The organism is Moorena sp. SIO3I6 (genome assembly GCF_010672095.1).
The window spans coordinates 57672-114994 of the sequence record NZ_JAAHHU010000002.1; the positions used below are offsets into that span (position 1 = coordinate 57672).

A 57323-nucleotide genomic window follows, 5' to 3' on the forward strand; every position below is an offset into this window, starting at 1 on the left:
CCATCACGGAACTGATGACACCAGACCGGATAGAAGCCCTGATCGAACGGACTCGCCGAGGCGGAGCAGAAATTGTAGAACTGATGCGCACTGGCAGTGCTTATTTTGCTCCAGCATCATCTGCCTGTTTGATGGTAGAAGCAATATTACACAACCAATCCCGCCAAATCACCGCAGCTGCCTACCTTCAGGGTGAATATGGTTTAAAAGATATTTTTATAGGGGTACCCACCCGATTGGGGTGTCGAGGTATCGAAAAAATTTTGGAATTAAAGTTGACAGATTATGAACTGTCCTCCCTCAAGATATCAGCTGAATCAGTTCGTGACAATATTAAGAAGGCACAAGAGATGCTGGGTCATTAAGAGAGTGTGGGGAGTGTGGGAAGTGTGGGAAGTGTGGGGAGATGGGGAGATGGGGAGATGGGGAGATGGGGAGATGGGGAGATGGGGAGATGGGGAGATGGGGAAGTGTGGGGAGCTTCGGGAGCTTGGGGAGTTAGTCGAGTAACCAATTATCTGGATTGGTGATCATCTTGACTAATCCACTAAGAATTTGATTGTAATTTCCGTAGAGTTCTCTGACTTGTTCGACCGTGAGATACTGGCATTTCACCGCAAAGGTTAACCAAACTTGAGTCTCTGCTGCCTCTGCCTCACAATCATTCAGTTTAGCTACAAAAGCGGCTTTATATCTCCGTTTTATCCAAGCTTCTGCGAGATTAGCACAGACTGAGCGAGAGGAACGACGAATTTGATCAGTTAGCGATGCAGCGCGGTCTTGGGGGTTTCCCCCACTCGCTATTGCATCAAGACAATGAATATTTTTCTTCAACTGGGAACTTTTTAGAATGTTCAAAAATTAGCATCGCTGTCTCAAATGCCAATTGATAAATAACCAAATCTTCATGAGTTCTAAAATACTTTTTACCTTTTTCGTTTTCTGCTCCTATCTTTCCCATCTTCTTTAATTGCCATCGCTCTTCTCTTCTGTCCTCTCCATCTTCCCACACTCCCCTATCTGATGACCAGTAACTTCCCACCCCTCCCACACTCCCCACCCTCCCCACACTTCCCACACTCCCCACACTCCCCACACCCAGCGTTATAGATTATCAATTATTGGCGGCTATTATGTCTAATACCTTAAAACCTGGAGCAATTATCAAAGACCGCTATACAATCTTAGGCGACTTAGGTCAAGGAACTTTTGGACGGACCTATCTCGCTGAAGATGCTAATCGCTACCAAGAGCGTTGTGTACTTAAAGAATTTGCTCCCCAACTTCAAAACAACTATGAGTTACAAAAAGCTCAAGAATTATTTGAGCGAGAAGCTGGGATGCTATACCAGCTCAGACATAACCAAATTCCTTGTTTTCGAGAGTTACTTAGAACCAGTATTGGTCGTAAAAATTATCTCTTTTTAGTACAAGACTATGTCGAAGGGTTAACCTATCACCAGCTGTTAGTCCAGGGTCAAAAGTTTAGGGAAGCAGATGTGATTAAACTGCTCCAAGACATCTTGCCAGTTTTAGATTATATTCATTCTAAGCAGATCATTCATCGGGATATTTCTCCGGATAATCTGATTAAACGGAATTCTGACAATAAGCCAGTATTAATTGACTTTGGTTGTGTCAAAGAAATGGTAACCACTGCCATTGTCCAATCAACCGGACACGTGATTGGAACTCAAGTGGGCAAACGGGGTTACTCCCCAGATGAACAGTTACGATATGGTAAAGCTGATGCCACTAGCGACCTTTACGCTTTAGCAGTAACTGCTTTAGTATTGCTAACCGGTAAACAGCCTCTAGACCTTTATGATAGTTATCACGCCACCTGGCTTTGGCAAGAGATAACTATTAGCCCCAGCTTCAAATCGGTCTTGGCTAAAATGCTGGCTAATCTTCCTAAAGAACGGTATCAGTCAGCCCAAGATGTCAGTGAAGCCCTAGAAACCGTAATTCCCCAGCCGGTAAGTAGCCAGCAGCCAACTAAGCTACCCAATAATCTACCAACTAAACAACCAAATAATCTACCAACTAAGCTACCAAATAAACAACCAAATACACTATTTACCCAGATTGCTACCTTAGTGGCTGCTCCTGGTCAAACCATTAAAACAACGTTCACTGCTGTGCTCAATCGCAAACAGCAATCCACTAACCGTGAACTAAAGTTTTTTGGTCTTTCTATGTCCATTGCTTTATTAGTAGTGTTTGGAACGGTAGCAGTAGCTAGAGGAGGGTTTACTACACCAAAATTACCCAAGATATCCTGGAAATTGCCCTCTATACCATCATTGCCTTCTCAATCATCTGTGAGTAACACAGAGCAGCAACGGCAAAAGCAAATCTATCAGCGTTGTCTAGATTTGAACATTGATCCAGGTACTTTTTATCAGAAAGTTGATCAATTTTTTTATAGTACATATCCACAATTAAAAGGAAAGACTCTTTCCGATAAACAAGAGGATGTTCAATTCCGGGCAGCTTGGTATCAAATTGCTGAGGATTTACTGGATAATTTGGAACAAGAGGCTTATTTGAGCAATTAGAGGTTTTGGGTAGAGGGTGGGAAGTGTGGGAAGTGTGGGGAGGGTGGGAGGTATGGTGAGGCTGGGGAGCAGAGGGTGGTGAAAAACTATTGCATTGTCGCAATATAAAACAAGAACTGATGGGAGGTGTGGGGAGGGTGGGAAGAAGAGGGTGGTGGAAAACTATTGCATTGTTACAATTTATTGATCTTGAGGTTGACCCCGACTATCCCTGACCAGGCTTAGGTGCAGCATTGATTTGTGCGATCGCAAACGAAATAACCTCCATGAGCCAGACAGTTATGGGAGGGCTAGTAAAAGTTAGCTGAAATCTAGTAAAAACAGAAAGTTTTTGAGCTATCGTTAGAAATACGATAGATAAGGCAATTTGGCGATGAGTATTGTTATTTCAGACACAATCCTAGAAGCATCCCAGCTTACCCCAAGTGAGTTTCGTCAGGAAATTGCATTACACTTGTTTCAAACAGGTCGCCTAACACTGAACTATGCCAGCCGACTGGCTCACATGCAACCCAACGAGTTTCGCCAATTTCTCAAGCAGCGCAAAATTCCCCTTTACTACTACGATGTTGAAGACTTTGAAATTGACTTGAAAAATTTGCGGGAGTTAGGACGGTTGTGATTGTTATTAGCGATACATCAGCAATCACAAATTTGGCAGCCATTCAACACTTGCAGCTTCTGCCTCAACTCTATAATCAAGTCATTATTCCTGAAGCAGTCTATCGTGAACTTGCAGACATTGATCCTCCTGTTCCTGGCACTCTCGAAGTTCAATCTGCTTCCTGGCTTGAAGTCAGGCAAGTGCTTAACTATGAAGTAGTTGAACATCTTCAGAGTGAGGTGAGTTTAGATCCTGGAGAATCTGAGGCGATTGCCCTTGCCCTAGAAATCAATGCTGACTTGCTATTAATTGATGAGCGTCGTGGTCGAGCAGAAGCCGATCGTCTGGGCTTAAGGATTACTGGATTGCTGGGTATTTTAGTTGAGGCGAAACACCAAAATCTCATCGTTGCTGTCAAGCCGTTGATGGATGCCTTAATTGCTACCTCAGAGTTTAGAGTGTCTCTAGCCTTATATAATCAGATTTTAGACATGGTGGATGAAATCTAGAGGGCAGGGCTGATTAATGCTGGTGGAAGTTATTAGACTTCGCAGCAGTTGTTAGGTATCCCAATCTAAATTATGAACAGCTTAACTATACCAATAAATCAATAAAAAAAATTCGGTCAAGTTCTGGTTAACCCCAAGTCTTGACCGATTTCTATTTTGTAAGCTTCCACAAGTACAGCTGAGCTGCACTCAAATCTAAATCGCTACTGATAAACTATCGAATTAGTCAGCAACTACTCGAAAGTAACCACCTCCCAACTCATCCTTCATCCTGATATATACCCCTCCACAAAACAACTTTAACCCTTGATAGTCGCCAGGGCGACGCCCTGGCAATTTACTATCCTAGTCTAGGTATAAGTATCGAATCAAAAAAGTCGTAACCTGACCAGATTTTCCGGTAGGCTCGAAAGCGCTCCACTCGTCGGGATAGGCGTATTTAAGGGAATAGATAGCATTAATTGTTTTGCGAACTTGTTTAGGAGAACCGACCAAGATGTGCTTGACTTTTTTAGGTTTGCGACCTGGCTTTTCAGGGTTGGTATTTTCATCGGAGTTGGGTGGAAGGTTGTCATTCATCAGTAGTAATTCCTTAAAACTGCTTACATTATTAATATATACATAAATTAATTTACTGTCAAGGGGTTTAGGAATTTTTTTTTATTATGAAATTGAAAATGGCTATAATAATAAATAGGTCATAAATAATAGTAAATAACCAGTAATATATCTGATATTTTCTGTAGAGATGCTATAGCTTTTATCATTTATTACTCCTGCTGCTAAGCTCCCTGCTCCCTTAGTTAAAATACTATATATATTTTTTTGTTATAATAAGGTATAAAACCATGAGATTCATCAGTCCTAAAACTGACTTTGCTTTCAAGAAAATATTTGGTTCAGATCAGAGTAAGGATATTCTAATTTCTTTCCTCAATGCTATGATATACTATGGTAATTACGTCATCCAGGATTTAGAAATTATTGATCCTTATAGCGCGGGGGATGTAGTAGATTTAAAAGACACTTATCTAGATGTTAAGGCAGTATTAGAGGATGGAACAACTGTTATCATTGAGATGCAACTCTGGAATGTGGAAGCTTTCAAGAAGCGAGTGGTTTATAACTTGTGCAAAACCTATGGAAATCAACTGCAATTGGGACAGGGATATTTCGATCTAAATCCAGTCATTGCTTTAACTATCACGGATTTTAAGTTATTCCCTTCCAGCGATAAAGTAATTAGCTGTTTTTACTTTCAAGAGGAAGAAGACCACTTACCTTATCAGGAAAATGAATTAAAGCTGGTGTTTGTGGAACTTCCTAAATTTACTAAGCAACTGGAAGATTTAGAAAGTGTGATAGATAAGTGGATATATTTTATCAAAGAAGCGCCAAACTTAGAAATTATTCCTGACAACTTCAGGGAAATCCCACAGCTGGAAAAAGCCTTAACCATAGCGAATCAAGCGGGGTTGAGTGTGTCAGAAGTGGAAAAACTCCGCAAACAGGAGATGGTTTTGGAAGACGCGCGAGGTGCATTGAGTTTCGCGAAAAGGCAAGGACGAGAAGAAGGGGAAAGAAATTTACTATTGCGACAGCTTGAGAGCCGCTTTGGCAAACTAACGATTAATGGCTTGGCATTAATCGAAGCCTTGACCAACGAAGACCTAAACCGTTTATCAGAAGCCATCTGGGATTTTCAGACCAGTGAGGACTTACTCAACTGGCTGCAAGAGCACTCTAATTAAAAGTCTAAATTTTTAATAAAATTAATCCGATGGTGGGCAGTAGTTGATACCAATTAAAAAGCTTACAATCTCGAAGCTAAGCACTGCCCACCCTACATCAAATGCTGCTATTGACTAAAATAGACTTAATGTCTAGTATTTTTACCTAAAAAGTGATGAAAAACCTTGGAGCATCTGAGGCAAAAAACCGTTTTGGTGAACTGTTGGATTTAGCTCGAAGAGAGCCAGTAAAAATTACTAAAAAAGGGCGTAATGTTGCTGTTGTTATTTCTATAGAAGAATTTGAAAGGTTCTTAGAGTTAGAAGAGGAACTTATAGCTATCAAAGCTAAACAAGCACAACAAGAAGGGTTTATTGGGCTGTCAGAAAGTGAGCAGCTTTTGGAGGATATTATGAATGCTTAGGCTTAAAGGGAGGAGGGAGCAGGGAGCAGGGAGCAGGGAGCAGGCAGAAGAAAATTGAAATTGAAGGTACTTCATCACGTATGATAAACGCGCTAAGTTACCAAGTTCAAGAAGAAATTATAGAAATATTACTGATTGCTACCCCACCGCACCCAAACGCGATTGACCGTAGGTCACGCTACGCGAACGCACTCCCGATTCCCGACTCCCCACTCCCGATTCCCGACTCCCCACTCCCGACTCCCCACTCCCGGAATATATTAAAATATGTAAAGAAACTGAAAGGATAAGGGAGAATGCGCTTAGCAATTGTTGGTGCGGGGCTCGCGGGCATGGCCACAGCAGTAGAATTAGTGGATGCTGGTCATGAGGTGGAAATTTTTGAATCCCGTCCCTTTGTGGGGGGAAAGGTGGGAAGCTGGGTAGATAAGGATGGCAATCACATCGAAATGGGGTTGCATGTCTTCTTTGGCTGCTATTACAACCTGTTTGACCTGATGAAGAAGGTGGGAGCGTTCCAGTTTCTGCGCCTGAAGGAGCATACTCACACTTTTATTAATCAGGATGGACGCAAGGGTGAGCTAGACTTTCGCTTCATTACTGGTGCTCCCTTTAATGGCCTAAAAGCGTTTTTCACCACCTCCCAGCTCTCCCTCCAGGATAAGCTGCAAAACTCCATTGCCCTGGGGATTAGCCCTCTGGTTCGTGGCTTGATAGATTTCGATGGCGCAATGAAAACGATTCGTGACCTAGATGCCGTCAGTTTCGCTGATTGGTTTCGCGGTCATGGTGGTTCCGACGGTAGTTTAAAGCGGATGTGGAATCCTATTGCCTATGCTCTTGGTTTCATCGATACCGAGAACATTTCTGCCCGTTGTATGCTAACCATATTCCAGTTATTTGCCGCTAGAACCGAGGCATCGGTACTACGAATGCTGGAAGGCTCTCCTCATGAGTACCTCCATAAACCAATTATTAACTATTTAGAGGAAAGAGGAGCAAAAATCCACACTCGCCGCCAAGTCAGGGAAATTCTATTTACCGAAACCCCAGAGGAAACCCGAGTCACTGGTTTAGTGATTGCCAAAGGGGAAACCGAAGAAACCATCACCGCTGATGGCTATGTCTGTGCCGTTGATGTGCCTGGTGTTCAACGGCTGTTACCGAAATCATGGCGCAAGTGGTCCGATTTCGATAATATCTACAAGCTTGATACGGTACCAGTGGCCACGGTTCAACTACGATTTGATGGCTGGGTGACAGAGCTTCATGATGCCGAGAAACGCCAGCAACTCCAAGAAGCAGCAGGGATGGATAATCTACTGTATACTCCCGATGCTGACTTTTCCTGCTTTGCTGATTTAGCTCTCACTAGTCCTGGTGACTATTACAAAGCGGGTGAAGGGTCACTGATGCAATTGGTACTAACCCCAGGAGACCCATTTATCCGACAAAGTAATGATGCGATCGCAAAACATGTGCTTCACCAAGTCCATAATTTGTTTCCCTCCTCACGAGACTTGACCATGACCTGGTATAGTGTCGTAAAACTCGCTCAGTCTCTATACCGGGAAGCCCCTGGCATGGACCCCTATCGCCCTAACCAAAAGACACCAATCCCTAATTTCTTCCTAGCCGGTAGCTATACCCAACAAGACTATATCGATAGTATGGAAGGAGCTACCCTATCCGGGCGTCGTGCTGCTAAGGCGATTGAGTCTTTGGTTAGTTGAGGGAATAGGGAATAGGGAATAGGGAGTAGGGAATCGGGAATCGGGTTCCGATTCCCGACTCCCGATATAATCACTAAAACTTGAGGAATCTAAAACCCTATGTCTGATTGGCTGGAACATAGTGTACAAGTTGAAGTAGAAGTTCCCATTGAGTTAGCGTGGGAGCTTTGGTCAGATTTAGAGCAAATGCCGCGCTGGATGAAGTGGATTGACTCAGTAGAAGTGCTAAAAGAGGATCCTGACTTATCCCGGTGGAAACTTGCTAGTACAGGTTTTGAGTTTAGCTGGCTCTCTCGAATTCTGAAATTAGTTCCACATCAGATTATTCAGTGGGAATCAGTAGATGGTTTGCCCAATCGAGGTGCAGTGCGCTTCTACGACCGTAAGGATAGCAGTATCGTTAAGCTGACCATCGCTTACGGCATTCCCGGCATTCTTGGTCAGTTAATGGATAACTTATTTTTAGGTAACTTAGTTGAGTCTACCATCCAGGAAGATTTAGAACGATTCCGGGATTATGCTCTGAAGGTTAAAGGGTAGCAATGGGGAGTCGGGAATCGGGAGTCGGGAATCGGGAGTCGGGAATCGGGAGTGGCTCTATGGTAGAAACGCGCTGATCCCTATGGTTGTCAGTCTCCAAAAACATTTGCCATTTATGATATAATCCAAACCTTTTGTATACTAAGCGTACCCAATTTTTTAATAACAAATACAACATCCACAACCCGAAAAATATATCTATTCCCGATTCCCGATTCCCTACTCCCGATTAGCTACTCCCTACCGATTCGATTCCCGATTCCCGATTCCCGATTCCCGATTCCCGATTCCCGATTCCCTAAAACTTAAGAGTAAACCCTTCAACCTTCAAGTTTCCCCAGCATGGTAAGAACTACGAACCAAAGGACCGGAACGAACATGGGCAAATCCCATATCCCGTGCGATCGCACCTAGCTCATCAAACTCTTCCGGTGTCCAGTATTTTTGTACGGGCAGATGTTGGAGAGAGGGACGCATATATTGACCGAGGGTGATGCGATCGCATCCAATTTTACCTAAATCCGCCATCGCCTCAATCACTTCTGCTTTGGTTTCCCCATGGCCCAACATTAATCCGGACTTAGTGGGAATGGTGGGATTGAGTTGTTTGACAATGCTGAGCACATCAAGCGATCGCTGATATTGTGCTCCCCGGCGCACCTTGCCCTGTAGCCGCTGCACTGTTTCAATATTGTGGTTGTAACAGGCTGGCTTGGCCTCCACCACCGTGGCTATCCGTTGCTGTTGCAACTCTGCTGAGGTTTGATCCTGCTCACCTTTACCCCCCCAGAAATCTGCCGTTAGCACTTCTATCTCAGTACCTGGATTGAGTTGGCGGATCGCATCCATCGTAGCGACAAACCAACCGGCACCCTGGTCTGGTAAATCATCCCGAGCCACAGAGGTCAGCACCACATACCGCAACCCCAATAACTGTACCGATTCCGCTACTTTTTGCGGCTCCTCTGGGTCAAGGGCCATGGGAGCATGACCTTTATCTACTTGACAAAATGCACAAGACCGTGTACACGTCGGTCCCATCAACAAAAATGTAGCGGTTTTCTGAGAATAGCACTCACCTCGGTTCGGGCAACGTCCCTCCTCACAAATCGTGTGAATCTGCCGTTGTTTAATAATCCGCTGCACTGTTGAGATGTCACTAGCATTACCAATCGGACGTCGCAACCAAGACGGAAGTGCAGTAATTTCTGAACGCCATTGTTTTTGTGTAGTCATGGATAATCGGGAGTCGGGAGTCGGGAATCGGGAGTGGGGAATCGGGAATCGGGAATCGGGAATCGGGAATCGGGAATCGGGAGTCGAATAGAATTGTAACAGGAGCAACGGGCAAGATGCCCGTTCCACGTTAGATGGCTATTCTACCAAGATGGCTATTCCACAAAACTATTTCCATCAAACGAAGTCTACTATTGTTTAACTAGTCACACAAAGACTTGACTTCGCGGCAGTTGTCTGGAACAGGGGATCACCAGAACAGTAGACAAGAATTGATGCAAACACTATCATAAAACTACTTTTGCGCATAGGTCTACTATCTACTCCTCCCGATTCCCCACTCCCGATTCCCGATTCCCGATTCCCGACTCCGGAATTATGAGTTATCTAGCAATGACCGAATCAGAGAACGTAGCATTCTTCCTAAAGCTTCACACTCATCTATAATCGGATTAATGCTTCCAGAAGTAGCCAGTTTCACTCTGACCGATAAGAAAAGATGGGTTTCCAATTCTTTGAGAGAGCCTTGAGCTATTCTAAGAAATTGAACATATTCTCCTCGATACTCCCGTCCATATCCCTCTGCAATATTAGCAGGAATTGATGCAGCTGCTCTCCTTATCTGTGCAGTCATCCCATACATTTCCTGTTTAGGGAATTCTCTGGTGATCACATAGCAACTCTCGGCCACATCCATTCCCTTTTGCCAAACTCGCAAATCTCGATAAGACTGAATTTGATTATAATTGCTCATGCTTAAACTAGAGTTCGGGAGTCGGGAGTGGGGAATCGGGAATCGGGAGTGGGGAGTCGGGAGTCGGGAGTGGCTCTATGGTAGAAAAGCGATCGCTATGGTTGTCAGTCTCCGAAAACATTTGCCATTTATAAAATTATTAGCTTTTGTATACTAAGCGTTCCCACTATTTTTTGAAAATCACAAATACAACATCCACCACCCGAAAAATATACCGATTCCCGATTCCCGATTCCCGATTCCCGATTATGGTTGTCAGTCTCCGAAAACATTTGCCATTTATAAAATCATTAGCTTTTGTATACTAAGCGTACCCACTATTTTTTTATAAATAGTCACACATCGATTCCCAATTCCCGATTCCCAATTCCCGATTCCCCACTCCCGATTCCCGACTCCCGATTCCCGACTCCCGATTCCCGACTCCCGATTCCCGACTCCCGACTCCCGACTCCCGATTCCCGATTCCCAATTCCCGATTCCCGATTCCCAATTCCCGATTCCCGATTCCCGATTCCCGATTCCTTCACCCTTTTGCCCGACGATACCAACCCACAATCCGGTGAGGAGAAACCCCCAAATGATAGGCAATGATCACCAGTTGGTTAATTAATGTAGTTTTGACAACCCCCAAGGTCTGCCAGCGGCGTCCTGATGTTAAGACAGGTTGATTAAGGATAGTTATTTTACCTAGGTGGCGGAGGCGTCGCATCAAGTCAAAATCTTCCATAATCGGTAGATTCAGAAAACCACCAAGGTCTGTAAACACCTTAGTCTTAATAAAGATAGCCTGATCACCGTAGGGCAGGGAGCAAAAACGCGATCGCAAATTCACCATCCGTTCAATCAGCCTTACCCCCCGCAGGTTAGCATCAATGGCTAATTCAAAGGCACCAGCCACGGTATCATAGTTTTGTAACCCTTCGCGAACTAAGGTATCAAATCCTGTTGGTAAACGGGTATCAGCATGGAGAAACAGAAGAATATCTCCGGTAGCCACCGCAGCCCCAGCATTCATTTGACTAGCGCGACCGGTACCAGCAGCTATAATCTTAGCACCCAGTGATTGTGCGATCGCAACGGTTTCATCATCACTGCCCCCATCTACCACAATCACTTCCACATTAGACGCTTCCCTAACCGTAGCCAAAGTATCAGCTATGTGACTAGCCTCATTCAGAACCGGGATGATAATTGAAATTTTTACTATCACGCAAGACGTTTAGGCATTGTTTCTGACAAATTAGCATTGGTGAGTAGGAAATAACCAATGTTCCCTTAATTTCTATCCATCTCTAGACATTTATTACGTAATAGCGATATAATAAAAGGTAAACTAAATACAAACTAGATTCAAATAAGGTGAGAAATCCAACATGTCAGGGTTAACCATTAGTATTGGAGAAGCAGCCAGTGAGCTAGGGGTCTCAGTTAAAACCTTAAGGAGGTGGGCAGACGCAGGAAAAATTAGGTCACAACGTTCTCCCAGTGGGCATCGGCGATTTTATGTAGCCGATATCAAACACATTACACCACGGAATGTCGGTCAGATCGATGATCGCATAACCATTAACTATGCCCGTATTTCAGATCAAGACCAAAAAGAAGATTTAGTCAAGCAAATCAAGATTTTAGAGTCTTTTAGTACTGCTAATGGTTGGCAGTATGAAACAATTCAAGATTCAGGTTCCGGAATCAATTCCCAAAATAAAGGCTTACAGAAACTGCTCAAGCGCATCATGCAGGGGAATGTTGGAAGACTTGTAATTACTCACAAAGATAGGCTGCTTAGAGTTAGCGCTGAATTAGTCTTTGCTATGTGTGAAGAATTCAATACAGAAGTAATAATTATCAACAAGTCATCAGAAGACATCAGCCTTGAACAAGAATTAGTTACAGACATGATGGAGCTGATTACAATATTTTCAGAAAAACTCCATAGTGCTAAAAGTTCCAAAATGTAAGCTATTAGCTATTAGCTATCAGTGATCAGCTATCAGCTATCAGCTATCAGCTTATGGGCTACATCACAGGCTAGAAGCCTGTGCCACGATTCCCGATTCCCGATTCCCGATTCCCGATTCCCGATTCCCTACTCCCTACTCCCTGTTCCCGATTCCCGATTCCCGATTCCCTACTCCCTACTCCCTACTCCCATCAAATTTGATACTACCCATAGATCCTCTGGGCGGTCAACATCAGTAAGCTCGGAAAGCATTGCCATAGTTAGGTTAAGACTCTTAGCAATATCCACCGTTTGCTGCAAAACCTCAGATGTTCCCCAACTCACTCCCACAAACAAATCTGGAATCAATCGACTTAGACCAACCAGATAGTAGCCGCCATCCTTGGCTGGTCCAAGTACTAAATCATGATTGTCTAGAGCCTCAAATGCCTGATTCATCACCGAACTATTCAAATCGGGGCAATCAATACCAATTATCACAACTTTCGTCATACTTTCCGCAAACGATAACTCAAACGCTGAAGTGATTCGCTTGCCCAAATCCCCATCACTCTGAGGTTTACAGACCAGAGTCGAGCCTAACCAATTCTCCATTAGCTGTTGATTACCACCAGCAAAATGGATTTCTACAGACACAGGGCGACCAGTTGTTAATTCCTTGACCTGGGCAACAGTATGTTCCGTCATCCGACGTTGAAGGGTTGCCGCACCATCCGCTCCTAGAGCTGGTATCATCCGGGTTTTAGTCTTTCCTGGCTCTGGATAGCGGCTGAAAATAATTAGGCGTTCTGTAACTATCATTAATGTAAAGGGAGTAGGGAGTAGGGAGTAGGGAATCGGAACCCACCCCTAACCCCTCCCAGGAGGGGAACGGGAGTCGGGAGTCGGGATTAGGGGACAATAATTATCACAATTACTACACGGATTTTTATATAGCATTTATAATGCTATCACGAAAAATAATCTTAATTTATCATAACAGTAAAAACTCCTTTGATATCTTGACTACTGTTCCCTATTTCCTCTTACCTCTTACCTGCTCCCTACTCCCTACCGATTCGATTGACGATTCCCGATTCCCGATTCCCGATTCCCGATTTACCATCAATCCTATGTTCACCTATCAAATACAAACCCTATAGTTTACATGCCTATTTTTTCCAAAACTTCTTGGGCAAGAGATCTAAATTCTTCTGAAGCCATAGAATAGGGCTTATAATCCAATACAGACACAGGAGACGGTATATCCTGATCGTCTACTTTTTCAACTTGTTCAGCACACTTAGCCAAATCATCTCGATCGAAAATAACACTCTTCATCACATCAAAGCCATATCGCTCGGAAATTGCTTTTATCCGTTTTGGCAAGGTATGCTGTATGAACATATTATTGGTTGCTATTTTAGAAGGCAGCACTCCCAAGACTTCAAGGGGCGGTTTAATGTTGATTTGTTTTCGATAGCCATTAATAGCTCTGATGAAATCTTTTACATTCAGTAATCCTTGATTAGAAAAAGGCTTGAGGTCTGAAGGAATGATTAAATAGTCAGCAGTTATTAAAGCAATCCTAGCATATAAATTCCAAGAAGGCGGAGTATCAAGAATTACCACATCATAGTAAGTTTTAACATCCTCTAGTTTATCCATCAGCATGAGCAGGCTAAAATCAAGCTGATTCATATCAAGTTCATATTTCATCAGATCGATGTGAGCAGGAACCACATCAATTTCTGGATTGCTGAATTCAGATTTTCTAGCTACTTCCGAGATTGAGAAGAATTCCTCAGATTGCAAAACATGGAGAATATTACACTCTTTGATATCATCAAATGCTTCGTCATGAAATTTAACCAGTCCGGTAGCAAAGGTAGCATTAGCTTGGCTATCAAGATCGATGACAAGCACTTTTTTGCGGTTTTTTCGGATAGCTGCCCCTAGGTTAACCACCGTTGTGGTTTTCCCCACGCCGCCTTTGTTATGGTATACTGCAATGACTTTCACGTTATATTACCTCTTTCTTTTTGTCAAAACTGGGATACACCATTTCCATAGTCAATATGAAAGGCGGTGTTGGCAAGACTACCACCACCGTCAACCTTGCTACCTGTCTTGCCAAAGATTATGGCATGCGAGTATTAATCGTAGATCTCGATACCCAGATTAATGCTACCCTAAGCCTGATGCCTCCAGTCCAATTTGCTAAACTCAAGAAGGAAGACCGAACCTTAAAAAAAATAATTAATCAAGTCATTCAGTCACCCACTCAGGCATATATTCCCATTGAACAAGCGATTCAGCGCAATATTTGTCGAGTCGATGGACTAGATTTATTGCCAGGGGATATCGAAACCTACAATGATTTTCTATTGGCTGCATTGCTGTTTTCTCAGTCAAAGGATAATCCCCAAGAGTTTGAAAACAACTGGAATCAGCTAGAGAATTATTTAATTAAGCGTGCCCTTGAGCCAGTTCAACAAACCTACGATTTTATTCTATTGGATTTCCCTCCAAGTGAGAATATTATCACTCGTAGTGGAATTATTGCTAGTGATTTTTATATCATTCCTGCCAAACCTGAACCCTTATCAGTGGTTGGGATTGGCATCCTGGAAGAAGGTCAGATCAAAAAGCTCGTACAAAGCGATCGCTCTGGGATAACCCTGATTGGGATTCTGTTTTTCTCCCTTGGTCACGCCACCAATATGGCTACACAAGTCAAGAACCGATTGACCGATAATTTTGGGAAAGACAAAATTTTTAGTATAGAAATTCCCAGGAATGTTGCAGTTGCCAAAGCCGTGGATGAGTTTCGACCTGTGGTCGTCAATGAACCCCAAGCACCAGGAGCCAAAGCCTTTACTCAATTCACGGCAGAATTTATCCAAAAATTATCAAGTATTATAACAAATAAATCTAAGAACTAGTTGAGCAGAAGGGTGGAATCGGGAATCGGGAATCGGGAATCGGGAATCGGGAATCGGGAATCGGGAATCGGGAATCGGGAATCGGGAATAAGAGTGTGGGGAGTGTGGGAAGTGTGGGAGGTGTGGGGAGTGCGTAGGGTGCGTTAGGGGCGGGCTTGAAATGATTTTCCGCCTGTTCGCACCTTGTTGGGACAGCCCGCCCCGTAACGCACCACCGGGTCAAACGACATTTTTGCTCATTTTTGAGGAAATTGGGAATTTAGGAGCAAGGCCAAAATCATGATTAAATCTTGGATGGTAATTGGACTGGTAACCCTGCTAGTAGCATTTGGTGGTAACTTAATCACCACACCCGAAGGAGTCAGATGGTTCTATCGCCTACGTCGTCCGCAATGGCTCACCTTCGAGAGAGCAATTCCCCTGATCTGGATAACTATCTTTATTTGCGGTGCTTGGTCAGCGTATATAGTTTGGGAAAATGACCCAGGTAGCCGAAGCACCTGGTTGCTGATGGGTTTATATCTACTACTAGAAATCATCACCATCGCTTATACACCCGTGATGTTCCTATTTCGTAGCCTCACAGTTGGCACCATTATTGGTGGCACAGGTGCCTTATTAAGTCTTATCCTGGCTTTACTGATTTATCCCGTATCCCTGGTGGCGTTTTTGTTACTACTTCCCTACATAATTTGGAGTCCGATTGGTACCTACACCACCTGGGAAATGAGGCGACTTAATCCAGGAGCAGCCTAATTTTTGGCGTTGCTTAATAATGGAATGATTTTAAGCGTTTTTAGGTGCGCTTGACCTAGGCACATCAGGCGTGGAACTGGCATCTTGCCAGTTTCAATATATTTTCGGGCGGGCAGGATGCCCACTCTACTCCTATTCATCGCTTGATTCACCAACGCCTAATTTTTTTTACCAGAAATTAGTAATCATCTGTGCCATAAACAGTTTTCCCATCAGGCATAACCGCAAATTGTAAATCAGCACCTTTTAGATTAGTACCCTTCAATACCGCATCTTGCAAATTGGCGTAACGCAAATTAGCTTTATAAAGGTTGGCACTAGTTAGATTAGCCTCCCTCAAAATTGCACCATAAATACTAGCATGACTCAAGTCAGCATGCTCCATATTGGCACCAGTCAAGTCAGCTTCTCGAAGCTCAGTACGATTAAGAATAGCAGCACTTAAATCAGCATTAGCCAATCGGATATTGAGCAGATTAGCATCACTGAGATCAGCACCTTTCAAGTTAGTATCTTTAAAATCAGCGCCATCTAAGTCAGCAGAGGTTAACTTCGCATTTTCCAAACGAGCACCAATCACTTTAGCATCTTTGAGTTTAGCCTTCTCTAGGTTACTATCGGATAAGTTAGCTTGGCTAAAGTCAGCTCTGCTAAAGTCAACTCCACTTAAGTCAACTCCACTCAAATCAAAACCCATGATATCACACTCTACACAGGTCTTAGTTTTTAAGATTAATTCAAGCTTTTTTGTCTTGGCTTGTTGATGTTGAATGGTCTTACTGGAGTTATCATTAGTTTTTAGGGATATGCTGACCGGTTGCGCAGATGATAGATGAAGAGCAATTGCTATAGTTACCCCTAAGATAGCAGCAATGATTAAAGATAGCTTAATGTTCATAAACAAAAGCTTGCCCAGATTGACCCGAGAGTAGAAGCTCTACTGAGATAGATATAATATATTATTAGCCATACCGGAAAAAAAGTTTAAAGTTTTGTGTATAACAATAGCAGCTGTTTGCTGTAGTAAGAGGAGAGGCTTTGCCATAAGGGAGCGATAATAGAGCTAGTTTCCCGTTTGGTTGTTATCCCCCCTATGCTCCCTGGGTAGACTATAGGGTGTAGCCTAGAAAAAAAATAGTTACTTAAAAAATTTCTTTAATTATAGCATGACATGGCACGAGAGCGTAAAAATTGTAATCAGGCTATGCTGCTAAAAGCTGCCATTATAGATTACAGCGTGGCCAACTAGATGGCAGTTAGATTAAATCTTAAAAGTTACCCACCAAAGCGCGGAATTTAAGGATTAAGGAAGTTCCATTATGTTAGTTTGTCCCCAGTGTCAGTTCGAGAACCCAAATACCAACAAGTTTTGTCAACGATGTGGAACTTCCCTAACCGATAAAACTTGTCATGAATGCGCTAGCCAAGTGCCCCTAAATGCTGAAACTTGTCACAACTGCGGTGCGTTCACAGGAACGGTTTGGAGGGCAATTATTTCTAAGCAGCAAAATTCGGCAACCTCCCCGCAGTATTCTCCTCAAACCCCAGTTGAGGTGTCAGAGTCCTCAACTGATCAGGCTACGGCAGTAGCGGTGTCGCAACCAGAGTCTGACCAGACCGAGAGGGAACTAACCCAGCCAGCATCATTCCTAGAAACAAGACAAGAGTGGCTAACGGAATCGGATACTATACTAACAGAGCCAGGGGATGATGGCACCTTGTCCCAAGCATCAACAGTCAACGCTGATGAAGCATCGATAAACAACAGAGGTGGCTGTGATCAAGTGGAACTAGAATCTGGAGAGGAGCCATTACTAGAGATTAGCCCAATACAGAAGAAACCTCAATCTACTGAAGCTTCCACCTGGTCAATTCTTAATCTCGAAAACCCAACTTCAGAAACAGCAACAATTGTCTATCTAGACCAAGGTAAGCGTTACAGAGTACTAGAACCTGAGAAACTCTCTCAGATAGGGGAAAGTAAGACAACAGACCATAGTATCTTTGTCACAGTTTTGGACTGCCAACCGTTACAAAAGTCTCCCCTAGAAACCCTGATTAATCAAACAAAATTGTCTCCAGAGAAATTCGATATATCGACAACCCAAGAGCAGCCAAAACCTTCCTCGAAAGAAAACGTAGACGTTTGGAAAGTCCTAGATATCCCACAGAGTGCTAAACCCTATTTGGCTCTCAAGGACTTATGTTATCCTAGTGTGCCAGAAATTCATGATGTTTGGCAGCAAAATGGTAAGGCGATAATCCTGCTAGAAAACCGTTCAGAATGGCAGTTACTGAGTAAGTTGTGGGGGTCAGAAGAGTTTTCTAAACTGCAAATCCTATACTGGCTCGATGAAATGGCAAAGCTTTGGCAAGCTCTAGAGCCTTGGCATTGTCGTCAGAGTCTGTTGGAACTGACGAATCTCCGGGTGGATGAAGACCAAGCACTAGGTTTGGAGCGTCTATATCCGGATATGGAGGAAAATCCGCTAACCTTAGAGGATTTGGGACAACTGTGGCAACGATTATTTAACGAGTCCCAGCGAACCCAATTTACCTCCTTGTCAACGGTTGTCCGGCAGTTGTGTACTAAGGAAATTGAAACCATTGAGGAATTGCGATCGCATCTGCAAGGGATTGCTGACGAACAAGAATCTGACCCATACGAATCCGGTATGGAATTAACTGAGGCTGTACTCTCAGAAATGGCAACGGCAGACACTGAACCTCCTGATAGCCAGGAATTATTGTCTGATCTACCAGGAAAAGAGCAACAAGGGGATGACATGCCAACGGTACTGTTGCCAATGAGCTTGCAGAGTCTCGATGATCTCGGTAGTACAGATATTGGTCATCAAAGAGATCATAATGAGGATTGTTTTGGCATCGAGACCCAACTCAAAAAGCAGGAAAATCCCATTGGTCGAACTATACAAGCTCGTGGTTTATATATTCTCTGCGATGGCATGGGAGGGCATGCGGCTGGGGAAGTAGCCAGTTCTATGGCAGTAGAGGTACTCCAGAATTACTTTAAACAAAATTGGCAAGACGAGTTTCCCACAGAAGATAGTCTCAGGAAATCGGTATATGTAACAAATCAAGCGATTTTCGATATCAACCAACAAAATGCTCGCTCTGGCAGCGGTCGCATGGGTACGACTCTAGTCATGATGTTGATTCAAAATACCAAGGTAGGGATTGTCCATGTCGGAGATAGTCGGGTCTATCGTCTAACTCGCAAACGGGGCTTAGAGCAAATCACTATAGACCACGAGGTGGGTCAACGAGAAATCCAGCACGGAGTAGATCCAGAGCTGGCTTACTCTCGCCCTGATGCCTATCAACTAACTCAAGCCCTTGGACCGCGCAGTGAGCAATTCCTAAATCCGGATGTGCAATTCATAGATATCGCAGAAGATACTATATTCTTACTTTGTTCTGATGGTTTGTCAGATAATGACCTGTTGGAAAATCACTGGCAAACTCACTTAGCGCCTTTACTAAGTTCCCGAGCTAGCCTCGATCAGGGTCTGGCTAACTTGATTGAGCTGGCAAATGAGCATAATGGTCACGACAACATTACACTAATCCTAGTTCGGGTGAAGGTGCGACCAAACTTGGCTCAACCAAAATTACATTAGGTGATTAGTTGTATGTGATTAGTCATTAGTTGTATGTGATTAGTCATTAGGTGATTAGTTGTATGTGATTAGTAGCTGCCAGTAGATTCTGGTTAGTCACTTTGGACAAAGGATAAAACCGACAAAGGATAAAACCGACAAAGGATAAAACCGACAAAGGATAAAACCCACAAAGGACTTTGGACAAAGGACAACTGACTATGGTCACACTGACCCTATTAGATCCGTTAAGCCCCACTCCAGTGCAGCAGTGGAGCTTTCAGAGCAAATCTACGATTCGCATTGGTCGTGCTCCTGATAATGATGTGATTGTCGATGACCCGATCGTGTCACGACATCACCTGGAACTCAGGGCTAGTGCTTCCCCATCGGGTCCGATGTGGCAGTTGGTCAATCAGGGTGCCAATGGCACCTTCCTCAATGGTGTCTTGGTTTCCCAGGGGGTGCTGCCGGAAAAGGCTCTGATTCAGCTAGCCCAGAAAGGTCCGAGGCTGGAATTCCAAGTTCAAACCCAGCAACTACCTTCCCTAGCACCCAAGCCCTTGACTGAGACTACTAAGCCATGCCAACACCAAGGCAATGCACCAGGCAATTTGTTCTGTATTCACTGTGGTCAACCCTTGGTGCCAGTCGAGGGAGTCATTCGCAACTACCATGTTTTGCGGACATTGGGACAGGGGGGAATGGGAACCACTTATCTTGCCTGGGACAAAGTTAACAGCAAGGATGGATACCCACTCCTACTAGTACTGAAGGAAATGAATGCTGACATGGCTCAAATTTCCAAGGCTCAAGAACTGTTTGAACGAGAGGCTCGCACCCTGAAAACCCTGAATCATCCCGGAATTCCGCAGTATTACGACTTTTTTGTGGAAGGGGGGAAAAAATACTTAGCAATGGCTCTGATCCACGGTGAAGATTTAGAAAAACGTGTCTTGAGCACTGGACCAGTCACCTTGCCCCAGGCAGTAGAGTGGATGATTCAGACTTGCGATATCTTAGACTACATCCACGACCGCCAGCCGCCTCTAATCCACCGAGACGTTAAGCCCGCGAATTTGATGGTGCGCCATCGAGATAACCGAATTGTGATGTTGGATTTCGGTGCTGTTAAAGAAATTGGCACAATACCAGGCACACGGATTGGTGCCGAGGGATATAGTGCTCCTGAACAAGACCGAGGTCAGCCTTGCACTCAATCGGATCTTTACGCCATTGGCCCAACTCTAATATTTCTGCTCACCGGGGAAGCTCCTCTAAAGTATTATCAAAGGCGTAGTTCAGGATATCGGTTTGATGTATCAGGCGTTCCCACTGTTACTCCCCAATTAAGGCAAGTAATTGAGCGGGTTTGCCAACCAAGAGCTTGCGATCGCTACCAAACGGCAAAAGAGCTGATCCAGGCTTTGGTTGCTTGTATTTAGGAGTCGGCGTCTTAGAATATGAGCAGAAATTTCACGGCCAGAATTTGGCGATCCCTAGTGATTAGGATAAGGGGGGGCAAGGGAATCAAGAAAGGATATACTAACCTACCCGCGCTGTATCCTCATCCATAGCCAAGCTCCACCGATTGAAGCGTGGACACCAAACGGGAGCGAAACAAGTCAGATCAAGTCCGGTTAATTACTTCTAAAAATGGTTGATCCCCGTTGATCGCCTTTTGTCAATTGTCAATTTTCTATTGTTAATAGCAAATTGTTAATAGCAAATTGACCACTGACAAGTTTTAATTGTCAATTTTCTGTCAATTTTCATTCTTACGAACAACAGAGATCGATAAGTACTTAACCTGACACTGGATCAGATCATTCTTCGTCCCAGGCTTCCACAGCTAGTAAGTCACTGATCGGGTCTTGCATGGTAAACCCGAATTCAGTCAGTTCCTGTTTCCAGTGGGACCATTTGTCCCCATAGAGCAGGGCAATTTTCCAAAGGCTGTCACTGGGTTTAATAATATTGGATTCCGCCAGTGAACGCACATGGCGTTGCAACTTCACCATGGGGTGAGTAACTGTTTGAGTCATACTCTAAAATCTCTAAATCAATTCTGTTGTTGGATTGGCTTTTGCTAATACCTGAACTACAATGCTTCCCCTTTGCGTTAATGCGCCGATCTGTAGAGTTTTGTACGGCAAGGAAGCCCCTCTATACTCTTTTAGCGCAATCGGATGCATTTAAGCAAGCCCGATTTGGGTAAATGTACGGGAATCCCTACTTTAACGCTAACCATGGACACGTAGTCAGGTTATGATAGTAGATAGAGCCCAAGCAAGTTAGAGGCAATTACAGCAGTTTTTCCATGACCCAACCACCACACCTTGTTCCCTATGGTTCCTGGAAATCCCCTATTACCGCTGACATGATTGTTCAAAGCAGCGTTAGGTTGGGCAGCATTGCCCTTGATGAAAAGGATGTTTACTGGATTGAAGGGCGACCTGCGGAAGCTGGACGCAATGTAATCGTGCGACGCACCCCTGATGGCAAAACTGTTGATCTGACTCCCGAGCGCTTCAATGCTCGTACTCGGGTTAACGAGTATGGTGGTGGTGCTTTTGCGGTTAAGGATGGCACAATTTACTTCTCTAATTTTGCTGACCAACGTCTGTACCAACAAACCCCAAGCTCAAAACCCCAACCCCTAACCCCCATAGCTAACTGGCGCTATGGTGATGGGGTAATTGACCAGCAACGGGGACGTATAATCTGTGTGGGAGAAAACCACACGGTGGATGGGGAACCAGTCAATACCTTGGTTAGCATCAGCCAAGAAAACGGTGAAGATATTCAAGTGCTAGCCTCTGGCTGTGACTTTTACTCCTCGCCGCGCCTAAGTCCGGATTCCTCTAAACTCGCTTGGCTAACCTGGAATCATCCCCATATGCCCTGGGATGGTACTCAACTATGGGTAGCTCCAATCTTAACCGATGGTTCTATAGGTGTTGCAGAGCCTATTGCTGGTGGGGGGGATGAGTCGGTATTTCAGCCAGAGTGGTCACCAGATGGTGTCCTTTACTTTGTTTGCGATCGCACTAATTGGTGGAATCTCTACCGCTGGCAACCAAGCCAAGGGGCAATCGAACCCCTGTGTGAAATGGAAGCCGAGTTTGGACTACCCCAGTGGGTCTTTGGTATGTCTACTTATGGCTTCGATGGTGCCAATCGAATCATATGTACCTATACTCAGGAAGGAAACTGGCATTTAGCTAGTATTGACCTAAAAACGAAGCAGCGGTCGGTGATTGCTACACCATACACCAGTATTTCCGACCTAAAGGTAGCTGATAATCAAGCGGTTTTTATCGCTGGTTCTGTAACAGAAGCAAGCGCTATTGTTCAGTTGGACTTGACAAATGGACAAATAAATGTACTGAGGAGTAAGCGTGAGTTAGCTATCGATACTGGCTATCTATCGCAGCCTGAAGCGATCGCATTTCCCACAACTAATGGACTGACCGCCTATGGTTTCTTCTACCCACCACAAAACAAAGACTACACTGCACCAACCTCCGAAAAACCACCCCTAATTGTCAAAAGCCACGGTGGACCTACGGCAGCGACTTCCAGTACCTTTAACCTAAAAATTCAATACTGGACCTCTCGTGGTTTTGCCATCCTAGATGTCAACTATGGAGGCAGTACTGGCTATGGGCGGGACTATCGTCAACGCCTTAAAAACAACTGGGGAATTGTGGATGTTGATGACTGCACCAATGGAGCAAAGTACCTAGCTGAGCAAGGACTAGTTGATGGTGAGCGACTGGCCATTGCAGGGGGAAGTGCTGGGGGGTATACAACTCTAGCTGCTCTGACATTCCGAGATGTGTTTAAAGCTGGCGCTAGCTACTACGGTGTAAGTGATTTGGAGGTACTAGCCAAGGATACCCACAAATTTGAATCCCGGTATCTAGATGGCTTGATCGGTCCTTATCCAGAACGTAAAGATTTATATCAACAGCGATCGCCTATTCATTTCACAGACCAACTTTCGTGTCCTGTAATTTTCTTCCAGGGGCTAGAAGACAAGGTAGTCCCCCCTAACCAAGCAGAAATGATGGTGGCAGCTTTGAAGGCTAAGGGGTTACCTGTAGCCTATGTTACCTATGAAGGGGAGCAACACGGTTTTCGTAAAGCAGAAACGATTAAACGGACTCTGGAAGGGGAGTTGTATTTTTACTCCCGGGTATTTGGATTTGAGCTAGCAGAGGCGATAGAACCTGTAAATATTTATAATTATTAGTTATTAGTTGAGTTATTAGTCATTAGTCATTGGTTAATTGCCTTGATCAATTAAGTTAGTCTGTAGACATGGAGCAACACCTGCGAAGTAAGCCAATGTCAGTATTTGTCTATTGGTTTCGATATTATTGTTCACCATAAACTCATCAACAATGACTAGGCAGGAAAGACAATCAATAACCAGTGAGTTACAAACTCAGGCAATCATTCTCGGTGGATGGGTCGCTCTGATGTGGATTGTAGAGCTGGTGGATATATTCATTTTTGGAAGGAAACTTGATCTATATGGCATCATTCCCCGCAACCCAATTGGGCTGCGGGGTATTTTATTTGCCCCTTTTCTCCACGGTGGTTTTTCTCATCTAATTTCCAACACTATACCTTTTCTTGTCCTAGGCTGGTTTGTAATGTTGCAAGAAACTAGCGACTTTTTCGTAGTTACCAGCATCACCATGGTGGTTGGTGGTCTTGGGGTTTGGCTGTTGGGCGCTCCCAATTCAGTTCACATTGGGGCAAGTGTGCTGATCTTTGGCTACCTAGGTTTTCTGCTATTTAGAGGCTTCTTTGAACGAAACCTACCCTCAATTTTTATATCAATTCTAGTCGGCTTTCTCTATGGTGGTTTAGTTTGGGGTGTCTTACCCTCACAGCCCCATGTATCTTGGCAAGGACATTTATTTGGTTTTATCGGCGGTATCCTAGCCGCACGTCTACTGGCAAAGCGTAAACTCTCTTCGTAGTGCTAAGTTGTGAGTGCTCAGTGGGAAAGTGAAACCAGACCATACAGGAAATGGCTCAAAAACAGAAATTCCCTCATCTTGTGGGTTCAAAATGGACAGCTAAACAGAAAACTTGGGGCTGGCGGCATTTCCAAGTGGTCAATCGTAAAAACCAAGGAAAGTGGGTGTTTGCTGAAATGGTAGCTTCTTGTGACCCGAATGTCCGTTTTTGGCTGAATGCTAAACAGCTTAAAGATCCTGGCTTGTGGCAAGCAGGCTGGAAATCTTTAGCCGAAATCGAAAGCGAAGAGTAACCAATCCCCGTTGATATACTATCAACGGGGATTTTGAATCAAAATCTCCTAAAAATCTGTCCCATCTGGCGATATCCCTATCTCCCCATCAATCTACAAGATTGATGGGTATTCAACCGGACTTGATATAAGACGGAACTTTCATGCCCATGCATAAATCCCACAAGCTTCCAGTTTCCCCTGACCAACCCCCTACTCGGTCAAGCAGAAATCCTTGGTGCAGATGATTAAGGGTATTGGCTTTAAGCTAATAGTAATAGGTTTTAGGTATTTTGTATCGTTAGTGATGGGGGTAAAGATGTTTGTCACACAACGGTTCCGGTTGACAGCAGCATCTGATTGATAACATAAATGGCACGCTCCTTGAATTCAAGGCAAGCTAGTAATTGTTTATGGTTAAGTGTTTATTGTTTATTTGAGTTTTATGGTCATGGATGGAATCAATAAAGCAGAAATGCGGGAAAGACTGGGAAATCTTGAGAAGATACGTGATATAATAGTAGGCTCTAAGCTGCGAGAGTATGATACTCGCTTCACGAAGATAGAGTCTGACTTATCTATGTGGCAGCAGGAAATACGCGATCGCGTTGAGCAGATCAAAACGACTCTCTCAAAAGAAATGGCTGCTGCTGTAGATTCCCTGGAAAAAAAAATAAGTACTCTTAGTTTAACTGCAGCCGAAGAGAGGAATGAGATTCAGGAGCGGGTTGAGCTGCTCAACAAAAAGTTTTCTAAGAGTATTGAGGTGCTCGACGAGACAGTCTACAAGCAGTCAACCTCCCTAAAGAAGGAACTTTCAGAAACTAAAGAACAGCATCAGCAAGATGTGATCAATCTCAGAAAGCAGATCTTGGCCGAGCTGGAAACTAAATTTGCACAGCTCAAAGATGCCAAAGCCTCGAAAGCAGATCTCGGAGACATGTTGTTAGAGTTGGGTTTGAGGCTCAAAGGGACTGAATTGGTTCCAGCACTCAAAGAAGCTAGTGATGGGTGGTCTGGGTTACCACAGACCAAAGGTCATAATGGTACGGTCATGGAGAAAACTGCTACTAATGATGACGAGCATCTCCAGTTAATCAAGCAAACTCAGACTTTGGAATAGACTTGGCACAGTCCGGCAATGTCAGTAACAAAAATTAACTTGATTTTCTCGCTAAGATTAGTTTTAAATCAAGGTGCGTTCGCGTAGCGGCTCTTTGCTGAGCATCGCTGATTTTTCCAAAAGGTTAAATAGTAACGGATAGCCACCAGTGGCATTTTCAAACCAAAATCCGGCTGATGCCTCTCAGCCGGAAAATTCTAGATCAGAGTCAATTGAGGTCAATTCGAGTACAGAAGACGAGTTGAAGGATTTACTTAATTTACTCGTTGACCTCAAGATTATTGATCACAGGGATAAACCTAGCCAACATCCTAACTCTAAGCAGCAAGGGATGACCTCTGATCAGGGAGACACTATTAAACAATCCGATTCATCCGGTGACCTTGAGGTTCCGGCTATTGAACCTCAAACTGACCGTGGGAGTAGCAGCCTCCCGTCTAGGGTTCAGGAGAAAGAACCATTAGCTCAAGAAAGGGATCAACCCCAATCCTTCGGTGTCAAAGTTTTTCCCGATCAGAACCCATCACCACAGCTTCCTACACCAAAGGAGCATCTGCCGCAAATGCCTCAAAATTCCGAAGATCCAGTATTAGCTGAGAAGTTAGTCCAATCCGAAACCACAAAAACCAACCAAGACCTGCAATCAAAGTCTGATCACGACACCTCCCAGGAATTAGACACCTTGGCTGAGATTTTACAAGAACTGGTGATATCTCCAGAAATGGCAGAGTTTCGTGACCAGATAGAAAGGCTAGCCCAGAGACAAGGCAGGCTTGAGCATCGGATTTATCAACCTCAAGAATTGATTAATCTATTGCTACCAGTGATGGCTAAGCTCCTGGATCTCACAGTAGCTCAGTTCAGTACCTCGGTTACCGATTCCCTGACTCCCATCATTGATGAAGTCATTGACCACAGAACTCAACAGGATAAAGTGTGTGTGGGAGAAGCGATCGCTCCGGCAGTTCCAATAGCTATTTCCTCCCGGATCATGGAGTGTCCAGAGGAAGTTGGGTTTGCGATCGCACCAGAAATGGCAGCAGCGATCCGGCAACAGATTATAATTGAGCGAGACGCCATGGTAAATGCTCTGTATCCGGTCATTGGCAGTACCATTTCCACATACTTAGCAGAAGAAATCCGAGCTATCAATGAGAAACTGGAAAATGCCCTCAGCGTTGAAGCAATTAAGCGCAAGATTCGCGCTAAGGTGCAGGGAGTTTCTGAAGCGGAATTGCTGTTTCGGGAGGTGATGCTGTTTCGGGCGCGAGCGATCTTTTTGATTCATAAAGACTCTGGTTTAGTGATTGCTGAGGTACAACCCTCTGACAGCCAGCACCTAGAGTCAGATATGGTAGCAGGGATGCTCACCGCTATCCGTAGCTTTGTCAATGACTGTATCGCTCAGTCTGGGGATGTGGCAGAAATCGATGCTATTGACTATGGTACATCCAAGATCATCCTGGAAGTAGAGGGATACTGCTACCTGGCGGTGTTAGTTCAAGGGGAACCCACCCACCAGTTCATTAATCAGTTGCGGGAAAGCCTAGAAACTATTATTACCCATTATGGTAAACCGATCAAGTCTTTTGATGGATATCATACAACTATCCCGGTGGGAGTCAAGGGAATTTTACAAAATTTATTAGATCAATCCCTTAGTCAAGGGCGTCGTGATACTCAGGAAAATCGGAAAAAAGGCAAGAAACCGCCAGCCTTATTGGTGGTTGGCTTGGGGCTTCTGGGTTTAATCGCTGTATTTGGGGGAATTTATCAGCATAGGGCTAAAATAAACCGTCGCATTGAGCAAAAAACTCAACTTGCCCTCGCCTATTATGCCCCAGAAGTGTCTGATTATGGTTTAACAGTTAAAGCCAATCGCCAGAGACTAAAGCTAGCTGGACAGCTACCGAATCAGGCTCTGCGCTCAAACGTCGAGCAAATTGCCAAAGCTGCGGCCCCTAACTTAGCGTTGGATAATCGAATTGAGGTGATCGAACTCCCTTATACTGATGAGTTAACCAAAGCTCAAGTCCAACGGGTGAGAAACACCTTGAATCAAATGGATGGAGTGGTAATTGTAGCATCTTATACAGAAGGCAGGGTGACCGTAAAAGGAGCGATACTCTATGCTAAAGATTTCCCTAAGATTACCGAAGCCTTTGAGAACATTCCTGGTGTCAAGTCGGTCGAGAACAATTTACAACTCCACGGATCAGACCTTACCAGCCGGATCTACTTTGATCTTGGTTCAGCCCAGTTGAAACCAGAGGATATAGGCACTAAAATCCGATCAATTAAGGAATTTCTGGAGCGGTATCCTCAAAAGCACCTGAGGATAATCGGCTACGCCGATCCTAGGGGTCAACTTACCGAAAATCAGGGATTGGCACAACAACGAGCCCAAATGGTAAAAGATGTGCTTGTTCAGCAAGGCATTGATCCCAAGCGGCTGCAAGTGCGTGGGGTTGGCAAACGCCCCCCAGATGTTGATGCTAGTCAACCGCTGTGGTTAAATCGATGTGTCGTATTTGATCCGTTTACCAAGAAATCCAGTTGAAAGCCCCTTTGGTTTAGCTAGGAGATCACAACAAGTTATGGACTTTAGTCCCTTGTATATTAAATGTGTATTAAATCTCAAATCAGGAGGTGATCCAACTACTGCAATAGATCACTAACACTAAAACCATAGTGCTGTCTGGGAACATACGGTCGGTGAGCAATTAGGTGTTCAAGTCCGCTGAAGAAATCATATCGTAAACTTGTTCAGATGTGGAGCCACGCCCATCTCTTAACAACTGTTTACAATCCCCGAGAGTTCAAACCAGTTGTCAGCAACCAGTAACAATGTCCACTATTGATCGAAAAATTTGCCTAGTTGGAGACTTTGGTGTAGGCAAAACTAGCCTAATCCGCCGATTTGTGGAGGGTGTGTTTAGTGACCAATATCTTTCAACAGTCGGAGTGAAAATTTCCCGCAAAATCATAAAATTTAAGGATGAAACCCGATCACAACTGCTGGATATAAAATTGATGATTTGGGATTTAGAAGGTCATACTAAATTTAAGGGAATTTCACCAACTTATTTAAAAGGAGCTCAGGGTGCAATTATTGTTGCTGATGTAACTCGCATGGAAACCATTGAGCACATTGTTCATCATATCGATCTGTTTTTATCCATCAATCCCAAAGGGTTGATTATTACTGCCTTAAATAAATCCGACTTAGTTGATCAAGCAAAACTGGAGGAATTGACACAGATGTTACAGAAAAAAACTGCCCAGCAAGACCAAGTCATAGCAAGTTATTATACCTCAGCGAAAACCGGGTTATACGTCGATGATATATTTTACCAATTAGGTGGCGGAACGCTTCAACAGGATTCAGGAGCCTGGGAGTAGCAAACCCCACGGATAAATCCGGGGGCTTGTGAATCATTACCTGACCAGCCTAAGTCCCGTCAGGGACTACGTTATCAGCAAGAGTTAAAGTTCCTACCTTGAAATGCGACGCTAGTTTCAAGCTCTAGAACCGGATTGTTAAACATCTTTATCAGGTTAAGGAAGTGCAATCTGGGAAGTACCGACTGATAACATTGGCGCAGCGAACTTTACCCTAGCAATAGGAGAATACTCACATTATGCGAGTTTTTGTACTTGATAAAAACAAAAAACCTTTAGATCCATGCAAGCCTGCTAGAGCTAGAATCTTGCTCAAACAAGGAAGGGCTAAGGTCTTTAGGAGATACCCGTTCACAATCATCATGCGCGATTTGGAGGAATTGGAATGTGTGACACATAATCATCAGATCAAACTTGACCCTGGTTCTCAAACGACAGGTTTAGCAATTGTTCAAGAAAAGGTGGTTGTTTGGGGTGCCGAACTAACCCACAGAGGTCTTCAAATTCGAGATGGTTTAACCTCACGTAGACAGTTGAGACGTTCTCGTAGAAACCGCAAAACTCGTTATCGACAGCCACGGTTTCTTAACCGTAAACGTCCTGATGGCTGGTTAGCTCCCAGTCTAATGTCGAGAGTCTATAATATTATCACATGGGTAAAAAAACTTACTCGATTTTGTCCGATAACTGGCATTTCTCAGGAATTAGTTAGGTTCGATACTCAGAAGATGGAAAACCCTGAGATTTCTGGCACAGAGTATCAGCAGGGCACACTCTACGGATATGAAGTTAGAGAATATCTACTTTCCAAATGGAATCGTAAATGTGCTTACTGTGGTGTGACTGATACTCCACTAGAGGTCGAACACATCAAACCTAAATCAAAGGGCGGTTCTGACCGAGTAAGTAACCTAGCAATTGCTTGTAGGAAGTGCAATCAAACCAAAGGTAATCAGGAAATCGAACAGTTTTTATCTGGTAAACCTGATGTTATAAAGCGTATTCTTTCTCAAGCCAAACGACCTTTAGTCGATGGGGCAGCCGTCAACTCAACTAGATGGAAGTTGTATAACGAATTAAAAGCCTTGGGTTTGCCGATTGAAACAGGGTCAGGTGGATTAACTAAGTACAATCGATGTCGGCAGAACCTTCCAAAAACACACTGGTTAGATGCCGCCAATGTTGGAAAAGTCGATACTTTGTACATCGAAGTTTATCAGCCATTGTTGATTTCAGCTAAAGGACATGGTACTCGTCAGATGTGCAGAACGAACAAGTTTGGCTTTCCCACTCGTTATGTACCAAGGTTGAAGTTTGTCAAAGGGTTTCAGACTGGAGATATTGCCAAAGCCGTTGTAACCAAAGGTAAGAAAGTGGGAACATACACAGGTAGAATAGCTACTCGAAAAACCGGTTCATTCAATATCTCCACTAAACACGGACTGGTACAAGGAATCAGTCACCAATATTGCAGCATTGTACATAGGAAAGACGGATATGCTTATAGCTTCTAGTTCAAAAGAAGTACTGTCTAGCTGCTGTTTGTGTAAGGGGAGAAACTCCTCCCCACGCATAAATGACAGGGGTATCCGTTTCTCCCCTTACCAACCCCCATTTTTGATGATTAGTTATATATATAGTGATATATAGCGTTTATCATAGTAATGAGGTACACAAGATTTTTTCCCTGTTGCCTGTTGCCTGTTGCCTATTCCCTAAAATCCAAAATCTACCTCACCTATTTTAGAAATGCTATATATCTTTAATATATATAGCACAGTAGCTGGTCTACCTATGCTGAGTCAACTACTGAGTCAACAGGTCACAGAATCCCACGCACTGTGTCAAGTCTCCGGGAGCAAGCCCTGGGAAAAAATCTAACATCCAAAATCCAACATCCAACATTCAAAATCGAATGACGCCCCTCTATTGTAGTAAAGGACATGAGAATCCCAATGGCAATAAGTTTTGCCGGGTTTGTGGCGAGATGCTGCCGTCCCTAGCCAAAACCTTTGACACTGGGAAGATTCTGGGTGGTCGCTACCGCATCCTCCGGGAGTTGGGACACGGAGGCTTTGGACGCACCTATTTAGCTCAAGACCTTAACCGCTTTAATGAACTGTGTGTGCTAAAAGAATTTGCCCCCCAAGTTCAAGGTAACCACGCCTTACAAAAAGCAGAAGAATTATTTGAGCGGGAAGCGGGAGTTCTTTATCGATTGCAACACCCTCAAATCCCTCAATTTCGTGAGTTGTTTCAGGTACAACAACAGGACAAAGGCACCCTATTGTTGGTTCAGGACTATGTGGAGGGGCAAACCTACCGCGCTCTACTGGAGGCTCGCCGACCTCAGGGACTCCGGTTTAGTGAAGCAGAAGTGACTCAACTGCTGATCCAAATCCTGCCAGTGTTGGAATATATCCATTTTATGAGGGTGATTCATCGGGATATCTCTCCCGATAATCTGATTTTGCGCAGTACCGATGGTTTACCAGTGCTGATTGACTTTGGCGGTGTCAAGGAGGTAGCAGCGAATGTGGCATCGAAGTTCCTAGGGTCAAAGGTGGCTGGTCAAAATAAGCCGATCATAACTCGGTTGGGTAAAGTTGGCTATGCTCCCCCAGAGCAGATGCAAGGAGGAAGTGTTTTTCCCCACAGTGACCTCTATGCTCTAGGGGCAACTATATTAGTATTAGTGACTGGTCAGGAACCCCAGCAGATAATTGACCCCAATACCCTGACCTGGAACTGGCGGCGAGAGATCAGCCTTAGCTCAACCCTAGGTCGTATCCTCGATAAAATGCTTCAACCTAGACCAGGGGAACGGTACCAAAATGCCAAAGAAGTGCTGCGAGACCTCACCACTCACCTTCAATTTGCCAGTGACCCGCAATCAGCTCCATCACCCCCTCAGACTAAACCGACCTTAGCAGTTGCCCCTGGTTCAAAGCCAGTAGCGGTTAACCAGCCAGCAACCCCAGCTACCAGAACACCATTAAGCACTTTTACAAACAATACCGTTTTAGACTGGCTTGGCAAGGTGGTTTTGGTATCTGTCTTAGCTGCTGCTGTATTTGGTTTTACCTTCTGGGCAACCAATTGGTGGTTCAAATTCAGAGGATCTCAGCCGGAACCCTCTCCAAAGGAATCACCCATCGATCAACCGGACATAAAGCCACCCTCGTGGTTTCCCAGCAACGAGGCAAAGCGCAAGGAATTGCTAGATCAGCGTCGTGCCAATTTGGAGATTGACGAGAAGTTCTACGTTCAGTTAGTCAATGAGGCCTTTTGGAACAACTACCCCAATCAAGAAAAACGACAGCTAGGCACTGGATCAAAGGATGCTCCGTTAAGAGAAGAGTGGGATAAGCTGGCATTTGAGCTATTGACCCGGATTGAGTTGCTCAATTTGAGTCGGACGGCACGGGGAAGGTTGGGAAGCTATGGGACAGCAGATCTGACTAGCTGGAAGCAGCAAGTGAATCAGTTGCGTCTTTCTAGCCGTGCAGCTTATGATATTGCAGATTCTAAATTCTTTCATAAGTTTCCCGATCAGCGCGGTGAGAAGTTTATCGATAAGTCTATTGGTCAGGTGTGGCAAGGGATTGTTGGGGATACCATCGAAGCGTTGAAATCGGGCAAAGCCCTACAGCGCATCGAGTTTGCCCCTGGCGCAGTGATTCAGCAAGTCAGTGGTACCCTTGAGCCAGGAGACGGGAAAGCGTTTACGGCTAAACTTTCTGGTGGTCAAGTCATGGAAGTGAGACTGGCTACCGATGTGAATGCCTTGTTTTCAGTTTATGGTCCGAGCCGTAAGACCACCCTATTAGAAGACTCAAACGAACGCTACTGGATCGGGGATCTGCCAGCATCTGGTTTCTATGAGTTTGTGGTAGTTTCTCAAGCCTCTGAACCGATTAATTATCGACTTAACTTGAGGGTTGAAGATTAGTGATTGGTAATTTATAGCAGTTCTCAATTGGGTGAGCTATAGCGGTTTTTAGTCTAATGAGGTACACAGGATTTTTACCATCTTAGCTCTTAGCTCTTACCTCTTCTGACTTCGGAGCAGGGAGTAGCGATAAATCCGTAGTGTCAAACTTGAAGGTGCGGAATGTGGGTTCTATAGCGCTACGCACAAGGCAAGAGGCAAGAGGCATGCATGCAAAGGTGCGCTTTCCGCATCTAATTATTAAATTCGCCACGGGTCGCACCTAAAAGTTCACTAAAACAGCTTTTGCTGCTTGTATCAATGTCAAACACCTTAATGCGTAGTGCTATAACAACCGTTTAGAATTCCCCGGCGGGGGAGAGTTAAATTATTGAGTTAGTGATCGGATCTACTGTAGACAGTAATGGTTCAACTTGGATCGGATCTACTGTAGACAGTAATGGTTCAACTTGGATCGGATCTACTGTAGACAGTAATGGTTCAACGTTAGAACCCAGACTTAGTTCCATCTGTTCACGGTACATACGGGCAAGAGCACCAGTGAAGCCAGCGTTGTAGTCAAGAGCGACTTCATTAATGGCATAGTTAGTTCGAACATCGACATAGGCATTATCGTCTGGTTCAGAGGGACCACCCACCAGTGCACCATAGAGAATGTTGAGGTTGTCCGTCGGTGATTCGATGTCATTGGTGGTGGAACCATGGGCTCCACGATGGTGGGGATTCTTGGGAGAATTGTGGCCAAAACCGACGACATAACTGCGATTGTTGGGATTATCCCCAAGAATGTAGTCAATTTGATCAGCGGCGAAATCGGAGTAACGACCATTACCATCATTAACGGTATCGCTATAAATACCAGCAAGGAAAGCTGTATTGGCAGCATATCGTAGGGAACCCCAGTCATCTAACCAAGCTAGTCCGCCCTCAGTATATTCGATACCTTCACCACTATCGTCACTCCAGTAGTCTAGCCAGCGTTCTACTTCGATACGGTACTTTTCCTGGTCAGTTTCTTGAGCAAGGAGGATGCCAGTACCATGGACTTTTTGATCCCAGGATTGAGTCTGAGTCGGATCAATACCTAGATAGTAACTTTCGGCTTTATCCAAGTAGGTCTGGTCACCGGTTGCTTTGTACAGCCAAGTTGCAGACCAGGCTAGTTCGTCTTCGTAGCCACTCCAAGAATTGTAGAAAATAGCAGCATCGGGGATAGAGTCAGAGTAGTTACCCTGATAGGTCTCGGCAAAGTCAAATAGGGCTTTGGCGTTCGTCAGTAGTTGATTAGCGTAGCTGTTGTTTGTGGATTGGAAGGCAATTGAGGCAGCAGCTAAGGCAGCAGCGGATTCACCAGCTAGGTCAGAACCGGGATTTAAAGGATCAATTTTGAAGGCTGGTCGCACCATGGTCATGGTTTCCGGCGGTGCCCAGACGCTGTGGTCGATTTCACCGGATCCAACCTGTCCCCAAAACTCTTCGGTTTGACCGTTACTGTCTGTGATGTGGGATTTGAGTATGTAATCTGTACCCCACTTAATGGCATCCAACGCCTCATCCCATTGACCCATTTGCTGGTAGGAATCTTGATATTCGATTGCCCCCCAAGCAAGCATAGTCATGGCAGCAGCCATGGGGAAGCCGAACTTGACGTGGTCCCCAGCATCGTAATAACCGCCAGTGAGGTCAACTCCTACATCAGCACCATCGTTGAGGGCAGAATCCCCGCGCCATGGGATGCGATTGTCCTCAGGAAGTTTACCGGAGCGCTGAGCTTCATAAAATAAGAAGGACTTTTCGACAGCGTCAGCATAGTTGAACTGTGGTGAAACATTGGTGTTGATGATACTGGGTACAGTCTCACCATTTCCATTGGATGAGTCGAGTTGAACAGGAGTAGATTCATTCATTAGTCATTAAAAATTAGTAATATTTGATAACAAAGCTAGTCAAATTACCCCTGTTTAATACTGGGAAAACGAAACCGTTCAAATTACAATTTTTTCTTGTTTATGAAGATAAAAAAAACCAAACAAGTTAAATTACCCCTGTTTAATACAGGGACAATGAACTAGCCTCTAATTCCCCGTCAATAAAGGATATAATAGGGCATCATCTTTGATTTACAAAAGCACTTTAAGTTTTAGTAAAACTACTCTCAATGGTTACACCGAAATAGTTTTGTTTTGTAACGATAGCTAATATTAGTTTACAACTGTCAGGATATTTCTTTTAAAGAAAGCTATAAGTTATTGTTAATTTTGGGTAAAGAATTAAAATCCCTAACACACTGTATCTTGAACTAATCAGTTTTAAATTGGGTGAGGTACAAAATTTTGGGATTTTAGGGAACAGGGAACAGCGGATCACCGGAACAGGGAGTAGTGATGCAGCGCTATACTTTATTAACTCTTGCCTCTTGCCTCTTGCCCTACTCTTAAAGAACAGCGGATCACCGGAACAGCGGATCACCGGAACAGCGGATCTGGGACTTCGGGGCTGGAAGGTAGCGCCGTCTTGAGGAGCCAGTTGCTCATCTAACTTCCCGCGCCCCCCACACTCCCCCTTTTAGGTGTATGATTTTAAGATTTATGCAGAAGATAGAGAAAATGAGGGAGAATTTCAACCCATAGGTAAAGGCATTTGTTGAATGACAGATGCCAGAATACGTAAAAAACCTCGCCCTTTACAACTTAAAGAATATGGTTGTTGAGAGTGGGTCGAAAATTGCAACGGATCGGCGTCGAGGCCATCGTCGTCAGTTTTAACCGATAAACTACTAGCAGATAAACTAGTGTCAGTTAATCCTCCGACGCCAACCAACCAAATAGTCGCCACAGCAATAGCGTTACCATTGTATGCAGGCACGTTTGGGGTCAGTCATTTTGGTGTGATGCAAACCCTATCCACCACGCTTAATGTCGTAGAACTTGCATTCAATCCAGCTACGCATACTATACCAGTAGATTTGAGTCTGTTGTGGACGTCATACCGTTAACAAAAACCCATGGGTCAGCATAACCGTGATCCGGTGCGAGCATTGAGAGTGCCATCGACACAGTTGCTTCTCAAACATCTGACTCGACCACTCCAATGCTGACCAACCGAGCGTGATTAGCCCAGACAGAGGTAATTTCGATGGGGGTTGGTCAGCCAAAACCTGGGATGGTTGGTAATATCGAAGAGCATTAATCCGCATGGCTAGGATGCCAGCCATTAGCCACAATCCCTTGATAAAACCATTTAGCATACAACCGATTGTCTGTGGTGACTATCACAAACCCTACATCCGGGTACCCCTGTTTGACCTGATTTAACAGCTGATGCCAGTAAGGTTGCCAACTCCCTGTCAGCCATGCAAAGCGCGAGTGGTTTGAATTTACCGTAAGACAGTTGAGCCTTAATCAATAAGTTTTACCCCTTTTCTGCATAGCCGACCAACCATAAAGGCTCAACTGTCTTACGGTTTGGTCTCCGGGGGAAACCCCCTGTTCCCTTGCTGCATCGCTTTTTCGGTTGCACCCACAATTTTCGCTCGCTACAGGTATTCCACAGCCACGGTAGACCACACTAATTACCAAGACGCTCAATACGCTTACCCAATGTGGATGCATCTGCAGCCAGCACCAGGCTTTTTTGATCGGATGACCACCAACTTAATATCCACAACAATAAGAAGGCTTTGCTTTCACTGACTTCTATTTCCTGTCGCTTTCTGCCATATTTGTGACTTTTTTCCTTGTACCATTGCCTTAACTGCTCTCTGACATTGTTTTGAGATCGATGTTGGATTTCTGCTAAAAATACGTCTAATGTTGATAATCCACAACGAAAGAGTGATGGCAATACCAAAACGACCCATTGCTAATCCCACTGCCTGAGATTTGCTCAGATGAGGCATCTTCCTCATCACAACTGAGAACCATTCTTGATACCCTTTCGGAATCTGTGTGATCATCGATGACAGTCCAATGGTGTACTAAGGTTTTTAGTTCTTTTTTCCTCTTTTGTTAAAATCATACACCTGAAAGGCGCCCCCGCCCCGCGCCCCCGCCCCACACTTCCCACACTTCCCATCTTTTTTACAAATATGAGATGCACCCCCTTAATTGGCGTAATCATCAACAGCATTAAGAGCTGATTCGTAAACTCGCTGTAATCCTTGTAAGATAAGGCTTGCGCTAAAATAGAACATTTGAACTATTTAATAACCAAAAGACAATCATAGCAAGGCTTTCAGACTTCTTAAGATTTACTTTACGAATCAGCTCTCAGCTAGCCGCTGGGGATTTTTTTTGTTGAATTTTGTCTCAACTAATCTATCACTCGTTATCAATGGGTAAGCATTTCTAATTTCTTCCGGATCTAGAGAGAGCAATGAAGGATTAAGAAATAGTAGATGCACCCTGACTGATCCCTCAGCTAGCCGCTGGGGATTTTTTTTGTTGAATTTTGTCTCAACTAATCTATCAGTTCTAATTTCTTCCGGATCTAGAGAGAGCAATGAAGGATTAAGAAATAGTAGATGCACCCTGACTCATCCCTCAGCTACCCGCTGGGGATTTTTTTTGTTGAATTTTGTCTCAACTAATCTATCAGTTCTAATTTCTTCCGGATCTAGAGAGAGCAATGAAGGATTAAGAAATAGTAGATGCACCCTGACTGATCCCTCAGCTAGCCGCTGGGGATTTTTTTTGTTCAATTTTGTCTCAACTAATCTATCAGTTCTAATTTCTTCCGGATCGAGAGAGAGCAATCAAGGAATAAGAAATAGTAGATGCACCCTGACTAATCCCTCAGCTAGCCGCTGGGGATTTTTTTTGTTGAATTTTGTCTCAAGCAATCTATCAGTTCTATTTGGCTTATCCATTTCTAATTTATTCCGGATCGAGACAGAGCAATGAAGGATTAAGAAATAGTAGATGCACCCTGACTAATCCCTCAGCTACCCGCTGGGGATTTTTTTTGTTGAATTTTGTCTCAACTAATCTATCATTTCTATTTGGCTTAGGCATTTCTAAATTGTTCCGGATCTAGAGAGAGCAATCAAGGAATAAGAAATAGTAGATGCACCCTGATTCATCCCTCAGCTAGCCGCTGGGGATTTTTTTTGTTGAATTTTGTCTCAACTAATCTATCAGTTCTAATTTATTCCGGATCGAGACAGAGCAATGAAGGATTAAGAAATAGTAGATGCACCCTGACTAATCCCTCAGCTAGCCGCTGGGGATTTTTTTTGTTTAATCTTGTCTCAACTAATCTATCAGTTCTATTTGGCTTAGGCATTTCTAATTTATTCCGGATCGAGACACAGCAATGAAGGATTAAGAAATAGTAGATGCACCCTGACTAATCCCTCAGCTAGCCGCTGGGGATTTTTTTTGTTTAATCTTGTCTCAACTAATCTATCAGTTCTATTTGGCTTAGGCATTTCTAATTTATTCCGGATCGAGACACAGCAATCAAGGATTAAGAAATAGTAGATGCACCCTGACTCATCCCTCAGCTACCCGCTGGGGATTTTTTTTTGTTGAATTTTGTCTCAACTAATCTATCAGTTCTATTTAGCTAGTGTGTTTCTAATTTCTTCCGGATCGAGAGAGAGCCATGAAGGATTAAGAAATAGTAGATGCACCCTGACTCATCCCTCAGCTACCCGCTGGGGATTTTTTTTGTTCAATTTTGTCTCAACTAATCTATCAGTTCTATTTGGCTTAGGCATTTCTAAATTGTTCCGGATCTAGAGAGAGCCATGAAGGATTAAGAAATAGTAGATGCACCCTGACTCATCCCTCAGCTACCCGCTGGGGATTTTTTTTGTTCAATTTTGTCTCAACTAATCTATCAGTTCTATTTGGCTTAGGCATTTCTAAATTGTTCCGGATCTAGAGAGAGCCATGAAGGATTAAGAAATAGTAGATGCACCCTGACTCATCCCTCAGCTACCCGCTGGGGATTTTTTTTGTTGAATTTTGTCTCAACCAATCTATCAGTTCTATTTGGCTTAGGCATTTCTAAATTGTTCCGGATCTAGAGAGAGCAATCAAGGAATAAGAAATAGTAGATGCACCCTGACTCATCCCTCAGCTACCCGCTGGGGATTTTTTTTGTTCAATTTTGTCTCAACTAATCTATCAGTTCTAATTTCTTCCGGATCTAGATCAAACCATAAAGGAATAAGAAATAGTAGATGCACCCTGACTAATCCCTCAGCTACCCGCTGGGGATTTTTTTTGTTTAATCTTGTTTCAAACAATCTATTAGTTCTATGTGGGATAGCCATCTTGCCTGTTTCCTTGGCGTAAGCATTTCTAAATTGTTCCGGATCTAGATAGACGAATCAAGGATTAAGAAATAGTAGATGCAACGTGACTAATTCCTCAGCTATCCGCTGAGGTTTTTTTAATAGACCTCTTGCAAAAGTCCAAAAATATCGCTCTTCAGCACTTACTAGGAGCGGCTGCCAGTATAATTCTACTAAAAGCATTAGTAGACAATACTTTCGTAATTTAAAACCTGTTAGTTTCCTTAGCAAGATAAATTTAAGGAAGAATATTAGATATCCCGATGGGTAAAAGGCTTAGCATTCTCACCAACATAAGTAGCGGCAATGTGACCATTACCTGTAACCTTGTATTTGTAAGTCACCAATCCCTCTAAGCCCACTGGACCACGGGGGGGCATTTGTTGAGTGCTAATTCCTACTTCTGCTCCAAAACCATAGCGGAAACCATCGGCAAAGCGAGTAGAACAGTTGTGGAAAACATTAGCTGCATCAACTTGATTTCCGAAGCTATCTGCTACCTCCTGGTCTTCAGTAACAATTGCATCCGTATGTCTGGAACCATAAGTATTGATATGGTTAATCGCTTCTTCCACAGAATCTACTACTTTGATAGAAAGAATTAAATCACTGTATTCTGTAGACCAATCCTCATCCGTTGCTACAGAGATTGGGATAATCTCACGGCTAGCTTCATCCCCTCGCAATTCTACATTACCCTTTTTCAAAGCTTCTGCTGCTAGGGGCAAAAAACGAGGAGCAATTGCTGAATGCACCAGCAGGGTTTCAATAGCATTACAAACAGCTGGATATTGAGTTTTGGCATCAACGGTGATAGTTACCGCTTTCTCCAAGTCAGCTGCTGCATCAATATAGAGGTGGCAAATCCCATCAGCATGACCAAGTACTGGAATACGAGTATTCTCCTGCACAAACCGAACAAAAGCGTTCGACCCTCTGGGAATAATCAAATCCACATAGTTGTCTAGTTGTAACAGCTCTTTGATTTCTTCTCTAGTGGTTAACAACTGTACCGTTGCTGGGTCAACTGCTGTCGTAGATAATCCTTTATGAATTGCTTTGACTAGGGTTTCACAGGAGCGAATTGCTTCTTTACCGCCTTTGAGGATAACACCATTACCAGATTTAATCGCAAGAGAGGTAATTTGAATTAAGGCATCGGGACGAGCTTCAAAGATAACTCCTAAAACTCCTAAGGAACAAGTGACTCGTTTGAGGATTAGTCCTTGATCCAGTTCTCGATGAATTTGGACATTGCCCACAGGATCACCAAGGTTGCCCACATCTCGCACCCCCTGAATAGCCCCCTTGAGCTTTGTTTCGTTGAACTTCAGGCGATTATAAAGGGCTTTAGGAATGTTATCTGCCTCAGCCGCTTGGCAGTCTGCAGCATTCGCCGCTAGGATTTCCGGTGCTGCAGCTTCCAAGGCTTGGGCTATTGCCTCAATAGCTTCATTTTTAGCCTTTGTTGAGAGAACGGCTAAGTTCTGTGCAGCTTGACGGGTTTTTTGAGCGATCGCACTTAGGGGTATGGATGCAAGTGGTGTAGCTGTCATGGTTGTGATTTTGGAGGCAATACCAATACGTGATCAGAAGTGTAGCAAATTGACGCTCCCACAGGGTGCAGGCACTGCTATTGTCGGGGATTATTGCTTGCCCCAAACCCCCATCATCGGCTAAACCATCACTTATACATCAGGTTAACTATAAGGTTAACGTTGGGAAAACGCGATCGCATACAGCCGCTGTTGATAGTAGTAAATAGCTTACCCAATTCAGCCATCGATACCCCTTAGTTAGTCGAGCTGTGATCTAACAGCAAGACACTCAGGGGTTATTTTTTTTGAACTCAAAAGCGTTTCCCGGCTACATACTAGTTGCCTCACCTCTGACCAGCTCCCCTTACCCTGAAGTTATACCATTGGTTAACTATAAGGTTAACTTTGGGAAAACGCGATCGCATACAGCCGCTGTTGATAGTAGTAAATAGCTTACCCAATTCAGTCATCGATACCCCTTAGTTAGTCGAGCTGTGATCTAAGAGCAAGACAGGGGTATTTTTTTTGTGTAACAGCTCAAAAGCGTTTCCCGGCTACATACTAGTTGTCTGACCTGTTACCAGCTCGTCTTATCGTCAAGTTATACCATTGGTTAACTATAAGGTTAACGTTGGGTAAACGCGATCGCATACAGCCGCTGTGGATAGTAGTAAATAGCTTACGCAATTCAGCCATGGACACCCCTTAGTTGGTCGAGCTGTGATCTAACAGCAAGACACTCAGAGGGTATTTTTTTTGGAACAGCTCAAAGGCTTCTCCCAGCTAAATACTAGTTGTCTAAGGTCTGAGCAACTGGTCTTACCCTGAAGTTATACCATTGGTTAACGTTGGGAAAACCCGTACGCATACAGCCGCTGTGGATAGTAGTAAATAGCTTACGCAATTCAGTCATCGATACCCCTTAATTCCTCTGTCTGTGATCTAATAGCCAGACAGGGGTATTTTTTTGTCTAACAGCTCAAAAGCGTTTCCCCGCTACATACTATTTGTCTGAGGTCTGAGCAACTGGTCTTACCCTGAAGTTATACCATTGGTTAACTGTTTGGTTAACGTTGGGAAAACCCGTACGCATACAGCTGCTGTGGATAGTAGTAAATAGCTTACGCAATTCAGTCATCGATACCCCTTAGTTGGTCGAGCTGTGATCTAACAGCACGATACTCAGGGGTTATTTTTTTGGGAACAGTAATAGCTAATGGGACAGGAACATAACGGTTGCACGAAGTCGCGTACGATACTTAATTTTGTCACCAATGGATAGAAACTGATATCATACATTGGGATTTTATTATCGAATTAAAAATGACACCAGAAGACTTTTTGTCATCGAGTGCTTGGATTGTTCGGATGAAGACTTACTTCAAGCTTATGGATGTCAACGGAGATGGGGTTTTGTCGCTCTCGGACTACGAAACAATTGCGGATCGGTTTGTCAAACTTCAAGGTAATTCGTCGAATTACGAAGTAATCCGGACTCTGTTTCACGACCTATTTCAGTATATAATCGCTGGAGGGGGTGCGGTCGATGCCAACACCATGATCGGGGAAGAAGAGTTTATTACCAATGCCGCAAAGGCTGTCACGGTAATCGAATCGTCACTAGAAGTGGGTCGGCAAAAGAACGAAGTCTTTTTTGATCTCATCGACACCGATCATTCCGGTCAGATTTCCCGTGAAGAGTACCGGAAGTATTTGGCAATATACTCCGGTGAAGACCAGCCCGAAAGTGCTGACAAGGCTTTCAACAGTCTTGACACTGATGGTAATGGTTCCATCACCCGGGCCGAGTTCATAGAAGGTCATATGGGATACTGGTTTACACTTCCCAGGGACCAAACGGACGGTCCGCTTCCTTATGGATCGTTGATCGATGCATAGGTAAGCCTATTGCTGATCGCTCCTAAATCTAAGATGCTCTATAACTATTAGATTATTGTCGGTGCTGGTTCAGCAGCTTTTGTCCTTGCTAACCGCCAACACCACTTAGGAATTAGCCCTTAAGTTTAGCCATCATTTCTGCTTCATTCCAGTAGGACAAAACCTGTTGAATCTTACCGTCATCATTGATTTCAAAAACACTGATGCCTTCAGCAGTAGCCTCACGACCATTCTTAGCAGACACCTGCATCCTCCACTTTACCGCTGCTCCATTGCCAGCAATAAAAATTTGCTCTTGTGAGATGTCAAAGCTGTTAAAGAAGCTAGACAGTAGTCCAAAGAACTTCTCCGAGTCCTCAGAGACGTTGATTGGTGGCTTTCCCACTGGGTCATAAATCACTGCATCTTCAGCAAAAATCTCTACCCAGCCTCCTGGATTCATGGCCGCCATGTTAGCAAAATAGACATTGATGACTGATGCGATCGCTTCTGTTGACATAGTTTCCATCTAACTTAACCTTTCTATTATCTGTTAAATTCTGCCTTGAACGAATAATCCCAGCCAAAAGGCAAAAGGCAGATCACAGACTGATCACTAATCACGGCAATAACCATGCCAGAATACGTTTAGCAATTTTCTTAGGACCAGGCTTGGCCGAGAGCAAACCTGACAATAGCTGACGCAACATCCAAGGCGCAATCCTGATTAAACATGAACGTAGCAGCCATTGTACTATTACTAGAAGTAGACCACAGCTGACTATGCCCACTATAATAATCAACCATCTCCAGGGTTGAGCAAGTATTAGCTGTAATACACCAGGAATTACCAGCACTGCCACAATCACCAGGATTATCATCAGCGCTGATAGTCCCCAAGCCAGCTTAGGGAAGTTGGGTGATGGTTTCAGGCGTAGCTGAGCCAAGATTTGAGTGATCAGCCAGTAATGAGCGTCAGCAATTTGACAACAAAAGTCGGGATTCTCCAAACAGTCTCTCTTGATCTGGTGAACGATTTCTCCATCAAGGGCAATCACACTCCGCATCAGTGCCTGTGCCCGATCAACTGGTAGATAGTACGTAGAAAACGTCAATCCAGACTGGAGGCGGTTTTCCCAATCCAGCAGAGCTAAATGGCGTAAATCACTAAGCAACTCTCCGGAAATATCAAGGCCGTGACCAGTCTGTTGTGCTTGTTTAATTTTTGTAAGAATATCTTGATTTAAATCAAAGCGAATGCTATGAAACAGCACGCGGGAGCGTGTAATTTGTTCTTGCTCAATGTTGATGTATGAGTCTATATTCATACCTTGCCCCTGGTCAAGGGTTTGAGAGTGCTGTTGGGATTGACGCCACACAGGAGTAACCAGATTACACCACCACAGCACAATAAAGGTTTTCAGGCTCCCAAATCAAGCCTTCTTCAGCAGCAATTTCTTCCTAGCTTAGTTTTATTAATAGCTGAATGGGTCAGGGAGTCAGTGCTCAGTCTAGTTTATCGTTAATTTTTAAACTTAAGTTATAAACCGTCAACTTTCAACTTTCAACTTTTAACTTTCAACTTTCAACTTTCAACTTTCAACTTTCAACCAAGCTGATAGCTGACTGAGCCACGATAAACTGAAATAATATTAAGAAATGTTAAGAGCAGGAGTTTTTATCATGCAGACGATCAGGTTAGGTCAGAATGGTCCGATGGTCACAGCCTTGGGAATTGGGACGTGGTCATGGGGAGACAAGCTGTTTTGGAACTATGGCAGTGACTACGGCACTACTCAGGTAAAAGAAGCCTTCGAGGCAACCTTGGATGCTGGAATTAACTTTTTTGACACCGCTGAGGTGTATGGACTAGGAGAATCAGAATCCCTGATCGGACGGTTTATGAAGCAGGTGGGACGGAAAGCCCAGATTGCTACTAAGTATTTCCCCTTACCCTGGCGATTTAGCGCTCAGTCAGTTTCTGATGCGTTGAGCGACAGTTTGAAACGTCTGCAAGTCGAGCAAGTGGAACTGTACCAAGTACATATGCCTTTTAGTTTCTTGATCAGCCAACAGACGTTGATGAATGCTCTAGCTGTTGACATCCTCACCGCCTGCCGAAGTGCGGTGATTCCTAAACCTCACGATTTAGGTTTCTGCTTCATAGCACCAGCCCTCCGAGATTTACTCTCTTCAGGTCTTATGGTCGCTCCACAGACTATCCCCGCAAGCCCTGCGGTTCTTATGTGTTGAAATTCCAAACAAGAAAAATCTTGATGTACTTTGTTGATTCAGGGGTTGGACTTCCATTGCCCCGTCTTCTTTTCCCGGTCTACCGATTTTTCTGCGCCGCCAGGTTACTGGACTTCGCTCGTGTAGGCTGTCTGTTCGCGAAGCGTGACCTTTGGTCAATCCATCGTCTCGGGTGGGTCGTTGACCATTTCCATTCTAACATGTTTTGCCGTCCTAGAAGGACGGGGTTTCAAACCCAAAATTTCTGATGAAGTGAAGCGTGGTCGGATTGGAGCAGTTGGTGTCAGTAACTATTCCGCTAAGCAAATGGCAGAAGCTCACAGTTACTTGGCAGCCCGTGGCATACCCCTAGCGGTGAATCAGGTGCAATATTCTCTGTTGCATCGGAAAATTGAGAGCAACGGTATTCTTGATAAAGCGCGTCAGTTAGGTGTGACTATTCTGGCTTACAGTCCCTTAGCTCAAGGATTACTCACTGGCAAGTATACGGTAGAGAGCTATATCAAACCCACTGGAGCTAGGGCTATTGACCCCCGCTTTAGCAAAAGTGGTTTAGAAAAAATTGCCCCTGTGCTAAAGCTACTGAGTCAGTTAGGGGAAAAGTATGAGCGAAAACCAGCTCAAGTTGCCCTTAACTGGCTGATTGCTCAAGATGGAGTAATCCCGATTCCCGGTGCTAAGACCGCACAACAGGTGCAAGACAATGCAGGGGCTTTGGGTTGGGCTTTGAGTCAGGAGGATGTTACTCAGTTGGAACAAGTGACTCGTCTTTGGTTAAAATAAATGCCCAAGGGAAGCGCCCCTACCATTACGATTGAGCAATAGATTTTAGAAACGATAGCCTGCACCAAATTGCAATTTAACTGGGGAAGTATCGTTGTTTTCATCACTAAGGCTTAATCTGCCGCTGCCGTAGATTATGGTGTAGTCATTGACTGCTGCTTCTACACCAGCAGTCAATACGGCTGAATTTTGATTACCTAAAGGAGTGGTGATCTCCTCGTTGTTCACAAAGGTATAGCCTCCACCAACATAAATGTTAGTATTGCTGGCAACCGGTACATCGTAGGTAATTGTTGGCTCGAGAGCACGACCTTTGTCCGAGAGAAACGCTGCACCACGCACTGAAATTGGTAAATTGGGCAGATCAATACGACCTTGATACATGCTACCAATCCTTTCATCGCTTGAGTTTGATCCAATTCCCAGCAAATTCTCAAAGGGATTGAGGATATCATTACTGATTGTGCTGCCATCGTTACTAATTCCCACGTAGCTACCCTTTAATCCATCAGGTTGAGCAGAGCCAGGGCTAGCAGATAGAACCATAGCAATCATTAAGATTAGAGAAGTTGCGGCAGATTTGAGTATGGCTTTCATCGGTTTCATGGTTATAATTAAAAAACCCCCCGCTTTGATTGCAGGGGGATGGCTATCAAGGTGCATCTACTATTTTTCTATTTCTCAGCCGAGTTGAGTTATCCGGATAAGTTACAGAAAAATATCCGATTGACTCCAGTGATGGCGTTGCTGAATGATAGGATGATTTTGTCGCCACCCCATTGAGAACTGGTATAGCGCTACTCGCAAGGCAAGAGGCTTGCATACAAAAGGCAACAGTTTAGTACAAAAGCTTTTGAGCTTGTATCAATGTCAAACACCTTAATAGGTAGTGCTATATATGTAAACAAAAAGCGATCGCTTGTTGAGATAGCGATCGCTTTTTGAGGTCACGATCTGGTTGACTGACAAAAAATGATCAAACAGTTAGAGCGGGTGTTTAGTGGGCGTTCCCGTAATATGTAGTGGTCAGCTATTAAACATCAACCTTAAAGAGTATTTTTGTTCAATATATCAAGAGTGTAGATTGAGTGTGGCTAGTGTAAAAATTCACTGATTAGCCAAAATCTGACTATTTTATGGATAGGCTATGTACATGCTGCGTCGCTGGTGGGGGAGACATGGAGTAGCAATTATGCTGGGGAGTCTTACCCTAATTGCTGCTTGGTTACTGAGAACAACTCAGGGTGCAACAATTTTTGAAATCTATCAATTGATAACCCGCCCTTTTCAATCGCTACCTGCAAGAGAAGAAAGCCTCTCTAATGGGCGGATACTGGAACTACAACAGCAGGTAGAGGAACTCAAAACCCAAAACCAGAAGCTAAAAGAGCTGTTAGGTTATAAGAAAACCCAGAATAAACTAAGAATTGTTGCGCCTGTTGTGGGACGTAGCGCTGACAGTTGGTGGCAAGAAATCATTCTGGGAAGAGGGAGTGAAGCTGGAATCAAAACGGGCTTCGTTGTTATGGCACCTGGCGGTGTAGTGGGTAGAGTCGTTAGCGTGACACCCCACACCAGTCGTGCCTTGCTGATCAGTGACCCCACTAGTAAGGTAGGTGCCGTGATCAGCCGTAGCCGTAGCATGGGTTTTTTGGGTGGACAAGGAACTAATCGGGCAATAATGCAGTTTTTTGATAAACTGCCAAACGTGCGTCCTGGTGATGCTGTGGCTACCTCCAGTGTCAGCCAGCTTTTCCCAGCTGGTTTACCCCTAGGACGTGTAGAGTCTGTTATTCTTGACAAAAGTCCAGCGCCAGAAGCGATTATTGAGCTGACAGCCCCGATGAGTTATCTGGAGTGGGTGATTATTCATCCAAATGACCCATGACCTATGACTAATGAACCATGACTAATTAACCATGACCAACACGTCTGAGTTTTCTATTTGGGTTCGTCGCACAATCAATTGGGCAGTGACTGTTAGTTCAGTTATCCTCTGCTCAATATTATTACTGACACGTTTACCGGGAATGGAATTACTGGGAATTGCTCCCAACTGGCTGTTGATTTGGGTTGTGGCCTGGAGCATTAAACGCACAGCGTTTCAAGGAGCATTTGCAGGGTTGGTATTGGGATTAGTGCAAGATGGTATGACATTCCCTGAGCCTACCCATGTCTATAGCCTTGCCATCGTGGGGGTCTTGACTGCTCTAATTCAAAAGCAACGGTATATTCAGGAAGATTTTATTTCAGTAGCTTTAATTGTCTTTGGCATGGCGATTGTTGGGGAAACAGTGACTGCTATTCAGCATAGTTTTCAAGGCTCTCGCCAATTAGCACAAATCTGGACAGACCATCAGCGTATTGCCATCTGTTCTGCCATTCTCAGTAGTCTTTGGGCACCAGTCGTCTACTATCCACTCAATCGATGGTGGCAGTGGTGCAATTCAATGGAGGAATCCTAATGCTTTATGAAGGTTGTTCGCGTAGCGTGGCCGAAAGGCCAAGGTTTAAGGTTAGCAGGTTGAAGGTTGAAGGTTGAAGGTTGAAGGTTGAAGGTTGAAGGTTAACAGGTTTAAGGTTTAAGGTTAACAGGTTTAAGGTTAGCAGGTTGAAGGTTAACAGGTTTAAGGTTAACAGGTTGAAGGTTAACAGGTTTAAGGTTAGCAGGTTGGAGGTTTAAGGTTAGCAGGTTAACAGGTTTAAGGTTAGCAGGTTGGAGGTTTAAGGTTAGCAGGTTATGGCTCTACCGCACCTAGTATCGATAAAACCGCGCTTATTGCTCACTAATTTATGATTGGGCGGTTGATTTATAAAAAATTATTCGATCAAAAACTAAAACTCCCGCTCAATCAGGATTATACTAATTATTTTATAACAGTGTCTTGATCCAAAGCGCGAGTGAGGGAAACGCCTGTAGAGCCACTGCATCGCTTTTACAGAGCAAGTTCGGTAGAGCCAACAGCTCTAGAAATTTCTAATAGATAAGAGGTGGCACAAAGTAGGTCGCTAGAGATATGAGTGGGTTCAAACCGCTTGAGATATGATTCAGAACGAATGCCACAGGTAAGAGCTATGGTGGGAATTGAGAGGGCTTGTCCTGCGAGAATATCGGCTTCTGTATCACCAATCATCCAAGCAGATACGGACGGTTCAGCCAGCGGAGATTGTTCGGTATAGGAAGAAGAACAATGCTCAGACAGTGCTTGTTGGAGAAGTTCCTGTTTGACCTGAGCATAGTTTTGATAAGCATGGTGGTTTTCTCTTGTCCCATAAATGCCGCTAAAAAGACGAGTTAAACCGTAATTTCTCAATATCTGTTTGACCTGGGATGTGCAACGCAATGTCACCAGAACGAGTCGGATGCCATAAGAATGCAGCAGAGCTAAGGCCCAGTTTACGTTTGGTTGCAGCTGATCTTTGTTCAATAAGGCAGATTGATTCACAATCTTGATCACACGCCCCAAGAAGAAATCGATTTGCTCTCCTCGTAACCCTGAGCGCATGGCAATTTCCTCGTCAGGGATGCGTTCTTGCTTCATTTGCCAGAACTGCTGTTTACTCATGGTCTGGATCGGTAAGGTTATACCTTGAGCTTGGTAGAACCCTTGAGTATCGGTTAGTGCTAGCTGGTAGGTGGTGTAGTAGCGATTGGAAACATCAACAATGGGACCGTCAAAATCACAGAATACGGTCAGTTGTTGCAAGTAGGGGACTGTATTTTGAGGCAGGTAAAATCGGGATAATTGCCTGTCTGGGGCAGCAACACAGTTCATAGATTAGTTCTGGGCTGGGCTGGGCTTTTTGACATACTTCTTTACAATTTACCAGCTTTAGTGTAGATTGCCACCTGCTTGAGGGGACATTGATACCATTTTGTATTCTTTGAGGTAACTATGTTAAAGGTTGACGGTTGACGGTTGATAGTTTAATTTTAACTATAAATAGTTAAATAAATAAAGCTCACTTTTTGCCTAAGGAACTGGAGCAGCACTTAGACAAAATTAGGCAACAATTGCATTCCATGACAGCCAATTTATACTAGGATATAGAAAAAAACCTATATATTGATCTGTTTAATCCTGCTGTTGAGCTACTAGGGGCGTAATGAGCGAAAATATTGCTTTGAGTAGATTAATTCAAGACCCCCATCCTAATATTGGGATAAGACCACTATCTCTTTGTAGCTAGGCATGAGCTACTGTATCAATCCCCTGTGCCTTCAGCCAGATGACCCAGGGAACATGACGAATCTGGTTTGTCGCCATTGTGGCTCAGATTTGTTATTACAAGGTCGCTATCGGGTGATGCGCCTGTTGAGTGACCAAAGTGGCTTTGGTAAGGTTTACGAAGCTTACAACGGAGCAGTCCCAAAAATTCTGAAAGTGCTTAAGCCAGAGCACAACTCGAAATCCAAAATTATTGAACTATTTCGCCAAGAGGCAGCTGTATTGAGCAAGCTGACTCATCCCGGTATCCCTCAAATCGATCCAGAGGGCTACTTTCAGTTTTTTGCTAGACATAGTAAAGAGCCCCTGCATTGCATCATCATGGAGAAAATTGATGGACTTAACTTGAAGCAGTGGATGAGGCAACAAGGCAATCACCCAATTCTAGAACCGCAAGCCCTTAAATGGTTAAAGCAGATAGTAGAGATTTTGCATCTTGTTCACCAAGAAAACTATTTCCATCGCGATATCAAGCCAGAAAACATCATGCTCCGTGCCAATGGGCAATTGGTATTGATTGACTTTGGCACTGCTAGAGAGTTGACCTATACCTACCTAGCAGAAATTGGTGGTGGAGGCAGTGTTACCAAGATTAGTTCCCATGGCTATACTCCCCCAGAGCAAGAAAAAGGGTATGCAGTCCCACAGTCTGATTTTTATGCTCTAGGGCGAACCTTTGTTTATTTACTGACTGGTAAATCAGTCACCGATCAGAGTGTTTATGATCCGTTAAATGATCAATTTCATTGGCGTGAGCATGCTCCTCAAATATCTGAGCAGCTAGCCGACTTTATTGATAATTTGATGGCTCCAACGGCAGCAGCTCGACCTCAGAAGACTCAGCAAATTTTAAATGATATAGCTAATATTTATTCTTTGATTAGTATTTCAGAGGCTAAGACTAATATAGAAGCGAGTACAACCAACCAAAGATTTAAAACTAAATCTCAACCCAATATTTCTATAGAAACAGAAGTTGTAACACCCCCAAGAAGAAGAGGGTGGTTAGGAGGGATATTGGCTCTGGTGGTTGGCTTATTTGGTTCTGGTGGTTGGCTATTGTATCAAGCCTACAATCCTTCCCTGAGAAAATCTCAAGAAATATCTGTAGTTAACACTAAGACCTTTACTGCTCATTCAAGTTGGGTTAATTATCTAGTCATTAGTCAAGATGGCGAATTATTAGTTAGTGCTAGTGCCGATAAAACGATTAAAATTTGGAATATTAACACGGTAGAAGCAATCCACACTCTCGAAGGTCATAATAGCTTTGTTAATTATCTAGCTATTAGCCCGGATGGACAACAATTATTTAGTGCTAGTGCCGACAAAACGATTAAGATTTGGGATATCAACACGGGAAAAGAAATCCACACTCTCGAAGGTCATAAAAGTTATATTAATCATTTAGCGGTTAGTCCGGATGGACAACAATTATTTAGTGCTAGTGCCGACAAGACGATTAAGATTTGGGATATCAACACGGGAGAAGAAATCCGCACTCTCCAAGGTCATAAAAGTTCAATTAACTTTTTATTAATTAGTCAGAATGAGCAAGAACTATTTAGTGCGAGTGCCGATAAGACGATTAAAATTTGGGATATCAACACTGGGGAAGTACTCCGGACTCTCAAAGGTCATGATAGCTTTGTTAATTCTCTAGCTATAAGTCCGGATGGACAACGATTGTTTAGTGCTAGTGCTGACAATACTATCAAAGTTTGGAATCTAGATACTGGGGAAGAAGTCAACAGTCTAAATGATCATACCAATTATGTGGAAGAACTAGCTATCGGTGCTAATTGTAAGAAGTTGTTCAGTGGAAGTGCAGATAAAACGATAAAAGTGTGGGATTTTGCTAATGAAAAACTAATCTATACTCTAAATGGTTTTCCAAATCCAATTGAATATTTTGCGATTAGTCCTGATTGCCAGACAATTGCTACTAGTGGTGGGAAAAAGATAATCAAACTCTGGCAGGTTCCACAGTTAAGTAATTAGTTTGTAAGTAATTAGTTTGGGTGAGCTGTTTGCGAGCAATTTTGATTTTATGAAGTTTAGAGTTAAAGTTAATTAAATGCTGATGATTACAAATAAAATCTCAATAGTAAGAGACGAATGGACAACTCTCCTGTGACATCTTTTCCTGAAACTCCCTTGGCGCAAGCCATGATACAGCGGTGCATCCAACTAGCAAGGCGAGCCGAGGGACGTACTACACCCAACCCTTTAGTCGGTTGTGTAATTGTCCGGAATGGGGAAATTGTTGGGGAAGGGTTTCATCCCGCTGCTGGTCAACCTCACGCGGAAGTGTTTGCCCTCTCAGAGGCTGGAGAAAATGGCGAGGGAGCAACGGTTTACGTGAATATGGAACCTTGCAATCACTATGGTAGAACCCCTCCTTGTACAGAAGCGTTAATTAGGGCTGGAGTCGCTAAAGTAGTGGTGGGGATGGTGGACCCTGATCCACGGGTATCTGGAAAAGGTATTGAACGGTTAAGGGCGGCTGGGATTGAAGTGGTGGTAGGTGTGGAAGAGGCTGCTTGCCGTCAGCTCAATGAAGGCTTTATTCATCGCATTCTTTACCAGCGTCCATTGGGAATTCTCAAGTATGCCATGACTTTAGATGGCAAAATTGCTGCTACTAGTGGTCACAGCAAATGGATTACAGGGGAAAAGTCCCGCAGTTGGGTGCATCAACTGCGATCAGCTTGCGATGCAGTGATTGTGGGCGGTAATACGGTGCGTCAGGATAACCCCAATTTGACTAGCCACAATCCAAACGCACCGAATCCCCTACGGGTGATCATGAGTCGCACCCTCGACTTACCCAGAGATGCTCGTGTTTGGCAGACGGATGATGTACCTACGTTGGTGTTTACAGAGGTCGGAACTGAGGGAGATTTATATCAACATCTGGTCAACCAGGGTGTAGAGGTGGTGGTATTGAATCCCCTGACGCCTTCTCAAGTAATGGCATATTTATATGACAGGCAGCTTTCCAGTGTGTTATGGGAATGTGGTGGTATCTTAGCTGCAAATGCGATCGCAGACAGTGCAGTCCAAAAAATAGTAGCCTTTATTGCTCCCAAAATCATTGGTGGTCAAGGTGGTCCCTCACCGGTAGGAGATTTAGGCTTGACACTCATGACTGATGCTCTAACCTTAGAACGAGTCAGTTGGCGTCAGATAGGATCGGATTATGTTGTAGAAGGTTATATACCTTCTAAGAGGGAGTAGGGAGTAGGGAGTAGGGAGCAGGAAAAAGGCAAGAGGCAAGAGGCAAGAGGCAAGAGGCAAGAGGTAAAATATTTTGTGGAGAAACGCTATTTTTATAAAATTTGAGATAAAAACTGCTTAGTACGTTCATGTTGAGGATTGTTGAAAAATTCCTGGGGTGTACTTTCTTCCACCAACTTCCCATCAGCCATTAATACCACTCGGTCTGCCACTTCTCTAGCAAAACCTACTTCGTGGGTAACGCAAACCATAGTCATCCCAGAATCAGCAAGCGATCGCATGGTATCGAGTACCTCTCGCACCATCTCGGGGTCTAGAGCTGAGGTAGGCTCATCAAATAACATAATTTTAGGCTGCATTGCCAAAGCACGGGCAATAGCTACCCGTTGCTGTTGTCCCCCTGACAGTTGACCGGGATACTTCTTGGCTTGTTCGAGAATACCGACTTTTTCTAACAGCTGCATGGCAATTTCTTCAGCTTTTGCCTTTTTCCAGCGGCGCACCCAAATGGGAGCAAGGGTGACATTTTGCAGTACAGTCAGGTGAGGAAATAAGTTAAATTGTTGGAACACCATCCCCACTTCCTTGCGAATGGTATCAATGTTTCGCAAGTCATGGGAGAGTTCAATGCTATCAATAACAATTTTTCCTTTTTGATAGTCTTCTAAAGCATTAAATGTCCGAATAAACGTGGATTTTCCAGACCCACTAGGCCCCATGATCACCACTACTTCTTTTTTCTTGACTTCTAGACTGACACCACGCAGAACATGAAATTGGTTGCTGGTGTACCACTTATGAACATCTTGAGCGATGATCATTGATTCGGTATCTCCGGAATTAACTGGGTCTTGAGGAGCAGTGATCGGTTGTTGATTGGTCATGATTCTTTTCTCTTAAGTAACGTTGGATTGGGTTACAGGTTGAAGGTTACAGGTTGTTCGCGTAGCGTGGCCGAAAGGCCAAAGTTACAGGTTTAAGGTTACAGGTTGTTCGCGTAGCGTGGCCGAAAGGCCAAAGTTACAGGTTTAAGGTTACAGGTTGTTCGCGTAGCGTGGCCGAAAGGCCAAAGTTACAGGTTTAAGGTTATATAGCGTTTATCGCAGTTATGAGGTATTTTATTCTTTGACGTTGATTCCCTGTTTTCATGCAGCGCAGGACTATTCCCTATTCCCTGTTCCCTGTTCCCCGTTCCCTGTTCCCTAAAATCCATAAATTGTGTACCTCATAGCTATGATAATTGCTATAATCTAGATTCAATGATCTACATTCAATTGTTTTTCTAGACGTCGGCTGGCTGTGGACATGGCGTAACAAAATAACCAGAATAGGACTCCGTCGAATAGGTAAACTTCTTGATAGGGGGTTTCAAATTTGGCTTGGGCAAAGATTGAATCACCGATACCAAGCAACTCTACTAGACCTACAACAAATAGGAGAGTTGTGTCTTGAAACAGACTAATAAACTGACCGACAATGGCAGGAATAACAGCTTTGAGTGCTTGAGGTAAAACAATCAGCCCTACCGATAGGGGAGTATTTAAACCCAATGCTTTAGCAGCTTCGATTTGACCCGTAGGTATAGATTGCAGTCCTCCTCGCACATTTTCGGCTAGGTAAGCAGCACTAAATAAGGTTAGACCGATTATTGCCCGTAACACCCGGTCTGGTCGCATTCCTGGTGGTAGAAATAGTGGGATAATTACTTGTCCCATGAACAAAATCGCAATCAGCGGTAGTCCTCGGATTAGTTCAATGTAAAGGATAGAGAAGCCCCGCACAACTGGTAAGGTACTTTGTCGTCCTAGGGCTAGTAATACACCTAGGGGAAAACAGATTAAAATACTGACGACTGCGGCTAAGACATTCAGCAGTAACCCACCCCATTGATTAGTGGATACCTGTTTTAGTCCGAGTCCTCCTCCGAGAAGCCACAGGAAGATTAATAAAGCAATAAACCAAGCTAAAGGTAACCAATTTCCCAGTTTCGGTTGAGTTTTAGCAACCTGTTGTCCTCCCCAAGCACTAGCTACCAGTAACACTACTATTCCTAAGAGCAATAAGCGATAGGGAATTGCTACTGGAAATAGCACTAATATAGCACCACTGATTACAAGAGCTATTAACACATTGCGACTAAATAGAGTGATAACATTTCTTGCTAAAACTCCCCAAGTTATCCCGGATAATAATACAATAATCCCCAGAATCAACCATGGACGCCAGTTTTCGGTGGCGGGATAGGTTCCTACAAAAAACAGACGAAAGTTATCTTTAATAACATCCCACTGGGCTTCAGTGGTTGCCCATGTTATCAAGCCTTTAACGGTTACGAATAGAAACCATAAAACACTAACAGTTAATAGGCTATTATACCAATTACTAAATAAATTTTTCTTTATCCAGGTAATTGGATTAACCTGTAGTTCAGGGGGTGGTGCTAGTTCAGGAGGTTGAGAATTAACAGTAGTCATTATCTAGTTATAATTCAACAGTTAACCAATTAAGTTAACCAATTAAGTTAACCAATTATCTTTCCTGCAATTGAACTGTCCGATTCAACAGATTCATCACGAAAGAAATGATCAGGTTAATGGTTAGATAGGTCAGGGGTATGATCACCACGATTATTTCTATTTCATGACCGGCTTGGTTGAAGGTGGTTTGAGCAATGGAGTAGATATCTGGGTAGCCAATAGCAGATGCTAAACTGGAGTTTTTGGCGAGGTTCATATACTGGCTGTTTAGGGAAGGGATAATCACCCGCAAGGCTTGGGGAAAAATAACTAACCGCATAGCTAAGCCTGACTTAAGTCCCAAGGATCTTGCTGCTTCCCACTGTCCTTTCTGTACTGACTGTATTCCAGCTCGGACAATTTCGGCGATAAATGCACCTGTGTAAAAGACTAGACCAGCTAGTAAGGCAAAGAACTCAATAGTTAGCCGGAGTCCGCCTTCAATATTACCTGTGTCGAGAACTTGGGGTCTTTGCCAACCAAAACCGATGATGATAATTAAGACAGCAGCAATTGCGATCGCAATTAAAGCAATTAACTGCGGCTGACCGGATTGTGCTTGTTCTACCATCAGTTTAGTGCGCCACTGCCAGATTAAAACTGCTGCGATCGCACCGACTAGCAAAACCACCAACCACAGAAATAGCTGGGTGGTGAAGGGAGGCCAAGGAATATAAATTCCCCGCTTGCTCAAAAATATCGACCCAGGTAACTGAATTTTTTCCGACAGTTTTGGCAGTTGAAAGAAAACCCCAAAGTACCAAAATAGCAATTGCAGCAGCAGTGGTGTATTGCGCACCACTTCCACATAAAGCAGACTCAGCTTACTCACTAGCCAATTGTCAGAAAAACTAGCTATCCCGGCGGTAATACCAACAATAGTTGTCAGGATAATCCCAAACACCATCACCCGCAATGAATTAGCCAGTCCGATCAATAAAGCATAGCTATAGGGGTCAGTGGCTTTGTAGGGAATGGGGGTATCGCCAATGCCAAATTTGGCTTGATCTTGGAGAAAATCAAACCCCAATTTAATCGCTTGTTGCTGAATATTTCGGCTTAAGTTGCTGCCTAGCCATGCCACGACCGCAATCACCACTAGCACAAATAGGACTTGTATGGCAATGCGCCAAAATCGGTCATCTCGCCACAAAGGAGGCTTTTGACCTATATTGCTTGTCATTCGTCAGTTGTTTTGGTTGCAGGTTACAGGTTGGTTGGTTGAAGGTTTAAGGTTGGTTGGTTGAAGGTTGAAGGTTGGTTGGTTGAAGGTTGAAGGTTGGTTGGTTGAATGTTGAAGGTTGGTTGGTTGAATGTTGAAGGTTGGTTGGTTGAAGGTTGAAGGTTGGTTGGTTGAAGGTTGAAGGTTGGTTGGTTGAATGTTGGAGGTTGTAGGTTGGTTAAAGGTTAAAGGTTTTAGGTTACAGATTTTAGGTTTTAGAGGCAGTTTTCAAAGTGTTGGATGCTACTCGAAACCGCTC

At 43.9% G+C, this 57323-nt stretch carries 61 protein-coding genes and 1 pseudogene (1 of these 62 only partly in view); 36 read left to right on the forward strand and 26 right to left on the reverse strand.

The annotated features are described in order from the left end of the window. On the forward strand, positions 1 to 365 hold the end of the coding sequence (mdh, locus tag F6K49_RS00995) for a malate dehydrogenase (RefSeq protein WP_293024165.1). Its footprint begins 607 nt before the window's first position; the window shows 365 of its 972 coding nt (coding positions 608-972); its start codon lies beyond the left edge, outside the window; it ends in the stop codon at positions 363 to 365. Between the two features lie 6 nt (positions 366 to 371). After that, positions 372 to 530 carry a hypothetical protein gene (locus F6K49_RS01000; protein ID WP_293024167.1) on the forward strand — a complete coding sequence of 53 codons (159 nt, stop codon included), beginning with the start codon at positions 372 to 374 and terminating at the stop codon, positions 528 to 530. Here the strand turns inward: F6K49_RS01000 and F6K49_RS01005 are convergent. Beyond that, positions 499 to 858: a four helix bundle protein gene (locus tag F6K49_RS01005; RefSeq protein WP_293024169.1), complete on the reverse strand. Its 360-nt coding sequence runs from the start codon at positions 856 to 858 to the stop codon at positions 499 to 501. The genes F6K49_RS01000 and F6K49_RS01005 overlap by 32 nt on opposite strands. After that, positions 809 to 1087 carry a four helix bundle protein gene (locus F6K49_RS01010; RefSeq protein ID WP_293093338.1) on the reverse strand — a complete coding sequence of 93 codons (279 nt, stop codon included), beginning with the start codon at positions 1085 to 1087 and terminating at the stop codon, positions 809 to 811. The genes F6K49_RS01005 and F6K49_RS01010 overlap by 50 nt, the downstream gene beginning before the upstream one ends. A 46-nt stretch (positions 1088 to 1133) precedes the next feature. On the opposite strand from F6K49_RS01010, the gene F6K49_RS01015 reads away from it, so the two are divergent. The 3 genes from F6K49_RS01015 to F6K49_RS01025 all read left to right on the forward strand — a co-directional run bounded on the left by F6K49_RS01015 (position 1134) and on the right by F6K49_RS01025 (position 3674). Next, complete coding sequence (locus tag F6K49_RS01015; protein WP_293024173.1) at positions 1134 to 2561, forward strand: serine/threonine-protein kinase; 1428 nt, start codon at positions 1134 to 1136, stop codon at positions 2559 to 2561. 373 nt (positions 2562 to 2934) lie between these two features. Next, positions 2935 to 3183 carry a UPF0175 family protein gene (locus F6K49_RS01020; protein WP_293024175.1) on the forward strand — a complete coding sequence of 83 codons (249 nt, stop codon included), beginning with the start codon at positions 2935 to 2937 and terminating at the stop codon, positions 3181 to 3183. After that, on the forward strand, positions 3180 to 3674 hold the full coding sequence (locus F6K49_RS01025) for a DUF3368 domain-containing protein (protein ID WP_293024177.1): 495 nt from the start codon (positions 3180 to 3182) through the stop codon (positions 3672 to 3674). The genes F6K49_RS01020 and F6K49_RS01025 overlap by 4 nt, the downstream gene beginning before the upstream one ends. 345 nt (positions 3675 to 4019) lie before the next feature. Here the strand turns inward: F6K49_RS01025 and F6K49_RS01030 are convergent, their stop codons facing one another. Then, on the reverse strand, positions 4020 to 4253 hold the full coding sequence (locus tag F6K49_RS01030) for a hypothetical protein (protein WP_293024179.1): 234 nt from the start codon (positions 4251 to 4253) through the stop codon (positions 4020 to 4022). Positions 4254 to 4522: 269 nt separating this feature from the next. Here F6K49_RS01030 and F6K49_RS01035 point away from each other — a divergent pair, with 269 nt between their 5' ends. From F6K49_RS01035 to zds, 4 genes are all read left to right on the forward strand, one after another. After that, complete coding sequence (locus F6K49_RS01035; protein WP_293093341.1) at positions 4523 to 5425, forward strand: Rpn family recombination-promoting nuclease/putative transposase; 903 nt, start codon at positions 4523 to 4525, stop codon at positions 5423 to 5425. 155 nt (positions 5426 to 5580) lie between these two features. After that, positions 5581 to 5829, forward strand: coding sequence for a type II toxin-antitoxin system prevent-host-death family antitoxin (locus tag F6K49_RS01040; RefSeq protein ID WP_293093344.1), 249 nt, complete (start codon positions 5581 to 5583; stop codon positions 5827 to 5829). Between the two features lie 80 nt (positions 5830 to 5909). After that, complete coding sequence (locus F6K49_RS01045; protein WP_293093347.1) at positions 5910 to 6119, forward strand: hypothetical protein; 210 nt, start codon at positions 5910 to 5912, stop codon at positions 6117 to 6119. A 6-nt stretch (positions 6120 to 6125) separates the two neighbouring features. After that, complete coding sequence (zds, locus tag F6K49_RS01050) at positions 6126 to 7562, forward strand: 9,9'-di-cis-zeta-carotene desaturase (RefSeq protein ID WP_293093350.1); 1437 nt, start codon at positions 6126 to 6128, stop codon at positions 7560 to 7562. On the opposite strand, the gene F6K49_RS01055 is transcribed toward zds, so the two are convergent. Further along, positions 7515 to 7682, reverse strand: a complete 168-nt coding sequence (locus tag F6K49_RS01055) for a hypothetical protein (protein ID WP_293093353.1) — start codon at positions 7680 to 7682, stop codon at positions 7515 to 7517. The two genes, zds and F6K49_RS01055, sit on opposite strands and share 48 nt — an antisense overlap. On the opposite strand from F6K49_RS01055, the gene F6K49_RS01060 reads away from it, so the two are divergent. After that, on the forward strand, positions 7662 to 8102 hold the full coding sequence (locus F6K49_RS01060) for an SRPBCC family protein (protein WP_287252554.1): 441 nt from the start codon (positions 7662 to 7664) through the stop codon (positions 8100 to 8102). The genes F6K49_RS01055 and F6K49_RS01060 overlap by 21 nt on opposite strands. Before the next feature lie 327 nt (positions 8103 to 8429). Here F6K49_RS01060 and lipA read toward each other — a convergent pair whose 3' ends face one another. After that, entirely contained in the window at positions 8430 to 9338 is a 909-nt protein-coding gene (lipA, locus tag F6K49_RS01065) for a lipoyl synthase (RefSeq protein WP_293093614.1), read from the reverse strand. Between the two features lie 376 nt (positions 9339 to 9714). Next, positions 9715 to 10092: a four helix bundle protein gene (locus tag F6K49_RS01070; RefSeq protein ID WP_293024193.1), complete on the reverse strand. Its 378-nt coding sequence runs from the start codon at positions 10090 to 10092 to the stop codon at positions 9715 to 9717. 173 nt (positions 10093 to 10265) lie between these two features. On the opposite strand from F6K49_RS01070, the gene F6K49_RS01075 reads away from it, so the two are divergent. After that, the gene (locus F6K49_RS01075) at positions 10266 to 10400 is read left to right on the forward strand and encodes a hypothetical protein (RefSeq protein WP_293024196.1); all 135 of its coding nucleotides are present in this window, start codon (positions 10266 to 10268) and stop codon (positions 10398 to 10400) included. Beyond that, positions 10390 to 10686, forward strand: coding sequence for a hypothetical protein (locus F6K49_RS01080; RefSeq protein WP_293093477.1), 297 nt, complete (start codon positions 10390 to 10392; stop codon positions 10684 to 10686). Before F6K49_RS01075 ends, F6K49_RS01080 begins: the two co-directional genes overlap by 11 nt. Here F6K49_RS01080 and F6K49_RS01085 read toward each other — a convergent pair. Then, positions 10619 to 11305, reverse strand: a complete 687-nt coding sequence (locus F6K49_RS01085) for a TIGR04283 family arsenosugar biosynthesis glycosyltransferase (protein WP_293093480.1) — start codon at positions 11303 to 11305, stop codon at positions 10619 to 10621. The genes F6K49_RS01080 and F6K49_RS01085 overlap by 68 nt on opposite strands. A gap of 163 nt (positions 11306 to 11468) precedes the next feature. On the opposite strand from F6K49_RS01085, the gene F6K49_RS01090 reads away from it, so the two are divergent. Together F6K49_RS01090 and F6K49_RS01095 are read left to right on the forward strand one after the other, a co-directional pair. Beyond that, positions 11469 to 12056 carry an IS607 family transposase gene (locus F6K49_RS01090; RefSeq protein ID WP_293093483.1) on the forward strand — a complete coding sequence of 196 codons (588 nt, stop codon included), beginning with the start codon at positions 11469 to 11471 and terminating at the stop codon, positions 12054 to 12056. Between the two features lie 80 nt (positions 12057 to 12136). Beyond that, entirely contained in the window at positions 12137 to 12259 is a 123-nt protein-coding gene (locus F6K49_RS01095) for a hypothetical protein (protein ID WP_293040908.1), read from the forward strand. On the opposite strand, the gene F6K49_RS01100 is transcribed toward F6K49_RS01095, so the two are convergent. Next, positions 12227 to 12859: a TIGR04282 family arsenosugar biosynthesis glycosyltransferase gene (locus tag F6K49_RS01100; protein WP_293093486.1), complete on the reverse strand. Its 633-nt coding sequence runs from the start codon at positions 12857 to 12859 to the stop codon at positions 12227 to 12229. The two genes, F6K49_RS01095 and F6K49_RS01100, sit on opposite strands and share 33 nt — an antisense overlap. After that, positions 12801 to 12959 (reverse strand): hypothetical protein, encoded by a 159-nt coding sequence (locus F6K49_RS01105; RefSeq protein ID WP_293093490.1) that lies wholly within the window; start codon positions 12957 to 12959, stop codon positions 12801 to 12803. Before F6K49_RS01105 ends, F6K49_RS01100 begins: the two co-directional genes overlap by 59 nt. 43 nt (positions 12960 to 13002) lie before the next feature. Here F6K49_RS01105 and F6K49_RS01110 point away from each other — a divergent pair, with 43 nt between their 5' ends. Beyond that, entirely contained in the window at positions 13003 to 13200 is a 198-nt protein-coding gene (locus F6K49_RS01110) for a hypothetical protein (protein ID WP_293093494.1), read from the forward strand. Position 13201: 1 nt separating this feature from the next. Here F6K49_RS01110 and F6K49_RS01115 read toward each other — a convergent pair whose 3' ends face one another. After that, on the reverse strand, positions 13202 to 14059 hold the full coding sequence (locus F6K49_RS01115) for an AAA family ATPase (protein WP_293093498.1): 858 nt from the start codon (positions 14057 to 14059) through the stop codon (positions 13202 to 13204). 20 nt (positions 14060 to 14079) lie between these two features. Between F6K49_RS01115 and F6K49_RS01120 the strand changes: the two genes are divergently transcribed. Beyond that, positions 14080 to 14982: a ParA family protein gene (locus F6K49_RS01120; RefSeq protein ID WP_366514110.1), complete on the forward strand. Its 903-nt coding sequence runs from the start codon at positions 14080 to 14082 to the stop codon at positions 14980 to 14982. Here F6K49_RS01120 and F6K49_RS01125 read toward each other — a convergent pair. Next, the gene (locus tag F6K49_RS01125) at positions 14972 to 15205 is read right to left on the reverse strand and encodes a hypothetical protein (RefSeq protein WP_293093501.1); all 234 of its coding nucleotides are present in this window, start codon (positions 15203 to 15205) and stop codon (positions 14972 to 14974) included. The genes F6K49_RS01120 and F6K49_RS01125 overlap by 11 nt on opposite strands. 56 nt (positions 15206 to 15261) lie before the next feature. On the opposite strand from F6K49_RS01125, the gene F6K49_RS01130 reads away from it, so the two are divergent. Then, complete coding sequence (locus F6K49_RS01130; RefSeq protein ID WP_293093504.1) at positions 15262 to 15738, forward strand: TspO/MBR family protein; 477 nt, start codon at positions 15262 to 15264, stop codon at positions 15736 to 15738. Positions 15739 to 15916: 178 nt separating this feature from the next. Here the strand turns inward: F6K49_RS01130 and F6K49_RS01135 are convergent, their stop codons facing one another. Further along, entirely contained in the window at positions 15917 to 16636 is a 720-nt protein-coding gene (locus F6K49_RS01135) for a pentapeptide repeat-containing protein (protein WP_293093507.1), read from the reverse strand. 421 nt (positions 16637 to 17057) lie between these two features. On the opposite strand from F6K49_RS01135, the gene F6K49_RS01140 reads away from it, so the two are divergent. Both F6K49_RS01140 and F6K49_RS01145 read left to right on the forward strand, forming a co-directional pair. Further along, positions 17058 to 19379, forward strand: a complete 2322-nt coding sequence (locus F6K49_RS01140; RefSeq protein WP_293024219.1) for a serine/threonine phosphatase — start codon at positions 17058 to 17060, stop codon at positions 19377 to 19379. 200 nt (positions 19380 to 19579) lie between these two features. Next, positions 19580 to 20803, forward strand: coding sequence for a protein kinase (locus tag F6K49_RS01145; RefSeq protein ID WP_293024221.1), 1224 nt, complete (start codon positions 19580 to 19582; stop codon positions 20801 to 20803). Positions 20804 to 21184: 381 nt separating this feature from the next. Here the strand turns inward: F6K49_RS01145 and F6K49_RS01150 are convergent, their stop codons facing one another. Continuing rightward, positions 21185 to 21403, reverse strand: coding sequence for a DUF4327 family protein (locus tag F6K49_RS01150; RefSeq protein WP_071103068.1), 219 nt, complete (start codon positions 21401 to 21403; stop codon positions 21185 to 21187). 275 nt (positions 21404 to 21678) lie between these two features. Here F6K49_RS01150 and F6K49_RS01155 point away from each other — a divergent pair, with 275 nt between their 5' ends. From F6K49_RS01155 to F6K49_RS01190, 8 genes are all read left to right on the forward strand, one after another. After that, positions 21679 to 23616, forward strand: coding sequence for a S9 family peptidase (locus F6K49_RS01155; protein ID WP_293093510.1), 1938 nt, complete (start codon positions 21679 to 21681; stop codon positions 23614 to 23616). Positions 23617 to 23767: 151 nt separating this feature from the next. Beyond that, on the forward strand, positions 23768 to 24355 hold the full coding sequence (locus F6K49_RS01160) for a rhomboid family intramembrane serine protease (RefSeq protein ID WP_293093513.1): 588 nt from the start codon (positions 23768 to 23770) through the stop codon (positions 24353 to 24355). A gap of 50 nt (positions 24356 to 24405) precedes the next feature. After that, positions 24406 to 24648, forward strand: coding sequence for a TIGR02450 family Trp-rich protein (locus tag F6K49_RS01165; RefSeq protein WP_008181697.1), 243 nt, complete (start codon positions 24406 to 24408; stop codon positions 24646 to 24648). A gap of 430 nt (positions 24649 to 25078) precedes the next feature. Beyond that, positions 25079 to 25750, forward strand: coding sequence for a hypothetical protein (locus tag F6K49_RS01170; protein WP_293068036.1), 672 nt, complete (start codon positions 25079 to 25081; stop codon positions 25748 to 25750). A 148-nt stretch (positions 25751 to 25898) separates the two neighbouring features. Then, positions 25899 to 28310, forward strand: a complete 2412-nt coding sequence (locus tag F6K49_RS01175; protein ID WP_293024234.1) for an OmpA family protein — start codon at positions 25899 to 25901, stop codon at positions 28308 to 28310. Between the two features lie 287 nt (positions 28311 to 28597). Then, positions 28598 to 29152, forward strand: coding sequence for a Rab family GTPase (locus tag F6K49_RS01180; protein WP_293093518.1), 555 nt, complete (start codon positions 28598 to 28600; stop codon positions 29150 to 29152). A gap of 239 nt (positions 29153 to 29391) precedes the next feature. Then, positions 29392 to 30666, forward strand: a complete 1275-nt coding sequence (gene iscB, locus F6K49_RS01185; RefSeq protein ID WP_293026621.1) for an RNA-guided endonuclease IscB — start codon at positions 29392 to 29394, stop codon at positions 30664 to 30666. A gap of 401 nt (positions 30667 to 31067) precedes the next feature. Then, positions 31068 to 33104: a serine/threonine-protein kinase gene (locus F6K49_RS01190; protein WP_293093521.1), complete on the forward strand. Its 2037-nt coding sequence runs from the start codon at positions 31068 to 31070 to the stop codon at positions 33102 to 33104. Between the two features lie 82 nt (positions 33105 to 33186). On the opposite strand, the gene F6K49_RS01195 is transcribed toward F6K49_RS01190, so the two are convergent. Together F6K49_RS01195 and F6K49_RS01200 are read right to left on the reverse strand one after the other, a co-directional pair. Further along, positions 33187 to 33312 carry a hypothetical protein gene (locus F6K49_RS01195; protein ID WP_293093524.1) on the reverse strand — a complete coding sequence of 42 codons (126 nt, stop codon included), beginning with the start codon at positions 33310 to 33312 and terminating at the stop codon, positions 33187 to 33189. Positions 33313 to 33466: 154 nt separating this feature from the next. Beyond that, on the reverse strand, positions 33467 to 35011 hold the full coding sequence (locus F6K49_RS01200; protein ID WP_293093527.1) for a glycoside hydrolase family 9 protein: 1545 nt from the start codon (positions 35009 to 35011) through the stop codon (positions 33467 to 33469). Between the two features lie 407 nt (positions 35012 to 35418). Here F6K49_RS01200 and F6K49_RS01205 point away from each other — a divergent pair, with 407 nt between their 5' ends. Both F6K49_RS01205 and F6K49_RS01210 read left to right on the forward strand, forming a co-directional pair. Then, positions 35419 to 35622, forward strand: coding sequence for a hypothetical protein (locus F6K49_RS01205; RefSeq protein ID WP_293068025.1), 204 nt, complete (start codon positions 35419 to 35421; stop codon positions 35620 to 35622). 273 nt (positions 35623 to 35895) lie between these two features. Continuing rightward, the gene (locus tag F6K49_RS01210; RefSeq protein ID WP_293026631.1) at positions 35896 to 36099 is read left to right on the forward strand and encodes a hypothetical protein; all 204 of its coding nucleotides are present in this window, start codon (positions 35896 to 35898) and stop codon (positions 36097 to 36099) included. Here the strand turns inward: F6K49_RS01210 and F6K49_RS01215 are convergent. The 3 genes from F6K49_RS01215 to F6K49_RS01225 form a co-directional block, all read right to left on the reverse strand. After that, entirely contained in the window at positions 36088 to 36351 is a 264-nt protein-coding gene (locus F6K49_RS01215) for a hypothetical protein (RefSeq protein ID WP_293093533.1), read from the reverse strand. The two genes, F6K49_RS01210 and F6K49_RS01215, sit on opposite strands and share 12 nt — an antisense overlap. 320 nt (positions 36352 to 36671) lie before the next feature. Beyond that, the gene (locus F6K49_RS01220; protein WP_293093536.1) at positions 36672 to 36947 is read right to left on the reverse strand and encodes a hypothetical protein; all 276 of its coding nucleotides are present in this window, start codon (positions 36945 to 36947) and stop codon (positions 36672 to 36674) included. 2709 nt (positions 36948 to 39656) lie between these two features. Then, positions 39657 to 40961, reverse strand: coding sequence for a glutamate-5-semialdehyde dehydrogenase (locus F6K49_RS01225; protein ID WP_293046636.1), 1305 nt, complete (start codon positions 40959 to 40961; stop codon positions 39657 to 39659). 1305 nt (positions 40962 to 42266) lie between these two features. On the opposite strand from F6K49_RS01225, the gene F6K49_RS01230 reads away from it, so the two are divergent. Further along, positions 42267 to 42842 carry an EF-hand domain-containing protein gene (locus F6K49_RS01230; protein WP_293068020.1) on the forward strand — a complete coding sequence of 192 codons (576 nt, stop codon included), beginning with the start codon at positions 42267 to 42269 and terminating at the stop codon, positions 42840 to 42842. Between the two features lie 112 nt (positions 42843 to 42954). Here F6K49_RS01230 and F6K49_RS01235 read toward each other — a convergent pair whose 3' ends face one another. Beyond that, positions 42955 to 43350: a nuclear transport factor 2 family protein gene (locus F6K49_RS01235; RefSeq protein WP_293026645.1), complete on the reverse strand. Its 396-nt coding sequence runs from the start codon at positions 43348 to 43350 to the stop codon at positions 42955 to 42957. 91 nt (positions 43351 to 43441) lie between these two features. Then, positions 43442 to 44230, reverse strand: a complete 789-nt coding sequence (locus F6K49_RS01240; protein ID WP_293026647.1) for a hypothetical protein — start codon at positions 44228 to 44230, stop codon at positions 43442 to 43444. A 274-nt stretch (positions 44231 to 44504) separates the two neighbouring features. Here F6K49_RS01240 and F6K49_RS01245 point away from each other — a divergent pair, with 274 nt between their 5' ends. Then, the gene (locus tag F6K49_RS01245; RefSeq protein ID WP_364302583.1) at positions 44505 to 45074 is read left to right on the forward strand and encodes an aldo/keto reductase; all 570 of its coding nucleotides are present in this window, start codon (positions 44505 to 44507) and stop codon (positions 45072 to 45074) included. A 240-nt stretch (positions 45075 to 45314) separates the two neighbouring features. Continuing rightward, a pseudogene (locus tag F6K49_RS01250) lies at positions 45315 to 45857 on the forward strand (aldo/keto reductase); the annotation flags it as partial. A gap of 45 nt (positions 45858 to 45902) precedes the next feature. Here F6K49_RS01250 and F6K49_RS01255 read toward each other — a convergent pair. After that, the gene (locus F6K49_RS01255) at positions 45903 to 46454 is read right to left on the reverse strand and encodes an outer membrane beta-barrel protein (protein ID WP_075905767.1); all 552 of its coding nucleotides are present in this window, start codon (positions 46452 to 46454) and stop codon (positions 45903 to 45905) included. A gap of 556 nt (positions 46455 to 47010) precedes the next feature. Here F6K49_RS01255 and mreC point away from each other — a divergent pair. Both mreC and mreD read left to right on the forward strand, forming a co-directional pair. After that, entirely contained in the window at positions 47011 to 47745 is a 735-nt protein-coding gene (gene mreC / locus F6K49_RS01260) for a rod shape-determining protein MreC (RefSeq protein ID WP_366514112.1), read from the forward strand. Between the two features lie 31 nt (positions 47746 to 47776). Next, positions 47777 to 48322: a rod shape-determining protein MreD gene (mreD, locus tag F6K49_RS01265; protein WP_293071722.1), complete on the forward strand. Its 546-nt coding sequence runs from the start codon at positions 47777 to 47779 to the stop codon at positions 48320 to 48322. 471 nt (positions 48323 to 48793) lie between these two features. On the opposite strand, the gene F6K49_RS01270 is transcribed toward mreD, so the two are convergent. Next, positions 48794 to 49633, reverse strand: coding sequence for an HAD hydrolase-like protein (locus tag F6K49_RS01270; protein ID WP_293071723.1), 840 nt, complete (start codon positions 49631 to 49633; stop codon positions 48794 to 48796). A 417-nt stretch (positions 49634 to 50050) separates the two neighbouring features. Between F6K49_RS01270 and F6K49_RS01275 the strand changes: the two genes are divergently transcribed. Beyond that, positions 50051 to 52087, forward strand: a complete 2037-nt coding sequence (locus F6K49_RS01275; RefSeq protein ID WP_293093545.1) for a serine/threonine-protein kinase — start codon at positions 50051 to 50053, stop codon at positions 52085 to 52087. 117 nt (positions 52088 to 52204) lie between these two features. Then, positions 52205 to 53326 carry a bifunctional diaminohydroxyphosphoribosylaminopyrimidine deaminase/5-amino-6-(5-phosphoribosylamino)uracil reductase RibD gene (ribD, locus tag F6K49_RS01280; protein WP_293093548.1) on the forward strand — a complete coding sequence of 374 codons (1122 nt, stop codon included), beginning with the start codon at positions 52205 to 52207 and terminating at the stop codon, positions 53324 to 53326. Here ribD and F6K49_RS01285 read toward each other — a convergent pair. The 4 genes from F6K49_RS01285 to F6K49_RS01300 all read right to left on the reverse strand — a co-directional run bounded on the left by F6K49_RS01285 (position 53313) and on the right by F6K49_RS01300 (position 57025). Further along, positions 53313 to 53456, reverse strand: coding sequence for a hypothetical protein (locus F6K49_RS01285; protein WP_293093551.1), 144 nt, complete (start codon positions 53454 to 53456; stop codon positions 53313 to 53315). The genes ribD and F6K49_RS01285 overlap by 14 nt on opposite strands. Further along, on the reverse strand, positions 53419 to 54210 hold the full coding sequence (locus F6K49_RS01290) for an amino acid ABC transporter ATP-binding protein (protein WP_293030252.1): 792 nt from the start codon (positions 54208 to 54210) through the stop codon (positions 53419 to 53421). The genes F6K49_RS01285 and F6K49_RS01290 overlap by 38 nt, the downstream gene beginning before the upstream one ends. A gap of 372 nt (positions 54211 to 54582) precedes the next feature. After that, entirely contained in the window at positions 54583 to 55800 is a 1218-nt protein-coding gene (locus F6K49_RS01295; RefSeq protein ID WP_293093553.1) for an amino acid ABC transporter permease, read from the reverse strand. Between the two features lie 55 nt (positions 55801 to 55855). Next, positions 55856 to 57025 (reverse strand): ABC transporter permease subunit, encoded by a 1170-nt coding sequence (locus F6K49_RS01300; RefSeq protein WP_293030409.1) that lies wholly within the window; start codon positions 57023 to 57025, stop codon positions 55856 to 55858. Between the last annotated feature and the right edge of the window lie 298 nt (positions 57026 to 57323).

Bases quoted from the DNA above. Each gene is read 5' to 3' on its own strand.
- F6K49_RS01180 (WP_293093518.1), top strand. From the start codon at position 28,598: ATGTCCACTATTGATCGAAAAATTTGCCTAGTTGGAGACTTTGGTGTA.
- F6K49_RS01150 (WP_071103068.1), bottom strand. From the start codon at position 21,403: ATGACTCAAACAGTTACTCACCCCATGGTGAAGTTGCAACGCCATGTG.
- mreC (WP_366514112.1), top strand. From the start codon at position 47,011: ATGCTGCGTCGCTGGTGGGGGAGACATGGAGTAGCAATTATGCTGGGG.
- F6K49_RS01270 (WP_293071723.1), bottom strand. From the start codon at position 49,633: ATGAACTGTGTTGCTGCCCCAGACAGGCAATTATCCCGATTTTACCTG.
- F6K49_RS01300 (WP_293030409.1), bottom strand. From the start codon at position 57,025: ATGACAAGCAATATAGGTCAAAAGCCTCCTTTGTGGCGAGATGACCGA.
- F6K49_RS01295 (WP_293093553.1), bottom strand. From the start codon at position 55,800: ATGACTACTGTTAATTCTCAACCTCCTGAACTAGCACCACCCCCTGAA.
- F6K49_RS01035 (WP_293093341.1), top strand. From the start codon at position 4,523: ATGAGATTCATCAGTCCTAAAACTGACTTTGCTTTCAAGAAAATATTT.
- mreD (WP_293071722.1), top strand. From the start codon at position 47,777: ATGACCAACACGTCTGAGTTTTCTATTTGGGTTCGTCGCACAATCAAT.
- F6K49_RS01135 (WP_293093507.1), bottom strand. From the start codon at position 16,636: ATGAACATTAAGCTATCTTTAATCATTGCTGCTATCTTAGGGGTAACT.
- lipA (WP_293093614.1), bottom strand. From the start codon at position 9,338: ATGACTACACAAAAACAATGGCGTTCAGAAATTACTGCACTTCCGTCT.
- F6K49_RS01145 (WP_293024221.1), top strand. From the start codon at position 19,580: ATGGTCACACTGACCCTATTAGATCCGTTAAGCCCCACTCCAGTGCAG.
- F6K49_RS01215 (WP_293093533.1), bottom strand. From the start codon at position 36,351: ATGCTAAATGGTTTTATCAAGGGATTGTGGCTAATGGCTGGCATCCTA.
- F6K49_RS01055 (WP_293093353.1), bottom strand. From the start codon at position 7,682: ATGTTCCAGCCAATCAGACATAGGGTTTTAGATTCCTCAAGTTTTAGT.
- F6K49_RS01195 (WP_293093524.1), bottom strand. From the start codon at position 33,312: ATGCCTCTTGCCTCTTGCCTTGTGCGTAGCGCTATAGAACCCACATTC.
- F6K49_RS01155 (WP_293093510.1), top strand. From the start codon at position 21,679: ATGACCCAACCACCACACCTTGTTCCCTATGGTTCCTGGAAATCCCCT.
- F6K49_RS01030 (WP_293024179.1), bottom strand. From the start codon at position 4,253: ATGAATGACAACCTTCCACCCAACTCCGATGAAAATACCAACCCTGAA.
- F6K49_RS01015 (WP_293024173.1), top strand. From the start codon at position 1,134: ATGTCTAATACCTTAAAACCTGGAGCAATTATCAAAGACCGCTATACA.
- F6K49_RS01110 (WP_293093494.1), top strand. From the start codon at position 13,003: ATGCTATCACGAAAAATAATCTTAATTTATCATAACAGTAAAAACTCC.
- F6K49_RS01060 (WP_287252554.1), top strand. From the start codon at position 7,662: ATGTCTGATTGGCTGGAACATAGTGTACAAGTTGAAGTAGAAGTTCCC.
- F6K49_RS01285 (WP_293093551.1), bottom strand. From the start codon at position 53,456: ATGAACGTACTAAGCAGTTTTTATCTCAAATTTTATAAAAATAGCGTT.
- F6K49_RS01040 (WP_293093344.1), top strand. From the start codon at position 5,581: ATGAAAAACCTTGGAGCATCTGAGGCAAAAAACCGTTTTGGTGAACTG.
- F6K49_RS01190 (WP_293093521.1), top strand. From the start codon at position 31,068: ATGACGCCCCTCTATTGTAGTAAAGGACATGAGAATCCCAATGGCAAT.
- F6K49_RS01070 (WP_293024193.1), bottom strand. From the start codon at position 10,092: ATGAGCAATTATAATCAAATTCAGTCTTATCGAGATTTGCGAGTTTGG.
- F6K49_RS01020 (WP_293024175.1), top strand. From the start codon at position 2,935: ATGAGTATTGTTATTTCAGACACAATCCTAGAAGCATCCCAGCTTACC.
- F6K49_RS01090 (WP_293093483.1), top strand. From the start codon at position 11,469: ATGTCAGGGTTAACCATTAGTATTGGAGAAGCAGCCAGTGAGCTAGGG.
- F6K49_RS01235 (WP_293026645.1), bottom strand. From the start codon at position 43,350: ATGGAAACTATGTCAACAGAAGCGATCGCATCAGTCATCAATGTCTAT.
- F6K49_RS01200 (WP_293093527.1), bottom strand. From the start codon at position 35,011: ATGAATGAATCTACTCCTGTTCAACTCGACTCATCCAATGGAAATGGT.
- F6K49_RS01100 (WP_293093486.1), bottom strand. From the start codon at position 12,859: ATGATAGTTACAGAACGCCTAATTATTTTCAGCCGCTATCCAGAGCCA.
- F6K49_RS01045 (WP_293093347.1), top strand. From the start codon at position 5,910: ATGATAAACGCGCTAAGTTACCAAGTTCAAGAAGAAATTATAGAAATA.
- F6K49_RS01290 (WP_293030252.1), bottom strand. From the start codon at position 54,210: ATGACCAATCAACAACCGATCACTGCTCCTCAAGACCCAGTTAATTCC.
- F6K49_RS01140 (WP_293024219.1), top strand. From the start codon at position 17,058: ATGTTAGTTTGTCCCCAGTGTCAGTTCGAGAACCCAAATACCAACAAG.
- F6K49_RS01275 (WP_293093545.1), top strand. From the start codon at position 50,051: ATGAGCTACTGTATCAATCCCCTGTGCCTTCAGCCAGATGACCCAGGG.
- F6K49_RS01225 (WP_293046636.1), bottom strand. From the start codon at position 40,961: ATGACAGCTACACCACTTGCATCCATACCCCTAAGTGCGATCGCTCAA.
- F6K49_RS01255 (WP_075905767.1), bottom strand. From the start codon at position 46,454: ATGAAAGCCATACTCAAATCTGCCGCAACTTCTCTAATCTTAATGATT.
- F6K49_RS01130 (WP_293093504.1), top strand. From the start codon at position 15,262: ATGATTAAATCTTGGATGGTAATTGGACTGGTAACCCTGCTAGTAGCA.
- F6K49_RS01230 (WP_293068020.1), top strand. From the start codon at position 42,267: ATGACACCAGAAGACTTTTTGTCATCGAGTGCTTGGATTGTTCGGATG.
- ribD (WP_293093548.1), top strand. From the start codon at position 52,205: ATGGACAACTCTCCTGTGACATCTTTTCCTGAAACTCCCTTGGCGCAA.
- zds (WP_293093350.1), top strand. From the start codon at position 6,126: ATGCGCTTAGCAATTGTTGGTGCGGGGCTCGCGGGCATGGCCACAGCA.
- F6K49_RS01160 (WP_293093513.1), top strand. From the start codon at position 23,768: ATGACTAGGCAGGAAAGACAATCAATAACCAGTGAGTTACAAACTCAG.
- F6K49_RS01170 (WP_293068036.1), top strand. From the start codon at position 25,079: ATGGATGGAATCAATAAAGCAGAAATGCGGGAAAGACTGGGAAATCTT.
- F6K49_RS01165 (WP_008181697.1), top strand. From the start codon at position 24,406: ATGGCTCAAAAACAGAAATTCCCTCATCTTGTGGGTTCAAAATGGACA.
- F6K49_RS01245 (WP_364302583.1), top strand. From the start codon at position 44,505: ATGCAGACGATCAGGTTAGGTCAGAATGGTCCGATGGTCACAGCCTTG.
- iscB (WP_293026621.1), top strand. From the start codon at position 29,392: ATGCGAGTTTTTGTACTTGATAAAAACAAAAAACCTTTAGATCCATGC.